This is a genomic window from Rhizobium sp. 01L410, from assembly GCF_056400165.1.
Genome location: NZ_JBFTST010000019.1, coordinates 1 through 53,515 on the forward strand (window position 1 = coordinate 1; position 53,515 = coordinate 53,515).

Genomic DNA, 53,515 nt, shown 5'->3' on the forward strand with positions numbered 1-53,515 from the left:
CAAGCCGAAGATCGTCGCCCTCGTCGCAACCATGCGAAAGCTCCTCACCATCCTCAACGCTATCATCCGGGACGCAAAACCATGGCAAAGCGCTTGACGCCAAAGACAGTCGCTCTCCCCTCGGGGAGAAGGGGAGGGGCGCGGCAGCCGGATGAGGGGCCACCGACGCCAACGTCGCGCAAGTTCGATAGCGCCCTACCAATTTGAAATCCCTGTCATATCACCCAATTGTTACTTCGCGGCCCAAAGAAACTTGCCATCATGCGGCCGCGAATAAGAGGCGCCGGGATTCTAAGCCCTCGGTATCCAAGAGGAGTCTGCAATATGAAATTCAAAGCGATAGCGGCGGCTGTCATGGTTGCCGGAATGACGGCCACGGCTGTCTTCGCTCAGGACGGCACGCATGAAGCGCGTGAAGCCATGATGAAGAAGATCGGCGGTTCCGTCGGCGCCATGTCGGCCATTGCCAAGGGCGAAAAGCCCTATGATGCCGAAGCCATCAAGGCGGCGCTGACCACCATTTCGGAAACCGCCAAGGCGTTTCCCGACCAGTTCAAGCCCGGCACCGAGCAGGGCGACAAGGAAGCCAGCCCGAAGATCTGGGAAAACATGGCGGACTTCAAGGCGCGCGCCGACAAGCTCAGCACCGACGCCGATACGATCCTCGCCCAGCTTCCGGCAGATTCCGCCGGTGTCGGTGGTGCGCTGAAGACCCTCGGCGCCAATTGCGGCGGCTGTCATCAGGCCTACCGCCTGAAAGAATAGCGGTAGGCCTTTCCCATCCTTGAAGCTTTCGGTCCGTTCCCGTCTTGCCGCGGGTGCGGGCCGGTTTATGTTTAGATGCAGTGATTGCGAAAAGGGGAGCGGCAGATGGTCCGCAGGTTCATCCGGTTCTTGCTCTGTCTGATCGGCGTCGCCGTTCTCGGTGGCGCCGCTTTCTATTTCATCACCGCCCCCAATCCGCTGCCCGAGAGCCACTGGGCCGGTCTTGGCGAAGCTGATCTCAAGAATGGCGAAATGGTCTTCTGGGCCGGCGGCTGCGTCAGCTGTCATGCAGCACCGGGCTCGCAGGGCGATGCCAAGCTGACGCTCGCGGGCGGTCTGGCACTGAAGAGCCCCTTCGGAACCTTCCACGTTCCCAATATCTCCCCGGATGAGAAGGCCGGGATCGGCGCCTGGACGCTGGCGCAATTCGGCAACGCCATGAAGCGCGGCGTCGGCCCGCAGGGTCAGCATCTCTATCCGTCCTTCCCTTACGGCTCCTATGCGCGCATCAGCGACAAGGATGTCGTCGACCTCTTCGGCTACATCAAGACCCTGCCGAAAAGCGAAAACGTCGCGCCGCCGCATGAACTGCCGTTCCCCTACAATATCCGCCTGGCGCTCGGCGGCTGGAAGTTCCTGTATTTCAACGATCAGCCCCGCGTCGTGCTCGCCAATGCCGACGACAAGCTGAGGCGTGGCCAGTATCTCGTCGAGGGCCCCGGCCATTGCGGCGAATGCCATACGCCCCGCGACGCGCTCGGCGGCTTCAAGCCCGACATGTGGCTGGCAGGCGCCCCGAATCCCGAAGGCGAGGGACGCATCCCCAACATCACCCCCGGCGGCCAGGATGTCGGCAACTGGAGCGAGGCCGACATCGCCAACTACCTCGAAACCGGCTTCACCCCCGACTTCGACTCCGCCGGCGGCTCGATGACCGAGGTCCAGCAGAACATCGCACACCTGCCGAAGAGCGACATCGAGGCGATCGCCGCCTATCTGAAGGCAGTGCCGAAGCGGTAATGCTTGCAAAAAATGCTAGCACCGCTTATCTTGCCACGAGATGAATGGGCGCCACAAACGGACATTGCAGTCAGTCTTTCGCGATCAGGTGTCCGGCTCGATCGTGTGGGATGACATCGAAAGCCTGTTGCTGGCTGCCGGTTGCGTCATTGTCGAAGGAAGCGGCTCGCGCGTGCGGTTCGAAAAGGACGGCAAACTGGCTTTCTTCCATCGCCCGCATCCGGAAAAGGAAGCCAAGCGCTACCAAGTGAGGGATGCCAGGCGCTTCCTGCAGTCATTGGGAGTTGAGCAATGAATGTGATGAGTTACAAGGGTTATGCTGCCCGCATCGAATTCGATGCCGAAGATGAAATCTTCTTCGGCAATATCGCCGGAATTTCCGATGTCATCGGCTTCCATGCCAACACCGTCGAAGACCTGAAAAGCGCCTTTCACGAGGCCGTCGACGACTATCTCGAGACCTGCCGCAAGATCGGCAAGGAGCCGCAGAAGAGTTTCTCCGGCAAGATGATGTTCCGCGTCGATCCGGATGTGCACGCCCGCGCCGCAAGGGCGGCCGAATTGGCAGGCAAGAGCCTGAACCAGTGGGCGGAAGAAGTGCTGGCGAGCGCAGCGGATAAGTCTGCGGCGTAATTTTGTTGTTGGACGTCAAGACGTGTCTCAACTTCCCTTGTTCTCGTGACGGGCACAGGAATTAGCGCAGTGAGATAGCACGCAGCCTACATCCCCAGCTGCCCCTCGATCGCCGCCTTGTCGATCACCGACCAGACTTCACGCACCTTTCCATCCTCGAGCCGGTAGAACACGTTCTCCGCAAAGGTGAGGCGCCGGCCGTTGACCGGCAATCCCATGAATATCCCAACGGGCGTGCAATCGAAGGTAAGGCGGGCGGCGATGTAAGGCGGATCGGCGGCGAGCAGTTCGATGCTGAAGCGAAGGTCGGGGATTTCGCGATAATCCTGCTCCAGCATGGCGCGATAGCCGGCCACGCCGAACGGCCGGCCATTGTGATGGGCGTCGGGATGGACGAAGGCGTCGAGCCGGGGCCAATCCCGTGCATTCAGGCAGGCGATGTATTGACGGTAAATCTCTTCCAGCTTGTCCTTTGTCACAGTGGTACCATTCCTTATCTGCCGCCAGCCCTCTCCGATCGAGTTAATCCGAAAGGAGTATAGAGGTTCCATATCTCCTCCGTGCGTGATGCTGCCCGGAAGAGGTTGCAGGTGAATATACAGTCGCGCCATGGTTATATTTAAGTTTAAAAAGTATTATTCCATCCAGCGAGAACAAATAAATGCCGCATTGCAGCACAATTGTTTCCGTGCTGCCCGATGCTTGCCGCCTTGGCGAGATCTCATCCGTGACTGACTGAAGAACGCTCTGGTCTTCCGTAAGAAAAGGATAGTTGAATGCACGGCATATCTGTCTCCCGGAATAATGATCTTGAAGCCGTCGCCCGCAAAGGCGGCAAGCTGCGCCGCATGGCGGTGCGCATCCCGACCTATCTTGCCGATGTCAGGGAGAACCCGGCCTGGCTGCCGATGTTCCTGCTGGCGCGCACCATTCCAGGCCGCCGCGCCCATTGGCTGACGGCAAGGCGCGTTAATGACGGGGAACAGGCGCTGCCGTCGATGTTCGAGGGAGCCGCAGTGGAAGATGTCGTCGCCAGCCTCAGGGGCGAGGGGCTGTTCTCGGGGCTCGTGCTGCCGGAGGGCATTCATCGGCAGATCGCGCGCTTTGCTGCGGAGACGCCGTGCTTCGGCAATTTCGATCGCCGCATGGAATTCCTGGCGCCTGAGCACCGCGATGCCGAGAAACGCTTCGGCCGCCCGCTGCTCAGCGGTCACCATTTCGAGCGGGCTCTGGATTGCGATGCCGTGCTTGCTGTCCAGCGCGATCCGCTACTGTCGGCGGTCGCGAGGCAATATCTTGGCGCCCAGGCGCAGCTCATCACCACCCGCATCTGGTGGAGCTTCCCGACCGAAGCCAGCGAAGCCGATCGCAGCCTCGCCTCGCTCGACAAATATCACTTTGATCTCGACGACTGGCGGATGCTGAAGTTCTTCTTCTATCTCGTCGATGTCGACGAGGGCACCGGCCCGCATGTCTATGTCAGGGGCAGCCATAGAAGGCGTAGCGTCAGGCATCAGCTGACCCTGCTGGTCGGTCACCCTGCCGACGAAATCCTGGATTACTATGGCAGCGATAGCGCCGTGACGCTGACCGGCAAGGCCGGGCAGGGCTTCGTCGAGGATCCCTTCGGCTTCCACATGGGCACGGTGCCTGTCACCGCGCCCCGGCTGATGATGGAGGTCGGCTTCGGCGTCTCCAAGCCATCCCGGCGCCGCTTCCACGGCGAGCCGGTGATCCGCTGAAACGCCTGAAGGCGCTCAGGCGAGCGCCTGCATATAGCGCATGCCGGTCACCGGGCGCGCTGTGAAATCCATGTACTGGTAGAAACGATGGGCCTGGATATTGCCGGTCGCGGCGCTGACCGAAAGGTAGTCGCAGCCGGCACCCTTTGCCGTCTCGCGGGCGCGGTTGACGAGATGCTGCCCGATACCGTGGCCGCGATGGCCGTCGCGCACGAAGAGATGGTGCAGATCCATGCCGCGCTTGCCTTCCTGGGCGCGATAGAGCGGGCAGAGGATCGCGTAGCCGATCAGGCCTTCATCGGTTTCCGCCACCAGCGCGGTGATCCATGGCACGGTGCCGAACAGGTCACGCTCCAGCTGTTCCATCGTCGATGCCGAGGCATCGCCATGGTGGATGGCAAGCAGGTTGATCATGTCGTTGAGTTCGGGCAGATCGCGCGGCTTGGCCGTGCGGATGGTCACCACCGGCGGGCGGATCAGCGAAATTTCACTGTCTTCGATTTCAATCATGGCCTTCGCGTCCTTGTGTGTTTCTGCCGTCAGGACGCTGCTGATACAACAAAGCCGCCTGACGGCGGCTTGTTGACAATATGATCTGTCGGGCCGCCCTCTAGAGGTACAGCCAAAAGTACGAGCGGTTGATGTGCGCGTTCTGGATCATGGGATGATAGATTCTCCAGAACGGAAACTTTGTCAATGGCACTTCGGGCAGCCTTTGGAGGTATGCCTAGAATTAGCAGAAGGCATAGATCAGCCCGGCGATTGCCGCGATGCAGATCACCGTCAGCGCCCCGCGCTCGATCCGCCCGCTCATCGCGGCCACCATGCGGCAAGCGATGAAAGGCTGAAGATCAAGACGACAAGCGCCATGATCGCGCACCAGCCAAGGATCCGGCGGACGGCCGGTGGAGCGCGCAGCAGATAGGTTTTCAATCCGGCTGGAGGCCGCGCCATGGGCTCAGCGGACGTCACATCCGGCCGTTCGTTTTCCGTATTCGCCATATGGGCGACCTCGCAATGCCGCTCAATGTCAGCCGTTGCATCCCCATGAAAGCGCGCCGGAATGGATGCTACACCGGCAACCCTATTCTGGCTTTTGCATTTGACATGTCAGCGAAGATAACCGCGCGCCAGAAACTTCGCGAACTGCAGGAGCGCGCGCGTGGATGGCCAAGGCAAGTTTGACAAAAGCTATGGATGCAAAGGTCCTCGCAACGATCCCGCGACGGATTCTCTCACCAAGTGGCCCTGATGAAAAACGAGAAGATTTTTGTTACCCGACCCAGCTTGCCGCCACTGGAAGAATTCATTCCATCGCTGGAGAAGATATGGGACAGCAAGATCCTGACGAATGGCGGGCCTTTCCACCAGGAGCTTGAAGAGCGTCTCGCGGAACATCTTGGCGTCGGTTATGTGAGCCTGTTTGCCAATGGCACGATGGCTCTGCTGACCGCGCTTCAGGCATTGCGCATCACCGGCGAGGTGATCACGACCCCGTATTCGTTCGTCGCCACCTCGCACTCGCTTCTGTGGAACGGCATCCAGCCTGTATTCGTGGATATCGACCCTGTCACGCTCAACATCGATCCGGCACGCATCGAAGGCGCCATCACCCAGCACACGACGGCGATCATGCCGGTTCATTGCTACGGCCATCCCTGCGATGTCGATGCGATCCAGCGCATCGCCGACAACTACAATCTCAAGGTTATTTATGATGCCGCCCATGCGTTCGGCGTCGAAGACCATCGCGGCAGCGTCCTGAATTACGGCGACCTTTCTGTCGTCAGCTTCCACGCGACCAAGGTCTTCAACACGTTCGAGGGCGGCGCCATCGTCTCTCCCGACGCCAAGACCAAGGCACGGATCGACAATCTGAAGAATTTCGGCCATGTGGGCGAAGTGACGGTCGTGGCACCCGGCACGAACGGAAAGATGAGCGAATTCAATGCAGCGCTCGGCGTTCTGCAGCTGAAATATGTCGATGTCGCAATCGAGGCACGTTCCCGGATCGATGCCGCCTATCGCGAGCAGCTTGCGGGCATCAAGGGCATCCATTGCCTTGGCGCATCAACGGAAACGGTCGCCAACTATTCCTATTTCCCGGTCCTCATCCGTCCGGATTTCCCGATGTCGCGCGATGATGTCTACGACCGGCTCAAGGATCTCGGCATTCATGCGCGGCGCTATTTCTACCCGCTGATCTCAAGCTATCCGATGTATCGTAGCCTGCCATCCGCCGGCACCGGCAATCTTCCGGTTGCGACGGAAGCTGCGTCCCAGGTGCTTTGCCTGCCGATCTACCCGGATCTGGAAATGGCGACGGTGGAGAAGATCACCGATTTCCTGCGCTCGGCGTAACCGCCCTTGCTTGATTAGCCTCTGTCCAGCATCGCCTTCTCATGGTCGAGAAAGGTGCGGCTGCGTGGCTTCAGGGGGCGGGCTGGATTGCCGGCATAGATCATGAAGGGTTCGAGGCTCTTGTTGATGAGTGTCATCGCGCCGGCAGCAGCGCCTTCGCCGATCGTCACGCCGGGAAGAACGACTGCGCCGGTGCCGATGATCGCATGGCGGCCGATCGTCACCCCTTTGGAAATGACGTTGGTGAAATCGGCAGGAACCGTCGGGTTGGTCAGCCATTCGCCGCTATAGTCGTCGCTTCGGGCATAGATCGAAACGCGTGCCGACAATCCACTGAAGCTCTCCATGGTGATCCGCGCGTCACCCTTGCCGCCATGCAGAGTGCAGTGGCTGGCGATGTGGATATAGTCCTGCAGCACGATCTCGCCGCTGAGAATGGTGAAGTCGTCGATCCGCACGTGATCTCCGAGGCTGATCGCCGGGGCGCCGTAGATGCGGGCAAATCTGCTGACCTTGCAGTTCTTGCCGAACGCTTTCAGGCCCAGCGCATGCAGCTCGTCATATGACAAAAAGCTATCGGTCATCGCAAATATCCCCATCCCGATCGTCAGATCCAACTTGCCATCATGTCTAACCGATTCGACGCGCGGCCGCGGCATACCCGTGGGAATTCACATTTTTGCATGACATTCGAATCGGCTAGTGTCGAAGCTGTAGGCCATGCAGCGCCGGGCTTTTGCGGTTCGCATGCAGGTTCAAAGTGAAATTCATCATGGCTGCCGAAATCCGGTTTCGGCCTTAATTTGAGAGCGAAGTCATTCATGAAATTTGTTGCGCTTATCGGACTGATAGACGAGGCCGACTGCATCGGCACTTGCATCGACTATCACCTTGCGATCGGCTTCGACCATATTGTCGTCACCGATATCGGATCGACTGACGGCAGTATCGAGATCGTCAAGGATCGCATCGCGGGCACCTCGCGCGTCTCCCTGCTGCACGCGGGCCTCGATCTCCGCAGCACCAACTGGCCCGGACGGATGCTGGAATTTGCCGTTACCGAGCTCAAGCCCGACTATGTGGCGCATATCGATCCCGATGAATTCTGGATCCCCTATGGCGGAACGCTGGCGTCGCTGCGCGATCCCGGCCAGGCCGATGTGATGAGTGTGCGGCGCTACAATGCCGTTCAGAATGTCGATGAGGTCGTCAACGGCCGCCAGCTCGATCCGGCGCGGTTCCGAGAACAGATCGTCTATATCGAACGCGCTCCCGTCGATGCCAACAGCCCGATCGGCACGCCGATCTATTCCGGCGCTATCGGTCCCAAGGTGATGCACCGGGGTGTCGGCGCGCAACTTTCACTCGGCCATCACTCCGTTGCCAGCCCGCAGCTGAAGACGCAGGTTGTTCCGGAAGATCTTCTGATCCTTCATTTTCCGATCTCGAGCTATGCCAAGTTCGAGCAGAAATACCGGAATGCGGCCGCGACGCTTGCGGCAAATCCGCAAATGCACCCGACCGCCGCCTGGCATTGGCGCCGCCTGGCCAAGGCGATCGAGCAAGGCACGCTCGACGAAGAATATCGCCACCAGCTCTTCAGCACGGAGCAGATCGAACGCCTTTCGACATTGGGCCGGGTCGGTCCTCTGGAAGGCGTGTTCGCCCGTCGCGCATAGCTGACGCTCTGCACTGCCGGCGGCCTGTCATCCGGGCCGCCGGTCGTGATCATTACAGCTCAGGTAGTGCACAACGCCCGCCCGCACAGCCATCGGCGTCCACGTCCGCCTCCGTAGGTGCCGGAATGGGTGCCGCCAGCGCCATGGCGATCCGGGCGCCGACGGCCATGTCGTCTTCGACACCGAAGGCGTGATGCAGGATGGTGCCGTCGCGGCCGATGAGCACCGAGGAGGGCGTGCCGCGCAATCCGTAGCGGCGCATCGTCACCGGAATGTCCGACTGGCCATCCGCCAGGTCGACGCCGATCGGCGAGGCCAGCCGGTATTCGTGGATAAACGCCTTCAGCGTCACCGGCGTCATCGCCTCGTGATACTCGAAGACGGTATGCAGGCCGATGACCTGCAGGTCGGTGTGGCCGAAGAGCCGTTCGATACGGCGCACCTGTGGCAGGCTTTCGGCAACGCAGCCCGGGCAGAGCAGCTGGAAGCTGTGGAGATAGATCACCCTGCCGCGCAGGCTCTCGAGGGTGAGCGGCGTTTCGGTATTGAACCATTGGCTGACGGCGAGTTCCGGCGCGTTGATGGCCGTTTCGTTCGGCATTGCTTTGATCCTTTCGTGAGCCGGCCCACCCCGGCGCGGTTGCAAACGGCGCATCGGGGGTAGTAAGGCTGGGCGGCTTTCTCTTTTCCATTTGCCTGGAGAGAGGAACATGCCGGTCCGCCGATGGCAGTTGGCGGACCGGCGCCCCCGTTTACTTGGCGGGCATCACCTTGCCGGGAAGGCTGAGATTGCCCGAGGCGACCTTGAAGACATTGTCGACGCAGAGCAGCGGCGAATGCAGGTTGCCGTTGATTTTCAACCCGGCCGTGACGCCGTCATAGGACGCGCCCTTGATGCCGCCGATCAGCGACAGCGGGATGGTGACATCGACGGTATCGCCCTTGAGCGCAGTCGGATAGTCCGGGCTGTCGATCAAAAGCGGCACGCCGGGCCAGGTGGCCGGCAGCTTCGGCTTGCTGCCTTCAGGAATGTCGCTGACCTTCAGCCCGCCGGCGCAGGCCTTGTCCTCGTTCAGCACCACCCAATGCGGATGCCAGACGGAGCGGTTCTGTTTGCCATAGGCGGCATCGTCGAAATCCGGATGAAAGGTGACGGCGAGCGCCACGATGCCCTTGTTCTTGTCGAAGCCGATATCGCCGCTGTTCAGCGATGTCGGCCAGACATAGGCATAGACGCCGGATCCTTCGAACTTGCCCGTTGCGGCGGGCTTTTCGCTGCCTGCCTCGCCGCGCACCCGGGTCGAGAACACGGCGCTATCGTTGGTGGTGGTGATCCGCGTCTCGATGATGTCGAACGCGGCCTTCACCTTGCCGTCGAGTTTTGCATCGACTGAGTGGGCGGTGGCGAAATTCGGCGCAAGCGCCAGCGTTCCGGCGATCAGCGCGCCGGTCAATAGAGGCCTTAACATGGTCGTTTCCTTTTCTGTTCCTGTTTGCCTGGAGAGGTCTGCCTATCCCTTTTGAAAGGCGTCCCAGGTGGCAGCCCGGGTTGCCGGATCGGCAGTTTCATGCTCGCGGCAATCGACGCGGAAATCGCGCTGACCGAAGGCCGCATTCACGAAGTCGCAATGATGCGGCTTGGCCGCGTCATCGTGCTGGTAGGGCCGGAAATAGCGGCAGGTGGCGCACATGCGCTGCACCGGTATCGCCTCGGCCTTCTGGAGATGCCGGATCATCTTGACGATCGACATCAGCAAATCTTCCTGTTCGTCAGCGGGGAGGGCGCGTGCCGCCGCCGCAGCCGATCCTTCGGCCGCGCTCGCCTCGGCAAGGATCGCGCGTCCCGCGGCTGTCACCGCCACTGCCGCCGCGCGCTTGTCTCCGGCCGCCGTCGCCTTTTCCGCATAGCCCTTGCGCTCCAGTGCCGCGATCGAATCCGTCGCCGTCGGCTGCGAGACGCCGAGATGGACGGCAATCTCCTTGACCCGCACCGGCTGGTCGCGCCCGGCTAGGTAATCGAGGATCGCCAGCTGCGTCGGCTTCAGGCCGGTCGCTTCGGCGCGCGTCCAGTCGTCGCTGCGCATCGCCACGGCCAGGCGCGCAAGGCCTTCGCTGATGCGATGTGAGATCGGGGTCGGGTCCAGAGGCGTTTCCATAGTGCTTATATATAGGAGTCCTATATAAATTCAAGATGCGCCTGCGCCAGCTTGGCTCTTTCGTGAAAGCTCACGCAATGATAGGGTACCCCCCTATATTAAATCGAGAGCAGAGATGTCCCACACCCAGCACCACAAGAAAAAGCTGATCGCGCGTATCGGCCGCCTGAAGGGCCAGCTCGATGCCGTCGAGCGGGCGCTGGAGGCCGAGCGGCCCTGCGGCGATATCCTGCAACTGCTGGCCTCTATCCGCGGCGCGCTGAACGGTCTGACCGGCGAGGTGCTGGACGATCACCTGCATGAGCACGTCCTGCACGCCGCCGATGAAAAGGCGCGGGCGGAAGCTGTCGAAGAGATTTCGGAAGTGCTGCGGACCTATATCCGCTAGAGACCTGAGGACTGCGCAATGACTGCGAACACGCTTGAACATGATCACGTCTTTCTGGGCGCCGATCACGACCGCAACGAACGCCGCATCTGGCTGGTGATCGCTCTCACGGCTGTCATGATGGCCGTCGAGATCGGGGCGGGGACCTATTACGGCTCCATGGCGCTGGTCGCCGATGGCTGGCACATGTCGACCCATGCAAGCGCGCTGCTGATCTCGGCCTGCGCCTATCTCTATGCCCGCAGGCAGGCGCATAATCCGCGCTTCACCTTCGGCACCGGCAAGCTCGGCGATCTCGCCGGTTTCGCCAGCGCCATCATCCTCGCCATCATCGCCCTGCTGATGGCCTGGGAGAGCTTTCTGCGCATCGCCCATCCGGTGCCGATCAGCTTCTCGCAGGCGATTGGCGTCGCCGTTGCCGGTCTCGGCGTCAATCTGGTCAGCGCCTGGCTGCTGAGGGGCGAGGGCCATCATCACGGCCATGATCACGGTCACCATCACCACGGCGATTACGCCCATCATGGCCACGGTAACCGCGGCGCCGACAACAACATGCGCGCCGCCTATATCCACGTCATCGCCGATGCGCTGACCTCGGTGCTTGCCATTGCCGCACTCGCGCTTGGCAGCGTCTATGGCTGGCTGTGGCTCGATCCGCTGATGGGCATCGTCGGCGGCGTGATCATCGCGCAATGGTCCTTCGGCCTGATGAAATCCTCCGGCCGCGTGCTGCTCGATGCGATGGAGGAGAACGAGGATCTGCCCGGCGGCATTCGCAAGCTGATCGAAACCGGCAGCGACCGCATCACCGACCTGCATGTCTGGCAGGTCGGCCCCGGCCACCATGCGGCGATCGTCGCCCTCGTCAGCCCCGATCCGCAGCCGCCGGAAACCTACAAGACGAAACTTCAGGCGCTCGGCGAATTGTCGCATGTGACCGTCGAGGTCAGCCGAGCAAGGGCTGCCGCCTGATAACTTTATCGAGGCGGCGGGATCGCGCCACAATCGCTCCTTAATTCTGTCCTCCGGTGATTCTGCCGGAGGATTTCATGCCCATTGCCCTGTCCCGCCGGAGCCTGCTCGTCAGCTCTGCGCTTCTCTATCCCTCGCTGATGCTGGCGCCATCTGCGCGTGCCGATGACGACGATGTCGATCAGCAGCTGGCGGCATTGGAAAAGCGCACGGGCGGCCGTCTCGGCGTCTCGGTCATGGACACCGGCACCAATGTCAGCTTCACCAACCGGGAGACCGAACGGTTCCCGTTGCTCAGCACCTTCAAGGTTCTGGCCGCGGGCATGGTGCTGGCCCGGGTTGACGGCGGCGACGAAAACCTGGAGCGCCGCGTCACCTACGATCAGGACAAGCTCGTCACCTATTCGCCCGAGACGGAAAAGCATGTCGGCGCCGAAGGCATGACCGTCGGTGAACTCTGCAAGGCGGCGATCACACTCAGCGACAACACCGCCGGCAACCTGCTGCTCGACAGTCTCGGCGGTCCGGCGGCGCTCACCAAATGGCTGCGCTCGATCGGCGACACGTCGAGCCGTCTCGACCGCACCGAGACCGAGCTCAACGAAGCCAGGAAGGATGATCCGCGCGACACGACGACGCCGGATGCGATGCTCGATACGCTGGGCAACCTGGCGCTCGGCACGGTTCTGTCGGAGCCCTCGCGCCAACAGCTGATCGACTGGATGATCGCCAACACCACGGGCGCTGCGCGCCTGCGGGCCGGCCTGCCGGAAGAGTGGAAAGTGGGCGACAAGACCGGCACAGGCAGCAACGGCTCCGCCGCCGATATCGCCATCATCTGGCCTGAGGAAAGCGCCTCGCCAATCCTCGTCGCTGTCTATGTCGCCGAGGCGACGGCTCCGGTGTCCGAACTCAACGATGTCTTTGCCGAAGTCGCCAAGCTCGCCGCCGGCATGCTGCAATAATAAAATAATCAAACGCCATCAAAGAGATCGGGCGGAGATGTGAATCTCCGCCCGATCTCTTTGAATCAGAATCTGAAGTCTGAAAGCGGCGCCTACTTGGTCTCGGAACCGCTCTCGGAGGCGCCCTGCGGCACGTCGGCCGCTGCCGTCTTGCCATCGTCGTCGATGCCCGTCAGCTGCTGCTTGATCGCATCGGCGATCTGCTTTTCGATCGCCGCCCGCGCATCCGGATCCATCCCCTTGAGGCTGTCCTCGCTGAGGCCCATCTGGTCGAGAATGCTCTTGCGGATCTTCTCCGCCGGCGTCATGTCGGCGTAATCGTGAAATTCCTTAAGCAGCGCATCGTGTTTCTGCTTGGCCTCGATATCGGCCTGGCTCTCTTCCTTGATCGTCGTATCCGGCGCGCTTTGCATCGACCACATGACGCTGGAGATCGACGGCGCCGTATAACTCGGCGCCATCCCGCCACCGGTCTCCCGCCCGCTGCTTTCCACCTGCAGCGGCGCACCCTGCTGCTGCTGCTTGGCGCGCTGGTCGCTGGAAAGATTATAGGGATTGAAAAGGCTTAGAACACTGCCACCGATTTCCATGAAAAGGACTCCCTTGAATATTGCGGGAACCATCGGTGCCGAAGCCTGCGCGAAGCTGGATCTGCTTATTTAAGGTTGTGCTGAAGGAGCGACTGAACAGGTCCGCTGACAAAGCGGGAGATGCATGGTATATCCCTGTAAGTGAAAGGGATATCCCATGGCGCTCTATGTGAAGGACGAAGAAGTCGGCCAGCTTGCCGAACGCTTGGCGGCGCTGAAGCGCAAGACAAAGACCGAGGCCGTCAGGCAGGCCCTGCTCAACGAGTTGGAGCGCGAGGGCGCAGTGCCATCACTGGTGGAGCAAGGGATGGAGTTTGCGCGAAAGCTCAAGGCGCGCGGCAATCCGCAGAAGGCGCTGCCTGCGGACAAGGCCTTCATCGACAGTCTCTACGAGGAATGACATGTTCGTCGATGCCTCGGCGTTGACCGCCATTCTGACCTCTGAAAACGATGCGGCCGAATTGCTCGCCCGCCTGCAATCTCATCGCCATCGGGTCACATCACCACTCGCCGTCTGGGAGACGACGATCGCGGTGGCGCGCGTCCTCGGCCTCGATGTCGAGGAGGCGCATGGGGCGGTCGAGGAATTTATGGACCTTGCCTCGATCGAGGTCATCGCCGTCGCGGCAGAAGCCCGCAATGCGGCGATCACTGCCTACGCGCGCTACGGCAAGTCACGTCATCCCGCAGCACTCAATTTCGGCGATTGCTTCGCCTACGCCTGCGCACGCCAGGAGCGGCTGCCATTGCTCTACAAGGGCGATGATTTCGCGCAGACGGATATTGAAGCTGTGCCCTGACCACTAGTTGATCTGAGTGCCCGCGGCCCCCTCATCCGACCCTTCGGGCCACCTTCTCCCCAAGGGGAGAAGGGATGCCAGAGCCGCGACGGTCAATTCCCCTCTCCCCAGCGGGGAGAGGGTAGGGTGAGGGGCTTCGGGCGCGACGGTTGCTTCAAGAGGCCGGGGCAAACCTACGGCAACGTATACCCGATCACATAATCCCCGGGCTTCGTGCCCACCGAGCCATGCCCGCCGGCGACCATAACCACATACTGCTTGTTCTCTGATGTCGTGTAGGTCATCGGCGTTGCTTGGCCACCCGCGGGCAGACGGGCCTGCCAGAGCTGTGCGCCGCTGGTGACGTCATAGGCGCGGAGATAGTTATCGACGGCGGCCCCCAGGAACGCCACGCCGCCCTTGGTCATCATCGGCCCGCCGATGCCGGGAACGCCGAGCTTGAAGGGCAGCGGCAGCGGCGTCATGTCGTGGACGGTGCCGTTCTTGTGCATGTAGGCGATCTTGCCGGTGCGCAGGTCGACACCCGCGACATAGCCCCATGGCGGCGCCTGGCAGGGGATGCCCAGCGGCCCGAGGAACGGGCCCATGAACACGCCGTAGGGCGCGCCGTCATTGCGGTTCAGGCCCTGCTCGCTGCCCTTTTCGTCCTGCCCCTTCGGCGGGATGTCGGCAGCCGGAACGAGCCTTGAGGTAAAGGCCAGATAGGTCGGCATGCCGAACAGGATCTGCCGTTCCGGATCGACCGCGACCGAGCCCCAGTTGAACGTGCCGAAATTGCCGGGATAGACGATCGTGCCTTCAAGTGACGGCGGCGTGTAGCGGCCTTCATACTTGTAGCGGTGGAACTCGATGCGGCAGGCCAGCTGATCGAACAGCGAGACGCCCCACATGTTCTTTTCCTGCAGCGGATCGGGCGAAAAGGTCAGGTCCGAGATCGGCTGCGTCGGCGCCGTCTTGTCCTCCGGGACCGCGCCGCCCGGTGCCGGAATCTCCTTGAAGGGGATGATCGCCTCGCCGGTGCGCCGGTCGAGCACGTAGAGATCGCCCTGCTTGGTCGGCGCCACCAGCGCCGGCACGAGGGAGCCATCAGGCTTGGTCATGTCGAACAGCACCGGCTGGGCCGGGACGTCCATGTCCCAGAGGTCGTGATGGACGAACTGCTGCACCCATTTCAGCTGCCCGCTATTGATGTCGAGCGCCACCACCGAGGAGGAGAATTTCTCGACATTGGCACTTCTGCCCATACCGAGCTGGTCGGGCACCTGGTTGCCGAGCGGGATGTAGACCATGCCGAGGCCCTCATCGACCGAGAGCACCGACCAGCTGTTCGGCGAATTCGTCGTATAGGTCTGCCCCTCGGGCAGCGGCGTGGTGACGTCAGGATTGCCGGAATCCCAGTTCCAGAGCAGGGCGCCGGTATTGATGTCGAAGGCGCGGATGACGCCCGACTGTTCCTGCGTCGAATAATTATCGTTCACCGCCCCGCCGATGATCAGCTTGTTGCCGACGGCAACGGGCGGCGACGTCGAATAGTAATAGCCGGCCGGATTGTATTTCATGCCGGTCTGCAGATGCAGCGTGCCCTTGTCGGCAAAACTCTCGCAGACTTTGCCGTTGGCGGCATCGAGCGCGATCAGCCGGGCATCGGAGGTCGGCAGATAGACGCGGTCGGCGCAGGGCTGGCCGGCGGCCGTGGCGGTGTCGTGATAGTAGGTCACACCGCGGCAGGTCTGGTGCTGGCGGTCGGGGTTCATGCCGGAATTGGCGTCGAACTTCCATTTCTCCTTGCCGGTCTTGGCATCGAGCGCGATCGCCCAGTTATGCGGCGTGCAGAGATAGAGCGTGTCGCCCACTTTCAGCGGCGTCACCTGATAGGTGGTCTCGCCGACATCGTCAGGCCGTTTCACGTCGCCGGTCTGGTATCGCCAGACCTCCTTCAGGTCCTTGACGTTGGTGGCATTGATCTGGTCGAGCGGCGAATAGCGCTGGCCGAAAGGCGTGCGGCCATATTGATGCCATTCGCCGTCAGGCACATCGCCGCCGAAGGGCGGAGCGGCCGCCACGACATCCTTCGGCAGGTCGCCCGTGAGATCGTGCGGATCGGTGGTCATCGAGTAACCGGCCACCAGGATGGCGATGATGACGGGGACGCCGAGCGGCCAGGGATTCGTGCTGTAGACGGCGCCGGTCGGGCTCTTGAAGCCGAGCGGACGGCGGATCCACGGCGTCAGCAGCCAGAGACCGAGCAGGATGATCAGCCCGCCGCGTGGCCCGAGCTGCCACCAGTCGAAGCCGACCTCCCAGACGGCCCAGATCAGCGCCGCAACGACGAGCGCCGCATAGACCCAGAGCGCCACCGGTTTGCGCATGAGGAGCAGCACGGCGGTGATGATGAACATCAACCCCGCGAACAGATAGAAGATGCTGCCGCCGAGGATGACGAGCCAGAGCCCGCCGCCGCCAAGCGCGAGGCCAATGAGAAGGAAGAGGATGGAGGTTATGGCAATCGCCATGAAGTGGTCTCCCGCTGAAAGCCGCGTCCGGGGGGCGGAGCGCGGGCAGGTTCCCGAGGGGGCTCGGGTCGAATGAGAAAGCGCTTACGGCCCGCTCCCAAGGGCGCCGCCACAAGCATTCTCAACCACATAGAGCGAGACCCCTGCCTTTCAACTGCCACAATTGCCGCAGTCTGCGCAGGGCAGCCATGCGCTGGGCGGGCTTCAACAGGCGACAATGTCGCATTGCGATTTCCAGATCGTGCCGCTATCAGAACCGGGCCCGAGGGCAGGGTCACATGAAGTATATCGGCAGCAGATTCGAGCAATGGGCGGTGCGCATTCTATGCGCCATCGCGCTCGTGTCCGTCGGCTTTGCCCATCAGGTGCCCGCCGCCGCGCCTTCCGGCCCCACCGACTATTCCGCCTATACACTGCCGGATGGAACGCTGCCGACGCTCTGCGTCACGGTTATCGATGAGACCGGCAAGAGCCAGCATGGCGCCGATCACAATCACGGCTGCGAAGCCTGCCGCATCAGTGCCACGGCGATGCTGCCGTCTCCGGCCGATCTGTCGGGTGCGCCGTTCGGCTATGCCGTTGCCGAAGCCACGCCGCTGCGCGCCGCCGTCTTCCACCGCGATCCGTTCCCGCCGAATACCGGGCCGAGAGCCCCGCCCGCAGATCCAGCGACTGCCTGAACCCGCGCCCGGTCACCCGGCCAGGCGTGCTTCGCTTTCGGCGGCGCCATTGACGCCAGCCTTGGATCTGGAACTGTCTCATGTCTTCAATCACCTCCACTGAAACTGTGGAGAGCGCCGAATCAGGCGTCTCGCTCTACCGCGCCATCTGGCGCTGGCACTTCTTCGCCGGCCTGCTCGCCGTTCCCTTCATGCTCAATCTGGCGATCACCGGTTCGCTCTATCTGTTCAAGGACGAGATCAACGATACGGTTTTCGCCTATCGCTATGACGTGACGCCTGCGGGTCAGCCGCTTGCGCCGCAGGCGCTGAGCGATATCGCCGCATCGGCCGTGCCCGGTTCGGTGGCAACCACCTATCGCGACCCGGCCACGCCCGAGCGCTCGGCCGTCGTCACCGTCGCCTCGGGCGATCAGTCGACACTGGTCTTCGTCGATCCCTATGACGGCAAGGTGCTGGACAAGGTCGACACGACGGAAGAGTTCAACACCGTCGTCAAGCACATCCACAGCCTGGCCTATTTCGGCGGCGCCGCCAACCGGCTGGTCGAGATCGCCGGCGGCTTTGCCATGGTGCTCGTGCTGACCGGCATCTATCTCTGGTGGCCGCGCCGCCAGACGGGCGGGGTGGTCAGCGTCCGCGGCACGCCTTCGCGCCGGGTCTTCTGGCGCGACCTGCATGCCGTCACCGGCGCCTTCGCCGGGCTGCTGATCTTCTTCCTGGCGGCAACGGGCATGCCCTGGTCCGGCTATTGGGGCGCCAACGTCCAGTCTTTCCTCGGCAGCCACGGCATGGGCTATCCGGTCCAGCTCTGGGACGACGTGCCAAAATCGGCGAAAGTGACCGAGGATATCCTGCCGAAGGTCGGCTGGACCGTCGAAAAGGCACCGGTGCCGCTGTCGGATATCGCTGCCGCGCAGTCAAAGCCGCCGATCGGCCTCGACCGCGCCGTCGAGATCGCCAAGGCGGCGGGTATGACGCCGGGCTTCGACATGGCGATCCCGTCGAGCGAGGCGGGCGTCTATACCGCCGCCATCTTCCCCGACGATCTCTCCCGCGAGCGCACCCTCCATATCGACCAATATTCCGGCAAGCCGCTGGTCGATATCAGCTATGGCGCCTATCCCTTCCTCGGCAAGGCGATCGAATGGGGCATCAATGTCCATCAGGGGCAGGAGTGGGGCCGCGTCAACCAGTTGCTGATGCTCGCCACGTGTCTCGCGATCATCCTTTCCTGCGTTACATCAGTCATCATGTGGTGGAAGCGCCGCCCGGCCGGCCGCGTCGGCGTGCCGCCGCTGCCGCCGCAGCGCTCTGTTTATATCGGCCTCTGGGTGATCGCCGTGATCTTCGGCATCGCCTTCCCGCTGACCGGCCTCGCGATGCTTTCGATGATCGCCTTCGACCAGCTCGTCATCCGCTTCGTGCCGCCGCTCCGGCGCGCCTTTTCGTGAAGGAGATCATCATGAAGCCAGTCTTGATCCTGATCACCGCCGCTCTTTCCCTGTCCGCGCCTATGGCGTCTCACGCTGCGATGATGCAGATGCCCGATGGCACGACGATGGACATGCCGATGGATCAACCGCCATCCGGCGATCCGCAGCAGTTGATCCCCGATGTGCTCAAAACCATGTTCGAAACCCCGGACAAGCCGCTCGCCATCGGCCCGCTCGCCGTCCACGGCCTCTGGGCGATCGCCGGCTGGCAACAGGACGGCCGCGGCGGCCGCATCCTCCTGCAGAACGGGGAACATGGCTGGCGTCCACTGCTGTGCAGCGGCGATGCGATCAAGGAGGCGGACGCGCTTGCGAGGGCCGGTGTTCCCGCCGATGTGGCAACGGCACTGGCAGCTGCGCTCAAGGATGCCGAAGCGCAATCAGACCCGAAAGCCCTGCAGGCCTTCGCCAGCTTCGAGGGAACGGTCACGCTTGGCGCGGCCGCAGCCTCGGTCGCACATGCAGGTCACGAGGGCCACGGCAAATAGGGTAGGTCAGAGCGCTTGTTGTCCCTTCTCCCACGGGGGTCCGAAGGACGGGTCGAGACCAGTGTCTCGACCCCGGTCAGGTGCCCGAAGGGCGGATGAGGGGGCTGCAAGCCGCAGCCTTACCGGAAGACTACGTCCCGCAAAACGTCTGCAGCACCCGCTCTTCCAGCTTCGGCGGCTCCATATAGGCCGCAAACCCCGGCTGATCCTCATACGGCTTGGCCAGCACTTGAAGCAGCGCCTCAAACAGCGAGAAATCCCCGTCGTCCATCGCGGCATTGATCGCCTGCTCGATCCGGTGATTGCGCGGAATGAAGGCTGGGTTGACCGAAAGCATCGCAGCACGCCGGGCCTCCGCCGTCTGCGGATCGCGGCTGAGCCTTTCGCGCCAGCTGACGAGCCAGCCCATCGCCTCGCCGATCCCGTCGAATGTCGAGAGAAACTCGCCTTCTTCAACATCGTCACCGGCAAGCGCCGAGAGGCGCCGGAAAGCCAGCGTGAAATCCGCCTGTCCGGCCTGCATCGCCGAAAGCAGCGCCTGGACCAGCGTCAGATCGCCGTCCTCTTCGGACACAAGCCCGATCTTCTTGCGCATGCCATCGAGCCAATGCGCCTGGAACCGCGCGCCATAACCCTTGATCACGGTATTGGCGAGATTCACCGCCTTGTCCTGATCCTCGTCGAAAAGCGGGATCAACGTCTCGCCGAGCCGCGCCAGGTTCCACTGGCCGATGCCCGGCTGGTTGGCATAGGCATAGCGGCCCTGCTGGTCGATCGAGGAGAATACCGTGCCGGGATCATAGGCATCCATGAAGGCGCAGGGCCCGAAATCGATCGTCTCGCCCGAAACCGTCATGTTGTCGGTATTCATCACCCCATGAATGAAGCCGACATGCAGCCAGCGGGCAATCAGCCCTGCCTGCCGCTCGGCAATCGCTTCGAAGAGTGCCAGATAGCGATTGTCCGCGCCGGCCACCTCCGGATAGTGCCGCTCGATCACATGGTCGGAAAGCGCCCTGACGCCATCGGTATCGCCGCGGGCGGCGAAGAACTGGAAGGTGCCGACGCGGATATGGCTCGCCGCTACCCGGGTAAACACCGCACCCGGCAGTACCCGCTCCCGATAGACGGGCTCGCCGGTCGAGACCGCGGCCAGCGCCCGCGTCGCCGGAATGCCGAGCGCATACATCGCCTCGCTGACGATATATTCGCGCAGCACCGGGCCGATCGCCGCGCGCCCATCGCCGCGGCGCGAAAACGGCGTCTGCCCCGCGCCCTTCAGCTGGATGTCGCGGCGCTTGCCGTTGCGGTCGACCACCTCGCCAAGCAGGATCGCCCGCCCGTCGCCGAGCTGCGGGTTGAACTGGCCGAACTGATGCCCGGAATAGGCCATCGCCAGCGGATCGGCGCCTTCAGGCACCAGATTGCCCGAAAAGATCGCCGCGCCATCCCGTTTCAGCACCTCGACATCGAGCCCGAGTTCCGCCGCCAGGGGCTCGTTGAGCTTGATCAGCCAGGGCTCGGCGGCCTGCGATGGCATCTGCCGCGCAAAGAAATGCGAAGGCAGCCGGGCATAGCTGTTGTCGAACGGAAATGCGGCGCCATCAGGCGCGGTCTTTGAAGGTGCGGAGCTCATGCTCAATAGGTAGGGCCGGGCCGGGGGAGGCGCAAGCTGCTTCTATTGTTGACGCTAGGCCGGAACATAGGTGAGCCGCACCACATCGCCAGCCATCCGCTCGTGGGCCACAAGCCTCAGCGGCGGCCGCGCCCCGGTAAAGAACGGCCGCCCATGCCCGAGCACGACCGGATGCACGTAGAGCCGGTATTCATCGATCAGCCCGCTTGCCGCAAGATTACCCGCCAGCATCGGCCCGGCGATCGTCATCTCCCCCTCACGCTCCGCCTTCAGCCCGGCGATCGTCGCCTCGACATTGCCGCTGACCAAAGTGGCATTCGGCCCGGCCTCCGTTAGCGACCGCGACACCACCCATTTCGGCAGCTTGCGCCATGCTGCCGCAAACGCCCGGTGCGCATCGTCCCAGCCTTCCTGATCCTCGTCCCAGTAGCGCATCAGCCCATACATCGTCCGCCCATAGACAGTGGCGCTCAGCCCCTCGGTCCGCTTCACCCAATGCTGAAACAACGGCTCCGGCGACATCCTGTCATGATCGACATAGCCGTCAATCGACTGGTTCATTTCAAAGACAAGCTTCGCCATGCTGAAAACCTCCACCTTGGGTGGAGTGTAGCGGGAAAGGGCGGTGGGTGGAATGCTGGGGCGAGGCGGCGGGCGGCTTGCAGCTTCTTATGCTATATTCTAGCCTACTGAGAGCAATCTTGAGGATAGGTGATGGAAACGCTAAGCGTGACTTTGCCCGACGAAGTGGTCGATGCGATCAAAGCACGCGTCGATGCGGGGACTTACGCTTCGACGAGCGAAGTCGTCGAGGAGGCAATGCGGGTTCTGCTTCGCGAGGAGGCCGAACACGAGGAGGCCATGGAATCCATCCGCGCCCGCGTTAAGGCATCATTGGATGATCCTCGCCCGGCCCTAAGCAGCGCCGAAATGCGGAAAGAACTCGATAGTCTTTTCGCAAAGTATCGCTGAGGCATGGAGCGCTATCCGGTCGTCTATCTCCAGACCGCGCTCGACGATATCGGATCGATTTTTCTCTACGTGATGGGAGAATCTGCCAGCTTTGCGGTTGCGGAGCGATATACGGAGCGGATTTACGCGCGCTGCGAGAAGATCGGCGATGCGCCGCACAGCGGCGTCCAGCGAAGCGACATCCGTGAAGGCTTTCGCATGACCGTGTTCGAGCGCCGGCTTATCATCATCTATCAGGTTGTGGACGGCGAGGTTCGCATCACCAACATCCTCTCCGGCACCCGCGACTACGCCGCCCTCATGCACCCTCCCAAGTAGCCATTCGGTTACTTCATGCCAGCATTGTCTAAAATGCATGCCTTTGCCACATTTGCGGGCGTATACACGGTGTTATCTCCCTTGTGGCATCATGCCATTTCACATCTGCGGCCCTGTCGTCCTTCCATGGCTTCGCCGCGCCATCGCGAGTGATCCCTGCTGATGCCGGATCAGATATTCCACCCCGTTCGCACCGAGCGGGCTGCCCCGAATTTTCGCACGATCGCGCTGATCGTCGCGAGTGCCATGCTGATGGAAAACGTCGATGCCACGGTGCTGGCAACGGCGCTGCCGACCATGGCGCGCGATTTCGGCGTCGATGCGCCGTCGATGAGCATCGCGCTCACCTCCTATCTGCTCAGCCTCGCCATCTTTATCCCCGCCAGCGGCCGCATGGCCGATCGCTTCGGCTCGCGCACCGTCTTCCGCTCGGCGATCGCCGTCTTCGTTGCCGGGTCGATCGCCTGCGCGCTGGCGCCGACGCTTTTCCTGCTGGTCGTTGCCCGCCTCATTCAGGGTGCCGGCGGCGCCATGATGATGCCGGTCGGCCGTCTCGTGCTGATGCGCAGCGTTGCCCGCAAGGACATGGTCAATGCCATGTCGTGGCTATTGATCCCGGCGCTGATCGGCCCGATCATCGGTCCGCCGCTCGGCGGCTTCATCGTAACCTATCTCGACTGGCGCTGGATCTTCTACATCAATGTGCCGATCGGCATCGTCGGCTTCATCCTCGTGTCGATCTTCATCGACGAGGTGAAGGGCAAGGCGATCGGCCCGTTCGATACGATCGGCTTCATCCTGTCAGGCATCTCGCTCGGCTCGCTGCTCTTCGGCTTCGAAATGTCGAGCCGTGAAGGCGAGGCCTCGATGGCGGTATTCCTGATTGCCATCGGCCTGCTGTTCGGCATCGGCTATCTCCGCCATGCCCGCAAGCACCCGTCGCCGATCATGGATTTCTCGCTGATGAAGGTCCCGACCTTCGGCACCTCGGTCATCGCAGGGTCGCTGACGCGCATCACGCAAGGGGCGCAGCCCTTCCTGCTGCCGCTGCTCTTCCAGGTCGGTTTCGGCATGTCGGCGGCCACAGCCGGCCAGATCGTCATCGCCACAGCGATCGGTTCGATGGCGATGAAGCCGCTGTCGGGTCCGGTCTTCCGCCGCCTCGGCTTCCGCAATAGCCTGATCATCAACGGCCTGCTCGGCACGCTGGGCTACGGCCTCTGTGCCGCCTTCAGCCCGGCATGGCCCGTCGGCGTCATGTTCGCGGTGCTGACGCTCAGCGCCTTCTTCCTGTCGTTCCAGTTCATGGCCTACAATACGATCGCCTATGACGAGATCAGCCACGAGCGCATGAGCTCGGCCACCAGCTTCTACACCACCTTCCAGCAGCTGATGCTGTCGCTCGGCATCTGCATTGGCGCCCTGGCGCTGCATGCCTCGATGACCGCGACAGGCAGCGAGCAACCGAAGCTGCACGATTTCTCCGCCGCCTTCATCGTCGTCACCATCATCTCGCTCGCCGCCACCGTCTGGAACCTGCGCTTCACGCCGAATGCCGGTTCGGAGATCAGCGGCCACCGGCGCAAGGATGCGGTGGCGAGCGCCGAGCACTAGGCAATTCCGGGTGCCATCCGCACCCGGAGTCTCGTTCCTCTATTCGCAGCCCGAGCGCCGCCCATGCGGGCCGATGCCGATATCGCGGAGCAGGTGGCTGTCGAGGGCCTCGAAAGGCGTCAGCCCGGCATCGGCGAATTGCCGTGCCTTGCTCCTGGTCTTCGGCCAGACGGGGTGGTGCAGGATCATCCGCAGCAGCCGCTTCGGCCGCAGCTTCTTGCGCAGCGTCGTCATCGCGTTACCCTCCTTACGCACTCATTGCCTGCGGCAGGCAGGCCTCGCAGATCGCCGCCACATGCCGGTGGTCGGTGCCGCAACAGCCACCGAGCACCTTCAGCTGCGGCATGGCAGACAGGAGCAGCCGGTAGCGCCGTCCGAGATCGGCGGGATCGCCGGCATCCAGCGTCTCGCTGCCATCGAGTTCCGCGTGGCTCATGGTGGAGGCATTGGCGCGGATGCAGCCGATCCGCTTTGCCCAGGCGCTGCCGGGATCGAGCGCCGCCTCGAAATGCAGGGGATGGGCGCAGTTGATCATGTAATAGGCCGGCGCCCCATCGGTTGCCGCATCGGCCGTTTCGATCGCCTCCTGAATGCTCTTTCCTGTCACCAGCCGCCCGTCGGTCTCGACGGTGAAGGAGATCGCCGACGGCATCCCGTGTGCCTTGGCGGCCCGGATGATGCCGATCGCCTCGTCGATATTGGTCAGCGTGAACGCGCTCACCATGTCGGCCTCGGTTCCGGCGAAGGCCGAGATCTGCTCGCTGTGATAATCCTCCGCTTCGGCGGCGCTCATTGCGCCGGCCTTGTAGCCGTCGCCGCGCGGGCCGATCGAGCCGCTGAGCACGACAGGCAGGTTCGGCCGCTGGTAATCCTTGCGCAATGCAACGACCAGCGCCATCGCCGCCTCGTTGGCAGCTTTCAGCCCGGCGCTGGAATAGCCGAGCTTCCCGCCCCAGTCGCGATTGGCCCGCCATGTCGCGCTGTCGAGCACGAAGCCGGTGCCGTGGCGCCGGGCAAGATCGAGATAGCGCCGGTAGTAATGGCGCAGCTTGCTGCGGCCGGCCTCGGTCGCCAGGAGCACGAAGGCTGCGAAATGCGGCAGCTCCACGCCCTCGTGGAAGATCAGCGTCGTCTCCAGCCCGCCATCGGTAATGTAGGCACCGCCGCCAAGCTGCGGCAGTTTCCGTCTGTATTGTGCCATTGAAAAACCACCCCTGCACAGGCCGGCGCCACCTTATCGGGTGTCCGGCAGATAGATTTCTCGCGCTTAATCGCATGCGAAACTAGACGACTTGCGGTATACTTCCCGCGGGCCGGGAATATTGCCTATTGAAATCATGATCTTGCTTGCGCTTTTGAAGGCGTGGCCGCAGCCGCGAGATGGCTTCGGCAACTGAAAACTGTACCGGCGGTACAGGAGGGAGCATGAAAAAGGGCGCCGAAACACGCACGCGCATTCTCGATGTCGCTGAAGCCGCCGTGCTGCAGAAGGGTTTCGGCGGCACCTCGATCGAGGAGCTGATCGCCGAGACCGGCATCACCAAGAGCGGTTTCTTCTACCATTTCCGCGACAAGAACGAGCTCGCGAAGGCGCTGCTCAACCGCTACATCGAAAACGACGAGCGCATCTATGACGAGATCTTCAGCCGCGCCCGTGACCTCACCGACGATCCGCTGCAGTCATTCCTGCTCGGCCTGAAGCTGCTCTCCGAACTGCTGGCCGATCTGCCAAACGGTCATCCCGGCTGCCTCGTCGCCACTGTCTGCTATTACGAGCGCATCTTCGACCGCGAGATACAGGAGACCAACCGCAACGCCGTGCTCGCCTGGCGCCGCCGCTTCGGCCGGATGTTTGCGGAGATCATGGCGGTCTATACGCCCCGTGAACCGCTGGAGGTCGATCAGCTGGCCGACATGGTTTCCACCGTGCTGGAAGGCGGCATCGTGCTGTCCAAGGCGCTGAAGGAGCCGAACAGCCTCGCCGAACAGATCCTCGTGCTGCGCTCCTTCGTCAAGTTGCTGTTCCAGCCCCAACCGGGCGCTACCTACCGGCAGTGATGCTGCGGGCAAGCGGTCTCCCGGTCCATTGACAGCGCACCGGTCGCACGCCAAGGATGAGCTCTCTCCCGGAGCTATTGATGCTGATTTCCGAAGCCCTTGCCCTTGGTTCCGCGACGTGTATCGCGCTGAGCTCGATGTTCATCAACGAGCTGAACGGCCGGGTGCCGCTGATGCAGCTCGCCCGCTGGCAGCTGACCGCAGCGTTCCTGATGACGGCAACAGCAGCCACGGTCGCCGGTGGCTGGGCGACGCTGGGCGGCTGGCAGTTTATGGCGCTTACCGCATCCGGCGTTTTCGGCATCGCGATTGCCAGCACCACCTATTTCGCGGCCATCTATACCGCCGGTCCACGGGTGACGGCGCTGCTGTTTTCGCTGACCTCGCCCTTTGCGCTCGCCATGGGATATGTCGCGCTCGGCGAAACGATCAGCCTGCTGCAGGCAACTGGCGTCGTGCTGATCCTGACCGGCATCTTGATCGCCATCGCCGCGCGCCGCCGGCGGCCGCCGCCGATGATTCCGCTGGCCGATGGTGAGCCGATCGAGGCACCAGCACCGCAGGAGCGCACGTCACTGACAGGCATCGTGCTTGGTGTCATCACTGCCTTCGGCCAGGCGCTCGGCAGCCTTTTCGCTCGTCCGGCCATGGCAGCCGGCGTCGAGCCCTTTGCGGCAATGGCCGTGCGCGCAGGCATCGCCGTCATCTTCTTCTGGGCGTTGCTCGCCCTGCCGGTCATCCGCCGCCAGTCCGGCGCGCTGCGCAGGAAGGATGTGTCCCTTGCTGTTGTTTCCGCCTTCTTCGGTACCGCGCTCGGCATGTCGCTGCTGCTTGCAGCCCTGAAGACCGGCAGCGTCGGTATCGTCTCGACGCTGTCGTCGATGACGCCGATCGTCATCCTGCCGATGGTGTGGCTCCGAAGCGGAAAGATGCCGCATGCCTATGCCTGGGCGGGGGCCGCCATGGCGATCGCCGGGACGGCGCTCGTCAGCCTCGGATAGTCACGAATCCGGTATCAGCGGATCCTCCACCAGATAGAATTCCGCCACCGGCGTCACGTCGGTGACAAAGAAGCCGAAGCCGGTCGCAACGCCGGGGTCGGAATGGCCGTCATCGAAGCGCAGCCGGTCGAAGCTTTCGAACTGGTTCTGGAAACGCGCGTAGCGGTCGGAGGAGAAGAAATCCGGATTGGGATTGGTCTGGCCGAAGGACAGGCCGTCGTAGAAATCGCTCGGCTTGCCGCGGATCTCCTCGAGTTCGAATTCGAAGCCGATCCAGGCAAGCTTGCTCTGGTTCACCGCCGAGATCTTCATGTGGAACGAGTTCTGCCGCAGCGTATCGAGACTGGCGGCATTGGCGGCGCGGATCACCAGCGTCACCGGCTCGGTCGAAATGAGCGCCTCGGTGATCTCGATCGGATCGGCGCGTGTGCCCTTTCCCTTGATCGACAGGATCCGGAAGCCGCCGAGCTCGTCTGAAAAGGAGAAGTCGCCGGCATACCAGCGGCCGTCGTCGGCCGGACCGGCGCTGACGAGCGCCAGTGAAAGCAGCGCAGCCAGGATCCGCCAGTGACGCCCCATCGCTCTCTCCTGAGGCGATTATCGCATTGACGCGGCAAATCTCAAAATCATCGTCGGGGCGAACCGCCGGGCGTCAAGGACGGCTTGGCGCCGGAGCCGGAGGCGGCTAGCAAGGGCAGGGGGATGGGGAGCCGCCGATGAGCCTGGAAATCGCAATTCTGTTGTTTGCCGCGGGCATTGCCGGTGGTGTCATCAATGCGCTGGCGGGTGGCGCCACGCTCTTGACCTTTCCGGCAATGCTGGCCTCGGGCCTGCCGCCGGTCACCGCCAACGCCTCCAATGCCGTCGCCATCGTCCCAGGCCATCTGCTTGCGGTGCTTGCCGATCACAAGAAACTGCGGCCGATCGATCTCAAGCTCGGCCTCTCGGTCCTGGTCTGCCTCATCGGCGGCATTCTTGGCGCGCTGCTGCTGCTCGCGCTCCCGGAGCGGCTCTTCGTGCTGCCGGTGCCGGCGCTGATCTGCGCCGCCACGCTGCTTTTCCTGTTTTCACCGCGCATCGCGGCCTGGGCCGAAAGGCGCCGCGGCGGCAGCGAGCCGTCACAGCTCGCCGGCTCCACGGTGCTGGCATTCGCGTCGATCTATGGCGGCTTCTTCGGCGCCGGTCTCGGCGTCATCCTGACGGCAGTGCTGGCGATCGGCGACCCCGATGACATCCGCCGCGTCAAGGCGCTGAAGAACCTGCTCGCCACCGCCGTCAGCATCGCCGCCGTGACGATCTTCATCCTGCAGGGCGCCGTCCGCTGGCCGCAGACACTGACGATGCTCTTTGGCGCGTTGTTCGGCGGCTATCTCGGCGGCTACCTGGTCCGCATCTTGCCGGGATCCGTTGTCCGGTGGTTTGTGATCGTCACGGGCGCCCTCATGACGGTGGTCTATGCCGTGAAATACTGGATGTAAGCGGCTGGCTCATCGCCGTAAATACCGCTCCATTTACGCCCGTGTTACTGTAACGTACTTACCGCCGCACCGGCTTTGCGGAAGGGTGCATTTCCACCATTCAGGAGATGCGCGATGCCTGGACAAACCTTCCTGCAATTGAGACCGTTTGTGTCTGCCGCCGCCGTGGCACTGGCCGTCGTCGCCGTGCCGCATCCGGCCTTTGCCGCCGAAGCCGTCACGGTGGACAATTTCGTCAGGGCCGAAAGCGACCTCTATTTCAACAACATCGTCAAGGATGGCGGTTTCGGCAAGCTGATCCACCGCCGCGAACCGGCCGATATCGACAAGCAGACAGTGATCCGTCTGAACCGCGATACGCTCTATACCTCGGCGGTCTTCGATCTCGACGCCGGGCCGGTGACCATCACCCTGCCGGATGCCGGCGGGCGCTTCATGTCGCTCTTTGCCGTCAGCGAGGACCACTATATTCCGGTCGTCTCCTACCAGGGCGCCAGCACCTTCACCAAGGAGCAGGTCGGCACCCGCTATGTGATCGCCGGCATCCGGACCTTCGTCAATCCGGCCGACCCCAAGGATGTCGAAGCTGTCCACGCGCTGCAGGATGCGATCAAGGCCGAGCAGCCGGGCGGCCCCGGCAAGTTCTCGATCCCGCAATGGGATCCGGTGAGCCAGAAGAAGGTGCGCGACGCGCTGCTGGTGCTGGCATCGACAATGCCCAATTTCAACAAGGCGTTCGGTGCCAAGGACGCGGTCGATCCCATCCGCCATCTGGTGGCCAGCGCCGCTGCCTGGGGCGGCAATCCCGACAAGGACGCCACCTATCTCAACATCACGCCGCCGAAGAATGACGGCAAGACTGTCTATAAACTCACCGTCAAGGACGTTCCCGTCGACGGCTTCTGGTCGGTCAGCCTCTATGACGCCAAGGGCTACTACAAGAAGAACAAATACGGCGCCTATGCGCTGAACGACGTAACCGCGAAGAAGAGTGCCGATGGTTCGATCGCCATCCAGTTCGGCGGCTGCGACGGCAAGATCGAAAACTGCCTGCCGACGACGCCAGGCTGGAACTACACCGTCCGGCTCTACCGCCCGCAACAGGCGATCCTTGACGGATCATGGACATTTCCCGAGCCGCAGCCGGTGAAGTGACTGTTCCGCAAAAAAAAGGGGGAGGGTGTCATGCATCTGACAAAACGTGAATTCACCAAGGGCATGGTTGCGGCCGCAGGGCTCGCGGGTCTCGGACCGGCCACTGCATTGGCCGCCGAAGTCAGCGCCGCTGAAGCCCGCGCCATCGCCAAGGAGGCCTATATCTACGGCTTCCCGATGGTCGACAGCTACCGCATCCAACATGCCTATTTCGTCGATACCAAAAATCCGGAATACAAGGGGCCGTGGAACCAGCTGGTCAATATTCCGCGGGTCTACACCCCTGCCGACACCGCGGTGCAGACGCCGAATTCCGATACGCCCTATTCGATGCTTGGCCTGGACCTTCGCGCCGAGCCGATGGTGCTGACCGTGCCGCCGATCGAAAAGGACCGCTATTTCAGCATCCAGCTGATCGATGCCTATACCTTCAATTTCGACTATATCGGCAGCCGCGCCACCGGAAATGGCGGCGGCAGCTTCCTGATCGCCGGGCCGGACTGGAAGGGCGAGACGCCGAAGGGCATCGATAAGGTGATGCGCTCGGAAACCCAGCTGCTGCTGGCCGTCTACCGCACGCAGCTTTTCAATCCCGGCGATCTCGACAACGTCAAGAAGATCCAGGCGGCCTACAAGGCGGAGCCGCTGTCGAAATTCCTCGGCAAACCGGCACCCGCCGCAGCACCGGCCATCGACTTTGCCAAGCCGCTCACCCCCGATGGCGAGAAGACCTCGCTCACGTTCTTCACCATCCTCAATTTCATCCTGCAGTTCTGCCCCGCCGATCCGTCCGAAACGGCGCTGATGCAGCGCTTTGCAAGCATCGGCATCGGTGGCGGCAAGCCGTTCGACCCGGCGAAGCTGACGCCGGACATGAAAACGGCCTTCGAGCAGGGCAGGGCCGACGCCTGGGCGGATATCGAGGGCTTGCGCAGACGCTTCGATACCGGCGAAGTCACCTCGGGCGACGTGTTCGGCACCCGCGCCTACCTGAAGAACAACTATCTCTACCGGATGACGGCAGCTGTTCTCGGCATCTACGGCAACTCCAAACAGGAAGCCATCTACCCGGCCTACGCCGTCGATGCCGAAGGCAACAAGCTCGACGGCGCCAACAAATACACCGTGCGTTTCGCCAAAGGCGAACTGCCGCCGGTCAACGCCTTCTGGTCGCTGACCATGTACAAGCTGCCCGAAAGCCTGCTCGTCGCCAATCCGATCGACCGCTACCTGTTGAATTCGCCGATGATGCCGGATTTCGTCAAGGATGCCGATGGCGGGCTGACCTTCTACGTCCAGAATGAATCCCCCGGCAAGGACAAGGAACCGAACTGGCTGCCGGCACCCAAGGGTCCCTTCGTGATCGCGACGCGGCTCTACTGGCCGAAGCCGGAGGCGCTGGACGGAAAGTGGAAACAGCCGCCGATGACCAAGGTGACCTAAGCGCGGGTGGCGGTTCAGGCATTCGAGCTTAGCCCCGATCGTTCATCTCAGCCGCCATCTCCACGAGCTTGCGCACCGTGTTGATATTGCGCGAGGTTCCGGCCTTCAGTGCCGGAAGCTTGAGCTTCGATTTCCCTGATCCGATAGGGTAGTGCACATAGATCTCGTGGCCGGAGATCACCGCCTCTTCACCGTCAGGCGCCACCATGCTTTCGAGCGCGTCCCGGGGCGCGGCTTCGGCAAGGAAATGCACCACCACGAAGCTCGGCTTGGCATCCGGGAAGGGCGCGTTCTCCGCGATCGCTGCCATTTCCTTGCGGCTGCGGATCATTACGCCGGGTTTCTTGCCGAGCCGCTTGCCCAGTGCCTCGTCGAGTTTCTCGCCCGCGGCCTTTTCGCTGTCAGCGGAGCGGAAGACGACATTGCCGCTCTGGATATAGGTTTTCACATCCTCGAAACCCAGCCCCTCGCAGATCGCCTTCAGCTCCGCCATCGGCAAGGCGCCGGTGCCCCCGACATTGATGGCGCGGAGGAGGGCGATGTAGACGGGCATGGGTTTTCTCCCTCGTGAATGCTGCGGCCCGGCCAGCCCCCCTCTGCCCTGCCGGGCATCTCCCCCACAGGTGGGGAGATTGGCTGGGGGCGGCCGCTCGTTCCAACTTCTATTGTTTGGGGAGATGCCAGCCACGGGTCGATCTCCCCCCTTGTGGGGGAGATGCCCGGCAGGGCAGAGGGAGGTAACCCACCCTCCGACGCCTACATCTTCCGCGCAACCTTGATCGCAAACGCATACTCGAACGCGATCTCCTCCAGCCGCTGGAACCGCCCGGACGCCCCGCCATGCCCGGCATCCATATTGGTCTTCATCAGGATCGGCGCGTCGCCCGTCGTCTTCTCACGCAGCTTCGCCACCCATTTCGCCGGTTCCCAATAGGTCACCCGCGGGTCCGTCAACCCGCCGAGTGCCAGCAGCGGCGGGTAGGCTTTCTCGCCGACATTGTCGTAGGGCGAATAGGCGGCGATCTGCTCGTATTCTTCCTGGCTGTCGATCGGGTTGCCCCATTCCGGCCATTCCGGCGGCGTCAGCGGCAGCGTGTCGTCGAGCATGGTGTTCAGCACATCGACAAAGGGAACGGCGGCGATGATGCCGGCGAATTTTTCCGGCGCCATGTTGGCGATCGCCCCCATCAACATGCCGCCCGCAGAGCCGCCCTCGGCGATGATGTTCGTGTAGGACGTGAACTTCTGTTGATTCAAATAGTCGGCGGCGGCGATGAAGTCCTTGAACGTATTGGTCTTCTTTTCCATCTTGCCGTCTTCGTACCAGGCAAAGCCCTTGTCCTTGCCGCCGCGGATATGGGCGATGGCATAGACGAAGCCTCGGTCGGCGAGCGACAGGCAATTGGTGTTGAACCCCGCCGGAATGGTGATGCCATAGGCGCCGTAGCCATAGAGCAGGCAGGGTGCCGAGCCGTCGAGCGCGGTGTCCCTGCGGTAGAGCAGTGTCACCGGCACCGTCTCGCCATCCCAGGCGGGTGCGAAGACACGGCGGGTGACGTAATCATCAGGGTTATGGCCCGACGGCACTTCCTGGGTTTTGAGCAGCGTGCGCTCGCGCGTCACCATATTGTAGTCGTAGAGCTGGCTCGGCGTCGTCATCGACGAATAGGAGAAGCGGATGACATCGGTGTCATATTCGGCAGCGCCCGACAGACCCAGCGAATAGGCTTCCTCGGCAAAGGCGATCGCATGTTCCTCGCCGGTCTTGCGGTCGCGGATCATGATCTGCGGCAGGCCATCCTTGCGCTCCAGCCAGAGCAGATGGCGGGCATAGGCCATGTGGTTGATGATGAGCGTGCCCGGCTTGTGCGGCACCACTTCGCGCCAGTTGTCCTTGCCGGGCGCATTCACAGGCGCCTCGACGATCTTGAAATCCTTGGCATCGCCGTCATTGGTCAGGATGTAGAAGACGTCGCCGCCCTCGGTCAGCGTATATTCGATGCCTTCCTCGCGCTCGGCTACGATGACAGGCTCCGCCGTCAGGTCCTTGGTGGATAGCAACCGGTATTCGGATGTCTCGTGGTCGTGGATGTCGATATAGATGAAGTCGTCGAGCAGCGAGCCGCCGACGCCCATGAAGAAGCCAGCATCCGGCTCCTCATAGACCAGCCGGTCGTTGCTCTGCGGCGTGCCGATGATATGGTGATAGACCTTCGAGGGGCGATGGTTTTCGTCCAGCGCCGAATAGAAGAAGCTCTTGCCATCGGGCGCCCAGACGCCGCCGCCGCCGGTATTCTCGATCACATCGGAGAGGTCTTCGCCGGTCGAGAGATCGCGCACCTTCAGCGTGAAGAATTCCGAACCCTTGTCGTCATAGCCCCAGATGCCGCGATTGTGATCGGTGGAGTGATCGAGGCCGCCGAGGCGGAAATAGCTCTTGCCGGCCGCTTCCTTGTCGCCGTCGAGCAGCACGGTGCGGATCGTCTCGTCCTTGGTGTCGCTGTCGCGCGGAATGCGGAAATAGCGCGGCTGTTCGCCGCCGGTGACGAAGAAGGTGCCATAGGCATAGGCGCCATCCTTCATCGGCACCGAGCTGTCGTCTTCCTTGATGCGGCCGCGCATCTCGGCAAACAGGGTCTTCTGCAACGGCTTGGTATCTTCCATTGCCGCGTTCATATAGGCGTTCTCGGCCTCAAGATGCGAACGGATCTCGGGGTCGAGGATCGAGGGATCCTTGAACATCGCCTGCCAGTTGTCGGCGCGCAGCCAGGCGTAATCGTCTGTCCTGGTGATGCCGTGGCGCGTATCGGAAAGCGGCTTCTTGGCAGCAGCGGGCGGGGTCGGCAGGTTCTTGAAAACGGACAAATGAAAAGCTCCGGATCGGTATTGCGGTGGGGAAGAGATAGAGGTGCTGCGGGACGCAATCAAGCGCCGCGCAAGCCGTCGTGGATAAGCTGCGGCTAAATCGAAGTGTTCCTCACGTTGCCTTGATGTCACCACATTGTTTAAGAAAGTCCGGGAGAGCCTTTCCGGGTTCTATTGCATCATTCTGTTGGCTCAAACGGAGTCGGATGGTCGGTCGGCTGGCGCGCGTCGTAGCCCAGTCCTACGGCCAAGCCAGCCGGCCGATCAGGCGGCCCGTTTCAGCCGACCCGGAGGGCCGGGCATCCTTCCGCCAGGATCAAAGGCGATCGGCTCGGACTTACCTAGGGGTATGCCCTTCGCCAATCGCCTTTGCCCTGTCGAAAACCTGCTCCGGCAGAATGATGCAATAGAACCCGGAAAGGCTCTTACATCGCGCGGAACCTGCGCCTTGCCAGATGGAGATGACGGGGGCGTCTGGCTGAGGCTTGTTCCGGATTGAGCAGATAGAGGGATTATTCCTACATGCCGAAATGCCTGGTCCTGTCCGTATCGCTTCTCAGCCTTGCCTCCTCCGCCTATGCCGTCGATCCTGCCATCAAGAAGCAGCTTGAAAAGCTCGATCCGGCCACCCGCCTCGAACAGAGCTGCGATACCGAGGCGATGAGCCGCATCAACAAGGACAAGACCGGCTTCAACCCCGACAAGGTGATCGCCTACACCTTCAAGGATCCGGTTCCGAGCGACGACCGCCTGGTGGCGCCCGGCGCCGTTTTCCGCAGCAAGGGCGTCTGGTACCATCTCTCCTACACCTGCATCACCGGCCCGCAGCACATCAATGTCCGCGAACTTCAGTACGAGATCGGCGACAAGGTGCCGAAGGAGAGCTGGACGAAGTATTACCTCTACGATTGAGGCCTTTCGGCTTGATCGGTTGATCAGGCGAGCTTCGGCGGCACCTTGCCTTGGTCGATGATCGCCATATCGGCGATCTGCCGCAGCGTCGTCGCTGCATATCTCTCCAGAAGCTCTTTCTCGGCCGCCGCATGCGCCATCTGTAGCACGGAATTGGAGGCTCGCTCGACAGGGCAGGAGGGGTGATCGCGCGAGAGCGGCGCGGGCAGGATCGCGCCCTCGTTCAGCGCCCGCTGGATATCCAGCACCGTCACCTCGTCGAGTGACCTGACCAGCTTCCAGCCGCCGCCACGCCCGCCTTCCGATTCCACGATCCCATGGTCGCGCAGCGCCCCCAGCGTCCGGCGCACGACGACCGGATTGGTGTTCAGCATCTGGCTGATCCGTTCCGACGTCTCCCGGCCGCCAAGCAGGCCCATATGCACCAGCACATGCAGCATCCGGGCAAGCCGGCCATCGGTCTTCATCGCGAACCTTTCCGCAACAATTATTGTTACGCTATCTTGACGGTGTCGGTTATCTGTAACAGATATTGCTACGGATAAAAGGAGCACGCATGCTGCGCCGCCAGTTTCTACTCGCCGCACCGGCTCTGGTTATCTCAGTTTCCGGCGCCAAGGCAACAAATCAGGAGCCCATCATGAATGACACACTCATCGACACCAGGACGATCAGCATGGGTATCCTCGAAGCGGGCTCCGGGCCGCTCGTGCTGCTGTGCCACGGATTTCCGGAAACCAAGCATGCCTGGCGCCATCAGGTCGCAGATCTGGCAAAGGCCGGATATCGCGCCGTGGCACCGGATATGCGCGGCTATGGCAAGACCGCGGCACCTGGCCACGCCGATCAATACACCGTCTTCCACGCGGTCGGCGATCTGATCGCGCTGATGGATGCGCTCGGCGAAGAGAAGGCGGTGATCGCCGGTCACGATTGGGGTGCGACGATCGCCTGGCAGGCGGCCCTGCTGCGCCCCGACAGGTTCAGGGCGGTCGTCGCCCTCAGCGTGCCGATGATGGGCCTGCCGCCGGTGCCGCCGTCGAAGATCTTTCCGGAGAATGACGAGGCGTTGTTCTACGCGCTCTATTTCCAGCAGCCGGGTGCGGCTGATGCCGAATTCGGCCGCGACCCCGCGCTGACGCTGCGCAAGATCATCCACGCGGCAAGCGGCGAGGCGGGTCCCAGAAAGCCCGGCGACGGCACGCCCAATCCCTTTTGGATGGTCAGCCGCAGCACCGGCCTGCTCGCTGCTCTGCCCGACCCCGCGGAGCTTCCCGCCTGGCTGCCGCCGACAGATTTCGAAAGACTGATCGCCGACTTCAAACTGTCAGGCTTCACCGGCGGCCTGAACTATTACCGCAATCTCGACCGCAACTGGGAACTCCAGCAAGCCAATGCCGGCCAGACCGTCACCATCCCCGCACTGTTCATGACCGGCGAACGCGACCCCGGCCTTGCCATTCCCGGCATGGACAAGATCATATCCGCCATGCCGGCGCTGGTGCCGCAGCTGCGCGGCTCGCATATTATTCCCGGCGCGGGTCATTGGCTTCAGCAGGAGCGCCCGGCCGAGGTCTCGGAACGGATGATCGCCTTCCTGCAGCAGCTCCAACGCTCCTAGCGATCCACCAGCACCGAGCACTTCGCATGCCGCACCACCCGGTCTGCCGTCGCGCCGATGAAATAGTTGGAGAAATCGGGGATGTGCGAGGCGACGATGATCAGGTCGGCGCTGTGGGTTTCGGCGGCGGCGAGGATGCCGTTGGCGGGCGGCCCGCGGCCGATCTCGACGCTGGCCGGAATGCCGGTCTTCAGCCGCAGCGCTTCCAGCCGCGTCTTGCCGTCCTTGATGGCGTTCTCGACCAGCTCGACCGGCAGATCGATCGCCACATAGGTCGGGATGTCCTCGACGACATTGAGCAGGATGATCTCGCCGCCTTCGTCGAGCAGCGTGGCAGCCTTGCGAAACGACTTCTCGCCGCGGTCGATGGCACCGATTTCGATGGGAACCAGGATTTTCTTGTACATGTCTTTCGTCCTTATGAGATGCATCCAACCTATTGGAAGAAACATAAGGCGCTTTGACGCGGATCAAGCACCGCATCTCTAGCGTCAACAGATGCTGAACGATTTATCCGCAAGAACGCATCTTCTGCGAACAATCGGAATGCGCCATATAGAATGCAAGTACGGTGGCCGAGGGGACCATGAGATCATGAACCGGCGAACATTCCTCGAGCTTGCCACAGGCGGCGCCTTCGCCGCCACCGCCGGTGCAGCTTCGCAACTGATGGCAGGAGACAGATCGATGACAACAGAGACTTCCTACGCGCTGACGCGCCCTGCCCATGTCGGCCATTCGCATCTGGTCGTGAAAGACCTGGCCGCCGTTTCCGGCTTCTACCAGTCGATGCTCGGCCTCAAGGTCATCGAGAAGACCGCGAGCGGCGAAGTGCTCGGCGTATCGGGCCTGCCGCTGCTCACGCTGACGACGGACGGCAACGCGCAAACCGCGCCCCGTAACGCCGCCGGCCTGTTCCACACCGCCTTCCTGATGCCCGACCGCACCGAGCTTGCCCGCTGGCTGCGCCACGCCGCGCATAACAATGTCGTGCTCGAAGGCGCGTCCGATCACCTCGTCAGCGAGGCGATCTATCTTTCCGACCCCGAAGGCAACGGCATCGAGATTTATGCCGACCGCCCGCATGACGTCTGGAAATTCCACCAAGACGGCCAGGTGGAAATGGCGACCAACCGCCTCGACCTCCAGGCGCTCTATGACAGCGCCCCTCAGAACACCTGGAACGGCATGGCAGACGGCACCGCGATCGGCCACATCCATCTGCAGGTCGGCAATATCCCCGAAGCCGACACGTTCTACCGCGATGTTCTCGGCCTGAAGATCATGGCCCGCTATCCCGGCGCCAGCTTCTTCGCCACCGGCGGCTACCATCACCACGTCGCCGCCAACATCTGGAACAGCCGCGGCGCCGGCACCCGCAGCCAGAACATGACCGGCCTCTCCGACTACTCGCTGCATTTCAACGACAAGGCGGCATTGGAAACAGCCAAGACCGCGCTGGAAAAGCTAGAGATCAAGACCGAAGCCCGCGACGGCGGCGTCTTCCTCAGGGATCCCTGGGGGATTGGTCTGACGCTGACGGCGTAAAGGCAGCACCTTCCAGTTTTAGAACTGAATGGCCTGACGCAGCATCGAAATCGATTCCGCAACAGACGGACCGCTGACGGGTGGCGGATCGGGCCGCTCGCAAAATTCCCGCCAGACAAAGAGCGTCAACTCTGCGCCGTCGGTTGGTGTCTCTCCCGGTCCATGGGCAAACCGCTCGAGCATGCGGTAGCGATCGTCCTTCCAGAACAGCTCCTCGACCCAGCTATAGATCGGGATTGCATGAAAATGGATCGGATAGCCGGGCGAATGCCCATAGCGGCCGATATAGACCCGCTCTGCGCCGAGAACATCGCTCAGAGCGTGCTGGACTTTCGCGAACACTGTGCCCATCGAAGCGAGTGCTTCGGCTGGTAAATCGGCCAGGCTGTTGGTGTCGGCGATCGAACTGATTATGACATAACCAGGCAGTGCCGAATTGATCCGATGGTTTACACGCCAGTCCGGCATCTGGCCGATGAGATACTGCGGAGGTATGGAATGCTCGCTCGTCATGCCTCAGTTTAGCAGTCGGTTTGACCACACCGAAAGCCCCCAAGCTGTCACGGTCGGGTGCCTGTTGCAATTGGCGCCCATGCGACTAGCTTTCCCAAAGCGCACGCCTCTTTTCGAGGAGGCCAGCCAGAAAGGAAAGCCAGCCATGTGCCGCAACATCAAGCCCCTGTTCAACTTCGACCCGCCGGCAACGGAGGCGGAAATCCATGATGCGGCGCTGCAGTTCGTGCGCAAGCTGAGCGGCACCAACAAGCCCTCGAAGCGCAACGAGGCCGCCTTCGATCACGCGGTCCTGGCGATCGCCAAATGTGCGGCGGACCTCGCAACCGCCCCGCGACCGCGAGGAAGAGGCGGCCAAGGCAAAGGCGCGTTCGGCGCTCAGGTTTGCCTGAGGAACTGCCGCTCTGGAAAGATCGTTCCAGGCGCTGCCTTGCTGCAGCATAACGATGCTTGAACACCTGCTAACGCAGCGCTAGGGATCGGTTGACATCCCTCATGCAGCAAGACCCTCCCTCATGTTTCCCTTTTCAGAAGCCGACCCGATCCGTCACTCCAGCCCCGTGCCTGAAAGCTCGGAGGTGGTGATCGTCGGCGGCGGGGTGATCGGCGTTTCGACGGCGCTTTTCCTCACCGCGCGCAATATCCAGGTGACGCTTCTGGAAAAGGGGCGCATCGCCGGAGAGCAGTCGTCGCGCAACTGGGGCTGGATCCGCAAGCAGGGGCGCGATGCCGACGAGCTTCCAATCGTCATGGAAGCCTGCCGTCTCTGGCAGCAGCTGGCGGAAGAATGCGGCGAGGATATCGGCCTTCGCCAGACCGGCGTCACCTATCTGGCCCGCACCGACAAGGACATGGCGAAATTTGCGCGGTTCATGCAGCTCGCCGCCGCCCATGATCTCGATACCCGCCTTCTCGATGGCGCAGAGGTCGCGGCCAGGATCGGCGGCATGGCGCGCAGGTATGCCGGCGCGATGACAACGCCGTCGGATCTGCGCGCCGAGCCCTGGCTTGCGGTGCCTGCGCTGGCGCGGTTGGCCGCCCGCAAGGGTGTCCGGATCATCGAGAATTGCGCGGTTCGCGCGCTCGATATCACTGCCGGCCGGGTTGCGGGCGTCTGGACCGAAGGCGGCAAGATCGCGACCACCAATGTGTTGGTGGCGGGCGGCGCCTGGTCGTCGCTGTTCCTCAGAAAACATGGCATCTCGATCCCGCAGCTCAGCGTCCGCGCCACGGTTGCCGCAACCGAGCCCTTGCCGGAATTCCACGCGGGTGCAGCGATCGAGAATGACATCGCCTTCCGCCGTAGGCAGGATGGCGGCTATACGCTGGCGCCGGGCGGCAGCAATCTGCTCTTTGTCGGCCCCGACGCCTTCCGCAACGCCACCAAATATCTTCCGGCGCTGATCGATCATCCCCTCGGCACCCGCTACCTCCCGGCAGCACCTTCCGGTTTCCCCGACAGCTGGTCGACGCCGCGCGACTGGACGCCCGAGACGACAAGCCCGTTCGAGCGCATGCGCGTCCTCAACCCGGCGCCCGGCCAATCCGATCTGGCCTCGATCAGGCGTGGCTTCGAAAACCTCTTCCCGCAGCTTGGAGAATTGCGCCTCAAGGCCACATGGGCCGGCATGATCGACGCCATGCCCGACGTCGTCCCGATCGTGGACCGCGTCAGCGCCATCGCGGGCCTCTTCGTCGCCACCGGCATGAGCGGCCACGGCTTCGGCATCGGCCCGGGCATCGGCCGCGTCATGTCGGATCTGATCCAGGGCAACGCGACGGGTCACAACCTGAATCGCTTCCGCCTGTCACGCTTCTCCGACGGCAGCCCGATCCGGCTGGGACCGGCAATCTGAGGCGGCTCCTTGTGACCTATTCCGCCGCCACCGCCATCGCCCGCGTGTCGTTGCGATAGAATTTCGGCGCCCGGCCGGTCACGCGCTTGAAGGCGTTGGAGAAGGCGCTTTCGGAGGTGTAGCCGAGCGAGCGGGCAAGCGTCGCCACCTGCACGTCGTCTTCCCGAAGCGACCGTTCGGCAAGCCGCATGCGCCATTCGGTGAGATAGGCGAGCGGGGCGATGCCGGCCACCTGCTTGAAATAGACGGCGAAGGTGGTGCGCGACATGGCGGCTGCTGCGGCAAGCTCTTCCAGCTGCCAGGCACGGCCGGGCTCGGCATGCATCAGCCGCACGGCCGGGGCGATGCGGCGGTCGCTGACGGCGCGCAAAAGGCCTGAGGCCAGCGGGCCGCCGTCATCCAGATGGGCGCGGAGCAGCTGCACGAACATCAGCTGTGCCAGCTGTGCGGAAGCGACCGAGCCGCCCGGCAGATCGGCGGTCTGCTCCGAGACGATTTGCGCCACCACCCATTGCAGCACGGCTGCCTGCGGCGATCCGGCTTTCGCATGGATGAAGGGCGGCATGACATCGGTCAGAAGCGCGCCGCGTTCCGGATCGAGACCGGCATGGCCGCCGACGATCTCCACTTCCTTGACGTCGCCGATATGCTTGACCCGCCCGATATAGGTGGCAAACAGCGGCTTTGCCTCGACCGCGGTCAGCGACAGATCGGTGCAGAGCACGAAGTCGCGGGTGGTGACCAGAAATGTGTCGCCCGCTTCCAGCCGCACCGGCCCGGCGCCACCCTCGACATCCAGCCAGCAGCTGCCTTTCAGCACCGCATAGAACTTGATCTGCTGCGGCCGGAACTGCAGCGACCACTCGCCGCCGATGGTGAAGCCGCCGGAGATCACGGACTGGGCATTGGTGAGGGTGAGGAGGTCGGAAAAGGGATCGTGCGACATTTCCGAATTTTGGCGCATGTAATCGGAATTTACAAGTATTTGAAATTCGGCGCGCCGGGCGCAGTCTCCGGAGGCAATCACGAATGGAGAATGCATCATGAGCCTCAAGACACGTAAACTCGGCACTCAGGGCCTCGAAGTCTCGGCGATCGGCCTCGGCTGCATGCCGATGAGTCAGTCCTATGGACCGGCCGATCAGGACGAGGCGATCCGCACGCTACACCGCTCGATCGATCTCGGCTGCACCTTTTTCGATACCGCCGAAGTCTATGGTCCGCACACCAATGAAGACCTGCTCGGCCGCGCCTTCAAGGGCCGCCGCAGCGAGGTGACGATCGGCACCAAGTTCGGCTTCAAGATCGTCGAGGGCAAGCAGCGGGGCGCGGAAACCACCAGCCGTCCGGAAGACATCCGCAAGGCGGTCGAGGGATCGCTGAAGCGGCTGCAGACTGACTGTATCGATCTGCTCTACCAGCACCGCGTCGACCGCAACGTGCCGATGGAGGACGTCGCAGGCACGGTCGGTGAGCTGGTGAAGGAAGGCAAGGTCAAGTATTTCGGCCTGTCGGAAGCCGGTATCGCCAATATTCGCAAGGCGCATGCGGTGTTCCCGGTTTCCGCGCTGCAGAGCGAATATTCGCTGTGGGAGCGCAATCTGGAGCCGGAGATCATCCCGGTGCTGCGCGAACTCGGCATCGGCCTCGTGCCTTTCTCGCCGCTCGGCCGCGGCTTCCTCACCGGCAAGGTGATGCGCGCCGAGGAATATCCGGAGAATGACCACCGCCGCAACGACCCGCGCTATCAGGGCGCGAATTTCGACGAGAACGTCAAGGCCGCCGAAATCGTCCATGCCGTCGCCCGCGATCACAATGCAACGCCCGGCCAGATCGCGCTTGCCTGGCTGCTGCATCAGGGCGACGACGTGGTGCCGATCCCCGGCACCAAGCGCCAGAGCTACCTGGAGGAAAATGTCGGCGCCGCCGCCATTGCGCTCAGCGCCGCCGACCTCGCAAGCCTGGACGCTGCACTCGCGCCGGAAAAGGTCTCCGGCGAACGCTACGCCTCGTGGATCATGGCGACGGTCGATCGGTAAGCGCGCTCACGCGGCCTGAACCTTTCTGAGGCCGATGCTTGCTGCGATCGCCAGTTCGGCGATCGCAGCGGCAAGCAGGATGCCGAGGAAGACCTCGCGGCCGAGATGGACGAGCACCCAGCCGCCGATGACAGGGAAGCCGAAGATGCCGGTGAAATAGGACATCACGAACCAGGTGAGCGCCGCATGGCGGTAGCGCGGTTCAGTGTTGTTCACCGCCCAGGTCTGGATCACCGAATAGACGAGGCCGTAGCCGATGCCGGTGAGGATGGCTGAGAGAATCTGGAAGGCCGGGTGGATGCCGGTGCCGAACATGGCGGCGACGCCGAGGCACATCGAGGTGAGCAAGGCCGTTGCAAGCTGCGCCTGCGGCAGCGCCGCCAGCAAGCGGGCAAGCAGCAGCCGGGCGGCAACCACGGTGACGGCATAGACGGCGAAGAAGGTTGCCGCATCGGCGGAGGTTCCTTCCACCAGCGACGACTGGAAGGTCAGCAGACCCGAAAAGACGCAGGCGCCGAGCGCCACCATCAGGATCGGCCGGACGGAAGCGCTGCGGCCGATCACGCCGATATCGCGCACCCAAGGGCGAAGTCCCACTGTTCGCGGCCCGCCCGGCGCCATCGAGCCGAAGACCCAGAGCAGAACGGCAGCTGCAAGGCAGGCAGCACCCACCAGCATGAAGGTCGCCTCGACGGAGAGCCCCACCTGCCGCAGCATGAGATTGAGAATGACCGGGCCGCCGCCGATGCCGGCCATCTGGAAGGCGCCGAAGCGGGTAAACCAGAAGCCGCGATCGGCATCGGTGACCCGCTCGGACAGCGCCATCGGCGCGCCAATATAAAACATCCCCCAGCCAAGCCCGATGAAGAAACCCGACACCAGTGGCAGACCAAGACCGCCGCCCGCCGCAAAGGCGAGCAGCAGGAAGCCGAAGGCGACGGAGCAAGTGGCAATGGCGCTCATCCGCGCCGCATCGATCCGCCCCGACAGCCAGCCGACCAGCGGCACGCCGGTAAAAGTGCCGGCCATCGCCGCACCCAGCGTAAGCCCGGTATCGACGTCGCTGCCGCCATGGGCGCGGTAGTAGGCCGAAAACAGGAAGGTGGCGCCATAGCCTGCCGCAGCAAGCATGGTGCCGGTGAAGAGAAAAGGGGCGGCGGAAGGGCGCATCGGCATGTCCGGACAGTTATTGAAAGTGGTCCGATAAAAAGGAATAATGGCAAACATATCCAGAGCCACTTCGAGTCAGCCATGCAAGCCACTTTGCCCCGCCAGACAAGCGCCCGCACACTCCGCCGCGAAAGTGCTGCGGCCGGTTTCTTGCCTGATATCGATACGTCCTCGCCGGTTCCGGCAGTCCGCCAGCTTTACCTGCAGCTGCGCGATGCCATCGTCGCGGGAACGCTGCAGCCGGACCACCGGCTGCCCTCGACGCGGACCGCATCCTTGGAATGGTCGCTGTCGCGCGGGCTGATCGCCGAGGCCTATGAGCTGCTGATCGCCGAAGGCTATGCGGAGGGACGGCATGGCTCGGGCACCTACGTCGCCTCCGGCCTGCCGCCGATGCCATCAGGAAGCGGCAGCGCGCAGGAGATGGCCGATAACAGCGCCCGGCGCGGCATCTCCACCGCCGCGCGGATGGCGATGCGCAACGATCTGGCACCGCCCGCCCAGGTCGCCTTCGCCACCGGCCGGGTGATCCACGACGCGCGCACCGCCGGGCTGCTGAAGCGGCTTGCCCATCGCCATATCGACTATGCCAGCGACCGCTACCGCGATCCGCAGGGCGAGCTCTCGCTGAGACAGGCGGTCTCAGCCCATCTTGCCGCCTCGCGCGGCGTGCGCTGCCACCCCGGCCAGATCTTCATCACCTCAGGCACCCAGCAGGCGCTGGATTTCGCCATCCGCGTTCTCGTTTCCCCCGGCGAAACCGTGATGATCGAGGATCCCTGCTATCCGCCGGCAAGGCTCGCCTTCCTGCTGAACGGTGCGGCGATCTCGGGCATGCCGGTCGATGGTGAGGGCGTGATCACCGGTAAGCTCTCTCTCTACGACGGCCCAGCACCGGCAGCGATCTACGTCACCCCGTCGCATCAATATCCCTCCGGCTCGGCCCTGCCGCTGGCGCGCCGGCTGGAATTGCTGGCCTTCGCTCAGGCTCGCGGCAGCTGGATCATCGAGGACGATTACGACAGCGAGTTCCGCTATGACGGCCACCCGATCGCCTCGCTGCAGGGCCTCGATGCGACGCGCCGGGTGATCTATGCCGGCACGTTCAGCAAGGCGCTGCTGCCGGGTTTCCGCGTCGGCTATCTGATCGTGCCGGACGATCTCGTCGCCGCCTTCCGCGCCGTGCGCCCGATCATCGACCGCTTTCCGGCGCCGCTCCACCAGCTCGTCGTCGCCGATTTCCTCAACGAGGGATATTTCCCGGCACATCTGCGCCGCCTGCGCGAAAGCCACCGCGCCGCCCGCGACAATCTCGCGTTCCTGCTGAAGGCGCGGCTCTCCGACCACCTGATCGCCCCGGTCCCCGAACAGGGCATCCACTTCACCGTCTCCAGCACCGGCACATGGCGCGATGACCGCGCGCTGGCCGAGGCCGCCCTGAAGGGTGGCGTGGTCGTCATCCCCGTTTCGCCGATGCACATCTCCGCCTCGCCGGAACCGCGGCTGCTGCTGGGCTTTTCGGGGCTGACGGCGGAGGAGGCGGATGTGGCGGTGGGGAGGCTGGGGAGGGTGCTGGAGACGGTGACGGGGTAAGCCCTTGGAGGCGCCAAGTTCATGGATCCGTCAAGCGGCGGTGAGGCGCTACGATCTGGAGGAAGCCTCACGGCGCTCAAAAAATCGGCGGCCTTGCTCCCGAGCGCTATGAATGGGCGCTCGATACTCATCTCTGTCATCGTGGCAAGCAAAGTTGTTACTATGACGGTCGTTAGCCATGTCAGAACGAAGATGCTGAGCGCGGGCAACGCGACTATTTTAATGGCCGCGATTTCAAAAATCTTCGCAGCTTGAGAGACGAACATAAAGTGGAAAATGTAGATCGAAAATGATCGGACGCCGATATATTCGATCACCTTTGCTCTTACCCCGATAGACCGCAGGGTGAGCGCCAACGACGCGAAAGCGATCCCTGCGGCGATCGGAAGCATCTCGAATGCGAATGGAAGACCGGAATAGAATAGGGCCACCCCGCATGCCGATGAGACGACGGATACGAGCGAGGTCACCAAGACATTTCTTGCTGCGGATTGGTCTCTCCACCAGTAGGCAGAGATGCCGGCGAGAAAGACCGGCATCTGGTTGAAAAGATTATAGAAGTAGAAGCTGTTGTTATCTGCCAGCGCAGAATCCTGGAAGGTGCTGGCGACGTATACGCTCGCCGCGGAAACGATCACTGCGGCCGCCAACGCCATGCCGCCTCGCGCCGCATCGCTTGCGAGCCGAGACAAGGACCAGAACAGGGGCGGAAACGTCAGATAGAACGCCATCTCCGTGCCTATCGACCAGCCCCCTGGCACAATGCTGTTGTTCGCAGCTGGTATGAAACCGTGCACCAAGGCAAAGTTGGCAGCTACAGCTGCCAAACTGTAGGCCTCTATCGCCGTGTTCCCCTGCCGGGCCATCCCTGCTGAGACGGTGAAATACAATGCGATCGCAAGGTAATAAAGAGGCGCAATTCTAAACCATCGCCGAACAAAGAACCCGGAGACCCAGCCCTCATGAAACCATCGACGGCTTGCGCTCTCGCACAGGGTATAGGCGGAGACGACAAAGAAAAGCTGCACGCCTAACTGACCGAGTTCGGTGATTGACGTCGTCCATCGCGCCAACCCCGCAACAGACTGACCGGCATGTATCGTTATCACCATGAGGATCGCGATTCCCCTGCATTGATCGATGAAGGCGTCGCGTCTCGTTGCTTCAATCATGGAACATGCCTGGGGCCGAAGTTGTCTAAAATGACATGCTGGATCTCATGCCGCTGGGTCTCAGACAGGCATCCGAATATTGGGCCGGACCGCTTCCTTGCCGTTCGGTTCCCACCATCAGACACTCTCGCCATATGCCCGCTGTACAATCGCAGCCGGGCGTAAACAATTGCTCTACTCTAAGCGTAAGCCGCTTGATTGGCAGCCGCTCAGTGGTATGTCGCAGTGGCAGGGGCAAGTACGCTCGTCAGAAAATCCCGGAGAACCGGGGTCAGCTGTTCGCGGGAGATCTGATGCCCACATTCGAACCGGTGCAGCGCCACGGGCACCCGCGCCTGCGAAAGCGCGGCCGCGAACTTATCGGCCTGCTCGATCGGCGCCCGGTCGTCGTATTGGCCATGCAGAAGCAATGTTTCCGCACGAATTTCGTGTGCGTGATAAAGCGCGGAGCGCTCCAGGAACGCCTCGTCCGAAGTGCCAGCTTCCCGGATGATCGCCTGCTGCAGGCCCGGAGCGCTGTTTTGGTAGGCTTCTTTGAGATCGTAGACGCCGCCCGACAGGATGAGCGCCCTCAGGTCGGCCACCTGCGCGGCGACCATCGCTGACGCAACAGCACCGCGGCTGTTGCCATAGAGGACGATGCGGGCCGGATCGACGGTCGGTTGCGCCTTGAGGAAGTCGAGGGCGGCGATGATCGCCCGCTGGGTCGCCGGTCCGCAGAAATCCGCCGGTCCGTCCGATGCGCCGAAGCCCGGCTGCGATACGGACGCCGCCGTCACGTTCAGGCGTGAGGAGAATCGCAGCAGCGTTCCGTTGTCGGCAGCCTCCTTGGCCCCCAGCAGCATTCCGCCCTGATTGCCGTGGACGAAAAGGATGGCTCCCCGCGGCGCACCACCCGTTCTTCCCGCCTGGAAAAGCTCTACGGAGGCGCCGTCGCCGCGATCGATCACATGCCGCTCTACCACCGCCATCCCTTCACCTGTCCCGCCAGATACGTTCAAAATTTCTTCTTCAGGAAATATCGCGCGATTGCGTTGCCGTCGCCTTCGAGTTCTCCGAATAGCGTATAGCCGAGCTTCTCGTAAAATGGCCGTGCCTGGAATTCGAACGTATCAAGCCACACACCGGCGTATCCGCGCGCCTTGGCGATGGCCTCGGCTTCGGCAAGAAGCTTGGTGCCGAGACCTCTGCCGCGATATTCCGCCGGGACCACAACCAGCTTGATGAACGCCCAACCGTAGTCTCCGACGCCGTAGAGACCACCGCACACACCATTCGTCTCCGGGTCTCGCAATGCGACGGCAAAATCCGGATCTGCGTCGGCGATACCCGCCGCATCGATGTTGAAAGCATCCAGGGCAGCTTCGATAGCTTGCCGAATTTCGATCGGCGGGCTTGAGGCTATGATCTCGAGAATGGGCTCCATGCGCGGTCCGTGGTGTCCATGGTTGTTAGGCTAAGGCGTGTTGGTCAGTTTCCGCACACAATGCCTTCGGCTCCCGGAAAATCAACCAGAAGTTTCCAAACGTGTCCGCTCCGCCACACCCGCGCACCCGCCCTTCTCCCCCAAGGAACAGAATCCCCCAATCCGCGTTGTCGTGGCGAAGCGCTGGGCTTTCGGGGAACATCGGGATATGGGCATCGCCAACGGCATCAAGAAGCATGCGAAGAAGATCGCCATCGGCGAGCGGCGCACCAGCGCCTGGGCCGAAAAGCTTTCGGCCGCCACCGAAGAGATGCAGCAGGCGCCGGTGCGCCGCGTCGAGAAGGATGGTCTCGATGTCAGCATGGCCTGGGCGATCATCGGCATCTTCGGCATTCTCGGGCTGGCCGCCGTCTATCAGATGTCGCTGATCCTGATCCCGCTGACGCTCGCCATCGTCGTCGGCATGATCTTGGGCATGCTCGCCGAAAAGCTGAGCAAGCTCGGCGTGCCCCGCATCACCAATGCGGTGATCCTGTCGACTGCGGTGGCGCTTGTCATCTTCCTCGTCGCCAATGCACTGGCCGGGCCGGTCGGCACCCTGATGAACGAAGGGCCTGCCTTCGTCGAGAAGACCATCGACAGGCTGATGCCCTATCTCGAGAAAGTCCGCTGGCTGCATATCACGCCCGAGACCTTCCAGAGCGGCCCGATGTCGGCAGACAAGCTGCTCGAAAACACCGGCAACGTCCTGCATGTCGTCACCGCGAACCTGACGCCGGCGCTGGTGCAGGGGCTGATCTTCTTCGCCGCGCTGCTGCTCTTCCTCGTCGGCCGCGTCAACCTGCGCAAGACGATCATCATGACCTTTCGCAGCCGGCCGCAGCGCCTTGCCGCCATCCGCGTCATCAGCTCGGTCGAGCAGGTGCTCGGCTTCTATTTCGCCACCGCCGCCATCATCTATGCCGGCCTCGGGGTGATCATGACGGTGATCGCCTGGGCGGGCGGGCTGTCGGTCCCCATTCTCTGGGGCTTCTTCGCCTTTCTCTCCAGCTTCATTCCCTATCTCGGCATCACCATGATGACCTTCGCCATTGCCGTTGCTGGTATCCTGACCCATGACAGCATGCTGTTCGCGCTACTGCCGGCGGCCGCCTTCTTCATCGTCCACCTCTTGATGGAAAATCTGATCTTCCCGGCGGTCATGGGCCGCCGCCTCGAGATCAATCCCTTCGTCGTCTTCCTCGCCATCATCTTCTGGACCTGGATGTGGGGGGCTGTCGGCGCCATGCTGGCGCTGCCGCTGTCGCTGATCGTCATGACCATCGTCGATGAGCTGTTCATCGAAGAGCGCGTCACGCCGCAGTTGCCGAAGTGAAGGGGAGACGATGATGGCAAACGGCATCGAATTCGACCCGGCAAGCCAGGACGATCTGCGCAGCGGCCGCAGCCCGTGGGGCAGGGGCGGGCGCCGCCCTGCTTTTGAGCCGTTGACGCAGAGTTTCAGGGCCGATGCGCTGGTCATCGGCGGCGGCATCACCGGCGCGCTGGCTGCCGAGCATCTGACGGCCCGCGGCCTGTCGGTCGTCGTCATCGACAAGGAAGAGCCTGGACTCGGCTCCACGGCGGCAAGTACCGCCATGCTGCAATGGGAAATCGACAGCACGCTTTCGGAACTCGAGCACTATTACGGTTTCGAGCGGGCCGCTGGCATGTACCGCCGCAGCGCGGCTGCCGTCTCCGGCCTTGCCAAGCTCGTCGCCACCCACGCGCTGCCCTGCCAGTTCCAGCCGCGGCAGACGCTGTTTCTGGCGCAGAACCATGAGAGCGCTCGCGATCTCTACGAGGAGCGCCAGCTGCGCCGCCGCGCCGGTCTTCCGGGCGTCTATCTGGAACATTGCGATCTCCTGACCCAGTTCGAACTCGACCGCGATGGGGCGATCCTGTCGCCGGGCTCCGCCGAGGCCGATCCGCTGCTGCTCGCCTGGGGGCTTCTCGATATCGCCATCGCCCGCGGCGCCATGCTGATGAAGGGCACCGTGGAGCGGCTGCACAGCGAAGGCGGCAAGGTGACCGCCGAGCTCGACGGCCCCTTGGTCATCGAGGCCGATACCGCTGTGCTGGCGACGGGTTATACGATGCCTGGTATCGACACGCCGAAGCTGCATCGCTCCACCTCCAGCTTTGCGATCGCCACCGTGCCGCAGGATCCGGCAACCCTCTGGCGTGGAGAAACGCTGATCTGGGAGGATGCCGACCCCTATCTCTACATGCGCACCACGGCGGACCACCGCATCGTTGCCGGCGGCGAGGACGACGCCACCACCGATCCCGACCGGCGCGATGCCAAGCTCGCTGCAAAGGCGCAGGCGATCCGCGAGAAGATGAAGCGGCTCTGGCCGCAAGCCAATGCGGAAATCGCCACCGCCTGGTGCGGCACCTTCGGCGAAACCGCCGATGGCCTGCCGCTGATCGGCCCGGTGCCCCGCATGCCGAATGTCTACGCCGCCTACGGCTACGGCGGCAACGGCATCACCTTCTCCTTCCTCGCCGCCCAGATGGTCGGCGCCATGGTGGCCGGCATCTATCGCGACTGGTTCGACGACTACGCGCTGGACCGCGACGGGCCGGGATTCCGGAATGTCAGGGCTGGCGAGCGTGGGGAGGAGACGGTGCTGCGGTAGGAGCGGGCGTTGTGCTCGGGGCTTGCAGGGCACAACGCCGTTGGAAGGCTCAGCGACTAATTCGTCGTCTTGTCATCCCCAAGCCCCTCGGCATCCTCCAGCCGTACGAACTCCACGCCCTTCGCCTTCAAATCCACGATCGCCTTGGCGACCCCGGCACCGGCGGCATGCGTCGGCTGGTTGATATGCGAGATCACCACGTCGCCGTCCTTGGCGGAGCTGATCCGCTTTTCAGTAATCGCCGTTCCCAGCAGCGAGCCGCCGTCGCCATTCACAGAATAGCCGGCGATCTTGTAGCCCATGGCGCGGATCTGGGCGATTGCGGAGAGATCGTATTTCGCCGTCGAGCCGCGGAACCAGTGGGGCGCGGCAATGCCTGCTGCCAGCATCGCGTCGGCGCCACCCTGCACCTCCTGGTGCACCGCCTCAGGAGATCCGGCCGCGGCAATACCATAGATCAACGCCGGCTTGTCGACGGCCGGAATATGGTTCTGGCCGTGGTTCTCGAGCTCGAACAGATCGGGATTCTGCAGGAAGATCGAAAGCGCCTGCGGATTGTGCTTCAGCCAGCGTGCCGTGACGAAGATCGTCGCCGGAATGCGCTCGGAAACCAGCGTCGAGATGATCCGGTCATCCGCCTTGCCCATGCAGGCATCGAAGGTCAGCGCGATCCGCGGGCGCCCGGGAACCCCTGAGCGCACCACATGCAGCTGCGGCTCGACAAGCTTCGGCCCCTTCGGTTTCGCTACCGGCGCGGCAGCGGCAGGTGCTGCGGGCAGAGCCGGAAGCTCGGCCGCAGAGGCAACGGAGAGACAAGCTGCAAGCAGCGGAGCGGCGAGAAGAATGCGGATCATGGGAACTGTTTTCAACGATATCGATGAAGGAATTCTAAGCCTTCGGGCAGAAGGCGGCGATGCGGCCTCTTGCCGCTTGTCTCTTCCGGCAGTGCCTATAGCCGGAAATCCGCGCCCTGCCATCCCCGGCCTCACGAAGTTTTACCGCCTACTGCCTTAGTGCCGGTTGCGCCGCTCTCTGTTCGATGCGAGCATTGCGGCCGATGAAAAACGGGTGTGCATGATGGCCGAGTTCAACGGGATCCGCTGGGCTTACGACAAATACGAACTGATCGCCGACGGCATCGTCCACGGTGTCGGGCTGGCGCTGGCGCTGGTCGGCGCCACCGTGTTGATTTTCTATGCGACGCTGTGGAGCAGCCATGGCGAGCTGGCCGCCGCCTGGGTCTATGGCGTCGGTCTGGTCATGACCATCGGCATCTCCTTCACCTACAATGCCTGGCCGGTGTCGCGCACCAAATGGTTTCTGCGCCGCTTCGATCATTCGTCGATCTTCGTGCTGATCGCCGCCACCTACACGCCGTTCCTCGAAAAGGGCTCCGACGATCCGCTGCTCTTTGCCATGCTGGTCGGTATATGGGTGGTCGCCATCGCCGGGATCGTGCTGAAGTGCGTCTTTCCCGGGCGCTATGACCGGCTGGCGATCCTGCTCTATCTGGCGATGGGCTGGAGCGGCGTGCTAGTTGCCGAACCTGTCGCCTCGCGCATTCCCTTCGCCTCGATGCTCCTGATCGTCATCGGCGGCCTGATCTATTCGGCGGGCGTCATCTTCCATGTCTGGGAAAAGCTGCGCTTCCAGAACGCCATCTGGCACGGCTTCGTCGTTGCCGCGGCCGCCGTACACTACTCGGCCGTGCTCACCTGCTTCAGCATGAGCGCTTCCAATCTCTGATCAGCGGCAGTGCGGCGGGCCCGAAAGCGTCTTGACCAGATGGGCAACCGTCGGGTCATAGAGCTTCGCCTGCGCCTTCGGATATTCGAGCGTGAAATAGCCGCCGGCGCCCTGGCAGAGCGAGACCGCCCGCACATAGAGGATGCGGTCCTTGCGGGTGCCCGAATAGCTCATCCAGTCCTTGGCCGATTTCTCGTAGGTGATCGTCCACCCCTCGTCCTTTTCCGATTGCTTCCGGTTGGCGACATCCTCGCCGAGCGTACCCTCGGTCACGGTGGAGCCGAACACCAGCAGGGTCGCCTTGCCATCCTTCGATTGCAGCGTGATGCCATCGCCATTGTCGGCCTCGCTGACCGTGCGGAAATCGCCGGGCAGATCGATGACATAGCCGAAGCGCGGATTGGCATAGGGCTTCCAGCCGTCAGCAAGAGCAGGCGCCGCTGCAAGCAGCAGCGGAAGTACGAAGAGCAGGCGCATGAAGGCTCCCTCAGAGATCGCCGGAGACTAGCGCAAACCGCAATCCCGGTCGCGGCAAATCTCCGGGTTTACATCCCCGGAATGCCAGCGTATCCGTCCTGCAATATTCGCCGAAATGGAACATGATATGACCGACGCCGTCACCCTTCGCGACGCCACCGAAGCCGACCTTGCTGCGATCCGCGACATCTACAACCACGCGGTCGAGCACACGACAGCGATCTGGAACGAGACGGTCGTCAATCTCGAAAACCGCGTCGAATGGTTCAATGCCCGCAAGGCGAGAGGCTTTCCGGTGCTGGTCGCCGAACGCAACGGCCAGATCGCCGGCTACGCCTCCTATGGCGACTGGCGCGCCTTCGACGGTTTCCGCCACACGGTCGAGCATTCCGTCTATGTCGAGAAGGACAACCAGGGCGCGGGCATCGGCAAGCTGTTGATGCAGGCGCTGATCAAGCGCGCCTCCGAAAACGGCATCCACATGATGATCGCCGGGATCGAAGCCAACAACACCGCCTCGATCGCCCTCCACGAAAAGCTTGGCTTCCGCAACGGCGGCACCTTCAGGGAAGTCGGCAAGAAGTTCGGCCGCTGGCTGGATTTGACCTTCATGGAGCTGAGGGTGCCGGAGTGAGTCCGAAAAAAAACGATTAGACGGTTTTCCTAACCTCGCCACGTCATGCACGTCAGTAGACCAGCCGCAGCGCTCGTCGTCGAGCGCTTGTGCCGCTGATCACTCCGGCTCGAACACCATCGCATGCCCATTGATGCAATACCGCAGCCCTGTCGGCGGTGGGCCGTCGGGGAAGACGTGGCCGAGATGGGCGTCGCAATTGGCGCAACGGATTTCGGTGCGCACCATGCCATAGGACGTGTCGCGATACTCGGTCACCGCTTCAGGCGAAACCGCCTCGAAATAGCTCGGCCAGCCGCATCCGGCGTCGAATTTGGTGTCGGAGCGGAACAGCGGCTC

General features: G+C 62.8%; 59 protein-coding genes and 3 pseudogenes (1 of these 62 cut by a window edge). 35 read left to right on the forward strand and 27 right to left on the reverse strand.

The window, feature by feature from the left end; genetic code table 11:
* The 5 genes and pseudogenes from AC1DV9_RS27885 to AC1DV9_RS27905 all read left to right on the forward strand — a co-directional run.
* Positions 1–97 (forward strand): annotated as a pseudogene (locus AC1DV9_RS27885) (IS110 family transposase); the annotation flags it as partial.
* Positions 98–324: 227 nt separating this feature from the next.
* A complete protein-coding gene (locus AC1DV9_RS27890; protein ID WP_477951010.1) occupies positions 325–765 on the forward strand; it encodes a c-type cytochrome in 441 nt (146 codons plus the stop codon).
* Positions 766–870: 105 nt separating this feature from the next.
* Entirely contained in the window at positions 871–1,785 is a 915-nt protein-coding gene (locus tag AC1DV9_RS27895) for a c-type cytochrome (RefSeq protein ID WP_477951012.1), read from the forward strand.
* An 88-nt stretch (positions 1,786–1,873) separates the two neighbouring features.
* On the forward strand, positions 1,874–2,080 hold the full coding sequence (locus AC1DV9_RS27900; protein ID WP_477951014.1) for a type II toxin-antitoxin system HicA family toxin: 207 nt from the start codon (positions 1,874–1,876) through the stop codon (positions 2,078–2,080).
* Complete coding sequence (locus AC1DV9_RS27905; RefSeq protein ID WP_112389826.1) at positions 2,077–2,418, forward strand: type II toxin-antitoxin system HicB family antitoxin; 342 nt, start codon at positions 2,077–2,079, stop codon at positions 2,416–2,418. Before AC1DV9_RS27900 ends, AC1DV9_RS27905 begins: the two co-directional genes overlap by 4 nt.
* 86 nt (positions 2,419–2,504) lie before the next feature.
* On the opposite strand, the gene AC1DV9_RS27910 is transcribed toward AC1DV9_RS27905, so the two are convergent.
* Positions 2,505–2,897 (reverse strand): ester cyclase, encoded by a 393-nt coding sequence (locus AC1DV9_RS27910; protein ID WP_477328610.1) that lies wholly within the window; start codon positions 2,895–2,897, stop codon positions 2,505–2,507.
* A gap of 297 nt (positions 2,898–3,194) precedes the next feature.
* On the opposite strand from AC1DV9_RS27910, the gene AC1DV9_RS27915 reads away from it, so the two are divergent.
* The gene (locus AC1DV9_RS27915) at positions 3,195–4,160 is read left to right on the forward strand and encodes a phytanoyl-CoA dioxygenase family protein (protein ID WP_477951016.1); all 966 of its coding nucleotides are present in this window, start codon (positions 3,195–3,197) and stop codon (positions 4,158–4,160) included.
* A 15-nt stretch (positions 4,161–4,175) separates the two neighbouring features.
* Here the strand turns inward: AC1DV9_RS27915 and AC1DV9_RS27920 are convergent, their stop codons facing one another.
* Both AC1DV9_RS27920 and AC1DV9_RS27925 read right to left on the reverse strand, forming a co-directional pair.
* Entirely contained in the window at positions 4,176–4,670 is a 495-nt protein-coding gene (locus tag AC1DV9_RS27920) for a GNAT family N-acetyltransferase (protein WP_112389829.1), read from the reverse strand.
* A 223-nt stretch (positions 4,671–4,893) separates the two neighbouring features.
* Positions 4,894–5,040, reverse strand: a complete 147-nt coding sequence (locus AC1DV9_RS27925; RefSeq protein ID WP_477951018.1) for a hypothetical protein — start codon at positions 5,038–5,040, stop codon at positions 4,894–4,896.
* A gap of 371 nt (positions 5,041–5,411) precedes the next feature.
* On the opposite strand from AC1DV9_RS27925, the gene AC1DV9_RS27930 reads away from it, so the two are divergent.
* Positions 5,412–6,521, forward strand: a complete 1,110-nt coding sequence (locus tag AC1DV9_RS27930) for a DegT/DnrJ/EryC1/StrS aminotransferase family protein (protein ID WP_112517253.1) — start codon at positions 5,412–5,414, stop codon at positions 6,519–6,521.
* Positions 6,522–6,535: 14 nt separating this feature from the next.
* Here the strand turns inward: AC1DV9_RS27930 and AC1DV9_RS27935 are convergent, their stop codons facing one another.
* On the reverse strand, positions 6,536–7,105 hold the full coding sequence (locus tag AC1DV9_RS27935; RefSeq protein ID WP_477951020.1) for an acyltransferase: 570 nt from the start codon (positions 7,103–7,105) through the stop codon (positions 6,536–6,538).
* A gap of 237 nt (positions 7,106–7,342) precedes the next feature.
* Between AC1DV9_RS27935 and AC1DV9_RS27940 the strand changes: the two genes are divergently transcribed.
* Positions 7,343–8,200, forward strand: coding sequence for a glycosyltransferase family 2 protein (locus AC1DV9_RS27940; RefSeq protein ID WP_477951022.1), 858 nt, complete (start codon positions 7,343–7,345; stop codon positions 8,198–8,200).
* A 52-nt stretch (positions 8,201–8,252) separates the two neighbouring features.
* Here the strand turns inward: AC1DV9_RS27940 and AC1DV9_RS27945 are convergent, their stop codons facing one another.
* The 3 genes from AC1DV9_RS27945 to AC1DV9_RS27955 all read right to left on the reverse strand — a co-directional run bounded on the left by AC1DV9_RS27945 (position 8,253) and on the right by AC1DV9_RS27955 (position 10,356).
* On the reverse strand, positions 8,253–8,801 hold the full coding sequence (locus AC1DV9_RS27945) for a redoxin family protein (protein WP_477951024.1): 549 nt from the start codon (positions 8,799–8,801) through the stop codon (positions 8,253–8,255).
* Between the two features lie 151 nt (positions 8,802–8,952).
* On the reverse strand, positions 8,953–9,669 hold the full coding sequence (locus AC1DV9_RS27950; protein ID WP_477951026.1) for a hypothetical protein: 717 nt from the start codon (positions 9,667–9,669) through the stop codon (positions 8,953–8,955).
* Between the two features lie 42 nt (positions 9,670–9,711).
* Entirely contained in the window at positions 9,712–10,356 is a 645-nt protein-coding gene (locus AC1DV9_RS27955; RefSeq protein WP_477951028.1) for a MarR family transcriptional regulator, read from the reverse strand.
* Positions 10,357–10,471: 115 nt separating this feature from the next.
* Here AC1DV9_RS27955 and dmeR point away from each other — a divergent pair, with 115 nt between their 5' ends.
* The 3 genes from dmeR to bla all read left to right on the forward strand — a co-directional run bounded on the left by dmeR (position 10,472) and on the right by bla (position 12,681).
* Positions 10,472–10,744: a Ni(II)/Co(II)-sensing transcriptional repressor DmeR gene (dmeR, locus tag AC1DV9_RS27960; RefSeq protein ID WP_477951030.1), complete on the forward strand. Its 273-nt coding sequence runs from the start codon at positions 10,472–10,474 to the stop codon at positions 10,742–10,744.
* A gap of 18 nt (positions 10,745–10,762) precedes the next feature.
* Complete coding sequence (gene dmeF / locus AC1DV9_RS27965; protein WP_477951032.1) at positions 10,763–11,716, forward strand: CDF family Co(II)/Ni(II) efflux transporter DmeF; 954 nt, start codon at positions 10,763–10,765, stop codon at positions 11,714–11,716.
* 77 nt (positions 11,717–11,793) lie between these two features.
* Positions 11,794–12,681, forward strand: a complete 888-nt coding sequence (bla, locus tag AC1DV9_RS27970; RefSeq protein ID WP_477951034.1) for a class A beta-lactamase — start codon at positions 11,794–11,796, stop codon at positions 12,679–12,681.
* 92 nt (positions 12,682–12,773) lie between these two features.
* Here the strand turns inward: bla and AC1DV9_RS27975 are convergent, their stop codons facing one another.
* Positions 12,774–13,271: a hypothetical protein gene (locus AC1DV9_RS27975; RefSeq protein WP_477951036.1), complete on the reverse strand. Its 498-nt coding sequence runs from the start codon at positions 13,269–13,271 to the stop codon at positions 12,774–12,776.
* A gap of 157 nt (positions 13,272–13,428) precedes the next feature.
* Between AC1DV9_RS27975 and AC1DV9_RS27980 the strand changes: the two genes are divergently transcribed.
* Together AC1DV9_RS27980 and AC1DV9_RS27985 are read left to right on the forward strand one after the other, a co-directional pair.
* Positions 13,429–13,671 carry a type II toxin-antitoxin system VapB family antitoxin gene (locus tag AC1DV9_RS27980; protein WP_112517246.1) on the forward strand — a complete coding sequence of 81 codons (243 nt, stop codon included), beginning with the start codon at positions 13,429–13,431 and terminating at the stop codon, positions 13,669–13,671.
* 1 nt (position 13,672) lies between these two features.
* Positions 13,673–14,071, forward strand: a complete 399-nt coding sequence (locus AC1DV9_RS27985; protein ID WP_477951038.1) for a type II toxin-antitoxin system VapC family toxin — start codon at positions 13,673–13,675, stop codon at positions 14,069–14,071.
* A gap of 173 nt (positions 14,072–14,244) precedes the next feature.
* Here the strand turns inward: AC1DV9_RS27985 and AC1DV9_RS27990 are convergent, their stop codons facing one another.
* Complete coding sequence (locus AC1DV9_RS27990; RefSeq protein ID WP_477951039.1) at positions 14,245–16,584, reverse strand: glucose/quinate/shikimate family membrane-bound PQQ-dependent dehydrogenase; 2,340 nt, start codon at positions 16,582–16,584, stop codon at positions 14,245–14,247.
* A gap of 278 nt (positions 16,585–16,862) precedes the next feature.
* On the opposite strand from AC1DV9_RS27990, the gene AC1DV9_RS27995 reads away from it, so the two are divergent.
* From AC1DV9_RS27995 to AC1DV9_RS28005, 3 genes are all read left to right on the forward strand, one after another.
* Entirely contained in the window at positions 16,863–17,264 is a 402-nt protein-coding gene (locus AC1DV9_RS27995; protein WP_477951041.1) for a hypothetical protein, read from the forward strand.
* 80 nt (positions 17,265–17,344) lie between these two features.
* Positions 17,345–18,718, forward strand: a complete 1,374-nt coding sequence (locus tag AC1DV9_RS28000) for a PepSY-associated TM helix domain-containing protein (protein ID WP_477951043.1) — start codon at positions 17,345–17,347, stop codon at positions 18,716–18,718.
* 11 nt (positions 18,719–18,729) lie between these two features.
* Positions 18,730–19,248 (forward strand): copper uptake system-associated protein, encoded by a 519-nt coding sequence (locus AC1DV9_RS28005; protein ID WP_477951045.1) that lies wholly within the window; start codon positions 18,730–18,732, stop codon positions 19,246–19,248.
* A gap of 130 nt (positions 19,249–19,378) precedes the next feature.
* Here AC1DV9_RS28005 and AC1DV9_RS28010 read toward each other — a convergent pair whose 3' ends face one another.
* Both AC1DV9_RS28010 and AC1DV9_RS28015 read right to left on the reverse strand, forming a co-directional pair.
* Positions 19,379–20,884, reverse strand: a complete 1,506-nt coding sequence (locus AC1DV9_RS28010) for a protein adenylyltransferase SelO (protein WP_477951047.1) — start codon at positions 20,882–20,884, stop codon at positions 19,379–19,381.
* 54 nt (positions 20,885–20,938) lie between these two features.
* Complete coding sequence (locus AC1DV9_RS28015) at positions 20,939–21,466, reverse strand: dihydrofolate reductase family protein (RefSeq protein WP_477951049.1); 528 nt, start codon at positions 21,464–21,466, stop codon at positions 20,939–20,941.
* Positions 21,467–21,598: 132 nt separating this feature from the next.
* On the opposite strand from AC1DV9_RS28015, the gene AC1DV9_RS28020 reads away from it, so the two are divergent.
* The 3 genes from AC1DV9_RS28020 to AC1DV9_RS28030 all read left to right on the forward strand — a co-directional run bounded on the left by AC1DV9_RS28020 (position 21,599) and on the right by AC1DV9_RS28030 (position 23,788).
* Positions 21,599–21,856: a ribbon-helix-helix domain-containing protein gene (locus AC1DV9_RS28020; protein WP_477951051.1), complete on the forward strand. Its 258-nt coding sequence runs from the start codon at positions 21,599–21,601 to the stop codon at positions 21,854–21,856.
* 3 nt (positions 21,857–21,859) lie between these two features.
* Positions 21,860–22,174: a type II toxin-antitoxin system RelE/ParE family toxin gene (locus AC1DV9_RS28025; protein WP_477951052.1), complete on the forward strand. Its 315-nt coding sequence runs from the start codon at positions 21,860–21,862 to the stop codon at positions 22,172–22,174.
* A 162-nt stretch (positions 22,175–22,336) separates the two neighbouring features.
* Positions 22,337–23,788: a DHA2 family efflux MFS transporter permease subunit gene (locus AC1DV9_RS28030; protein WP_477951054.1), complete on the forward strand. Its 1,452-nt coding sequence runs from the start codon at positions 22,337–22,339 to the stop codon at positions 23,786–23,788.
* 39 nt (positions 23,789–23,827) lie between these two features.
* Here AC1DV9_RS28030 and AC1DV9_RS28035 read toward each other — a convergent pair whose 3' ends face one another.
* Together AC1DV9_RS28035 and AC1DV9_RS28040 are read right to left on the reverse strand one after the other, a co-directional pair.
* The gene (locus tag AC1DV9_RS28035; RefSeq protein ID WP_477951056.1) at positions 23,828–24,022 is read right to left on the reverse strand and encodes a hypothetical protein; all 195 of its coding nucleotides are present in this window, start codon (positions 24,020–24,022) and stop codon (positions 23,828–23,830) included.
* A 13-nt stretch (positions 24,023–24,035) separates the two neighbouring features.
* Entirely contained in the window at positions 24,036–24,989 is a 954-nt protein-coding gene (locus tag AC1DV9_RS28040) for a homocysteine S-methyltransferase family protein (RefSeq protein WP_477951058.1), read from the reverse strand.
* Between the two features lie 224 nt (positions 24,990–25,213).
* On the opposite strand from AC1DV9_RS28040, the gene AC1DV9_RS28045 reads away from it, so the two are divergent.
* Together AC1DV9_RS28045 and AC1DV9_RS28050 are read left to right on the forward strand one after the other, a co-directional pair.
* Positions 25,214–25,846 (forward strand): TetR/AcrR family transcriptional regulator, encoded by a 633-nt coding sequence (locus AC1DV9_RS28045; protein WP_477951059.1) that lies wholly within the window; start codon positions 25,214–25,216, stop codon positions 25,844–25,846.
* Between the two features lie 80 nt (positions 25,847–25,926).
* Entirely contained in the window at positions 25,927–26,847 is a 921-nt protein-coding gene (locus AC1DV9_RS28050) for an EamA family transporter (protein WP_477951061.1), read from the forward strand.
* Here the strand turns inward: AC1DV9_RS28050 and AC1DV9_RS28055 are convergent, their stop codons facing one another.
* A complete protein-coding gene (locus AC1DV9_RS28055) occupies positions 26,848–27,426 on the reverse strand; it encodes a hypothetical protein (protein ID WP_477951063.1) in 579 nt (192 codons plus the stop codon).
* Positions 27,427–27,563: 137 nt separating this feature from the next.
* On the opposite strand from AC1DV9_RS28055, the gene AC1DV9_RS28060 reads away from it, so the two are divergent.
* From AC1DV9_RS28060 to AC1DV9_RS28070, 3 genes are all read left to right on the forward strand, one after another.
* Complete coding sequence (locus AC1DV9_RS28060) at positions 27,564–28,325, forward strand: sulfite exporter TauE/SafE family protein (protein WP_477951065.1); 762 nt, start codon at positions 27,564–27,566, stop codon at positions 28,323–28,325.
* A gap of 114 nt (positions 28,326–28,439) precedes the next feature.
* Complete coding sequence (locus AC1DV9_RS28065; protein WP_477951067.1) at positions 28,440–29,480, forward strand: DUF1254 domain-containing protein; 1,041 nt, start codon at positions 28,440–28,442, stop codon at positions 29,478–29,480.
* Positions 29,481–29,510: 30 nt separating this feature from the next.
* The gene (locus AC1DV9_RS28070; protein ID WP_477951069.1) at positions 29,511–30,923 is read left to right on the forward strand and encodes a DUF1254 domain-containing protein; all 1,413 of its coding nucleotides are present in this window, start codon (positions 29,511–29,513) and stop codon (positions 30,921–30,923) included.
* A gap of 28 nt (positions 30,924–30,951) precedes the next feature.
* Here the strand turns inward: AC1DV9_RS28070 and AC1DV9_RS28075 are convergent, their stop codons facing one another.
* On the reverse strand, positions 30,952–31,476 hold the full coding sequence (locus AC1DV9_RS28075; protein ID WP_477951071.1) for a DUF1697 domain-containing protein: 525 nt from the start codon (positions 31,474–31,476) through the stop codon (positions 30,952–30,954).
* A gap of 203 nt (positions 31,477–31,679) precedes the next feature.
* Entirely contained in the window at positions 31,680–33,788 is a 2,109-nt protein-coding gene (locus AC1DV9_RS28080; RefSeq protein WP_477951073.1) for a S9 family peptidase, read from the reverse strand.
* A 522-nt stretch (positions 33,789–34,310) separates the two neighbouring features.
* Between AC1DV9_RS28080 and AC1DV9_RS28085 the strand changes: the two genes are divergently transcribed.
* Positions 34,311–34,700, forward strand: coding sequence for a DUF930 domain-containing protein (locus AC1DV9_RS28085; RefSeq protein ID WP_112389857.1), 390 nt, complete (start codon positions 34,311–34,313; stop codon positions 34,698–34,700).
* Positions 34,701–34,723: 23 nt separating this feature from the next.
* On the opposite strand, the gene AC1DV9_RS28090 is transcribed toward AC1DV9_RS28085, so the two are convergent.
* The gene (locus tag AC1DV9_RS28090; protein ID WP_477951075.1) at positions 34,724–35,167 is read right to left on the reverse strand and encodes an RrF2 family transcriptional regulator; all 444 of its coding nucleotides are present in this window, start codon (positions 35,165–35,167) and stop codon (positions 34,724–34,726) included.
* Positions 35,168–35,340: 173 nt separating this feature from the next.
* On the opposite strand from AC1DV9_RS28090, the gene AC1DV9_RS28095 reads away from it, so the two are divergent.
* Entirely contained in the window at positions 35,341–36,321 is a 981-nt protein-coding gene (locus AC1DV9_RS28095; RefSeq protein ID WP_477951077.1) for an alpha/beta fold hydrolase, read from the forward strand.
* On the opposite strand, the gene AC1DV9_RS28100 is transcribed toward AC1DV9_RS28095, so the two are convergent.
* The gene (locus AC1DV9_RS28100; protein WP_477939587.1) at positions 36,318–36,728 is read right to left on the reverse strand and encodes a universal stress protein; all 411 of its coding nucleotides are present in this window, start codon (positions 36,726–36,728) and stop codon (positions 36,318–36,320) included. The two genes, AC1DV9_RS28095 and AC1DV9_RS28100, sit on opposite strands and share 4 nt — an antisense overlap.
* 280 nt (positions 36,729–37,008) lie before the next feature.
* Here AC1DV9_RS28100 and AC1DV9_RS28105 point away from each other — a divergent pair, with 280 nt between their 5' ends.
* Entirely contained in the window at positions 37,009–37,869 is an 861-nt protein-coding gene (locus tag AC1DV9_RS28105) for a VOC family protein (RefSeq protein ID WP_477951079.1), read from the forward strand.
* A gap of 18 nt (positions 37,870–37,887) precedes the next feature.
* On the opposite strand, the gene AC1DV9_RS28110 is transcribed toward AC1DV9_RS28105, so the two are convergent.
* Complete coding sequence (locus tag AC1DV9_RS28110; protein WP_477951081.1) at positions 37,888–38,382, reverse strand: HIT family protein; 495 nt, start codon at positions 38,380–38,382, stop codon at positions 37,888–37,890.
* A 145-nt stretch (positions 38,383–38,527) separates the two neighbouring features.
* Here AC1DV9_RS28110 and AC1DV9_RS28115 point away from each other — a divergent pair.
* Both AC1DV9_RS28115 and AC1DV9_RS28120 read left to right on the forward strand, forming a co-directional pair.
* A pseudogene (locus AC1DV9_RS28115) lies at positions 38,528–38,774 on the forward strand (DUF2277 domain-containing protein).
* A gap of 123 nt (positions 38,775–38,897) precedes the next feature.
* Complete coding sequence (locus AC1DV9_RS28120) at positions 38,898–40,238, forward strand: NAD(P)/FAD-dependent oxidoreductase (RefSeq protein WP_477951083.1); 1,341 nt, start codon at positions 38,898–38,900, stop codon at positions 40,236–40,238.
* Positions 40,239–40,254: 16 nt separating this feature from the next.
* Here the strand turns inward: AC1DV9_RS28120 and AC1DV9_RS28125 are convergent, their stop codons facing one another.
* Positions 40,255–41,184 carry an AraC family transcriptional regulator gene (locus AC1DV9_RS28125; protein WP_477951085.1) on the reverse strand — a complete coding sequence of 310 codons (930 nt, stop codon included), beginning with the start codon at positions 41,182–41,184 and terminating at the stop codon, positions 40,255–40,257.
* 97 nt (positions 41,185–41,281) lie between these two features.
* On the opposite strand from AC1DV9_RS28125, the gene AC1DV9_RS28130 reads away from it, so the two are divergent.
* Positions 41,282–42,277, forward strand: coding sequence for an aldo/keto reductase (locus tag AC1DV9_RS28130; RefSeq protein WP_477951087.1), 996 nt, complete (start codon positions 41,282–41,284; stop codon positions 42,275–42,277).
* A gap of 6 nt (positions 42,278–42,283) precedes the next feature.
* Here the strand turns inward: AC1DV9_RS28130 and AC1DV9_RS28135 are convergent, their stop codons facing one another.
* On the reverse strand, positions 42,284–43,447 hold the full coding sequence (locus AC1DV9_RS28135; RefSeq protein ID WP_477951089.1) for an MFS transporter: 1,164 nt from the start codon (positions 43,445–43,447) through the stop codon (positions 42,284–42,286).
* A gap of 81 nt (positions 43,448–43,528) precedes the next feature.
* On the opposite strand from AC1DV9_RS28135, the gene pdxR reads away from it, so the two are divergent.
* Complete coding sequence (gene pdxR / locus AC1DV9_RS28140; RefSeq protein WP_477951091.1) at positions 43,529–45,040, forward strand: MocR-like pyridoxine biosynthesis transcription factor PdxR; 1,512 nt, start codon at positions 43,529–43,531, stop codon at positions 45,038–45,040.
* Positions 45,041–45,204: 164 nt separating this feature from the next.
* On the opposite strand, the pseudogene AC1DV9_RS28145 reads toward pdxR, so the two are convergent.
* From AC1DV9_RS28145 to AC1DV9_RS28155, 3 genes and pseudogenes are all read right to left on the reverse strand, one after another.
* Positions 45,205–46,212: pseudogene (locus AC1DV9_RS28145) on the reverse strand (acyltransferase family protein); the annotation flags it as partial.
* Between the two features lie 209 nt (positions 46,213–46,421).
* Complete coding sequence (locus AC1DV9_RS28150) at positions 46,422–47,183, reverse strand: alpha/beta hydrolase family protein (protein ID WP_477951093.1); 762 nt, start codon at positions 47,181–47,183, stop codon at positions 46,422–46,424.
* Between the two features lie 26 nt (positions 47,184–47,209).
* A complete protein-coding gene (locus AC1DV9_RS28155) occupies positions 47,210–47,638 on the reverse strand; it encodes a GNAT family N-acetyltransferase (RefSeq protein ID WP_112517219.1) in 429 nt (142 codons plus the stop codon).
* 208 nt (positions 47,639–47,846) lie between these two features.
* Here AC1DV9_RS28155 and AC1DV9_RS28160 point away from each other — a divergent pair, with 208 nt between their 5' ends.
* Both AC1DV9_RS28160 and AC1DV9_RS28165 read left to right on the forward strand, forming a co-directional pair.
* On the forward strand, positions 47,847–49,013 hold the full coding sequence (locus AC1DV9_RS28160; protein ID WP_477951095.1) for an AI-2E family transporter: 1,167 nt from the start codon (positions 47,847–47,849) through the stop codon (positions 49,011–49,013).
* Positions 49,014–49,026: 13 nt separating this feature from the next.
* Entirely contained in the window at positions 49,027–50,319 is a 1,293-nt protein-coding gene (locus AC1DV9_RS28165) for an NAD(P)/FAD-dependent oxidoreductase (RefSeq protein ID WP_477951112.1), read from the forward strand.
* A gap of 56 nt (positions 50,320–50,375) precedes the next feature.
* Here AC1DV9_RS28165 and AC1DV9_RS28170 read toward each other — a convergent pair whose 3' ends face one another.
* Entirely contained in the window at positions 50,376–51,173 is a 798-nt protein-coding gene (locus tag AC1DV9_RS28170; RefSeq protein ID WP_112537330.1) for a polysaccharide deacetylase family protein, read from the reverse strand.
* Between the two features lie 223 nt (positions 51,174–51,396).
* On the opposite strand from AC1DV9_RS28170, the gene trhA reads away from it, so the two are divergent.
* Complete coding sequence (trhA, locus tag AC1DV9_RS28175) at positions 51,397–52,065, forward strand: PAQR family membrane homeostasis protein TrhA (protein ID WP_112517367.1); 669 nt, start codon at positions 51,397–51,399, stop codon at positions 52,063–52,065.
* Here the strand turns inward: trhA and AC1DV9_RS28180 are convergent, their stop codons facing one another.
* Positions 52,066–52,542 carry a cytochrome c family protein gene (locus AC1DV9_RS28180; protein ID WP_112517216.1) on the reverse strand — a complete coding sequence of 159 codons (477 nt, stop codon included), beginning with the start codon at positions 52,540–52,542 and terminating at the stop codon, positions 52,066–52,068.
* 127 nt (positions 52,543–52,669) lie between these two features.
* Between AC1DV9_RS28180 and AC1DV9_RS28185 the strand changes: the two genes are divergently transcribed.
* Entirely contained in the window at positions 52,670–53,176 is a 507-nt protein-coding gene (locus AC1DV9_RS28185) for an N-acetyltransferase family protein (protein ID WP_477951098.1), read from the forward strand.
* 99 nt (positions 53,177–53,275) lie between these two features.
* Here the strand turns inward: AC1DV9_RS28185 and msrB are convergent, their stop codons facing one another.
* Positions 53,276–53,515: the 3' portion of a peptide-methionine (R)-S-oxide reductase MsrB gene (gene msrB, locus AC1DV9_RS28190; protein ID WP_112537334.1), read on the reverse strand. The gene runs 168 nt beyond the window's last position; 240 of the gene's 408 nt are visible here — the last part of the coding sequence; the start codon falls outside the window, past its right edge; it ends in the stop codon at positions 53,276–53,278.

Coding starts and splice junctions, on each gene's coding strand:
- AC1DV9_RS27890 (WP_477951010.1), top strand. CDS start 325: ATGAAATTCAAAGCGATAGCGGCGGCTGTCATGGTTGCCGGAATGACG.
- AC1DV9_RS27895 (WP_477951012.1), top strand. CDS start 871: ATGGTCCGCAGGTTCATCCGGTTCTTGCTCTGTCTGATCGGCGTCGCC.
- AC1DV9_RS27905 (WP_112389826.1), top strand. CDS start 2,077: ATGAATGTGATGAGTTACAAGGGTTATGCTGCCCGCATCGAATTCGAT.
- AC1DV9_RS27915 (WP_477951016.1), top strand. CDS start 3,195: ATGCACGGCATATCTGTCTCCCGGAATAATGATCTTGAAGCCGTCGCC.
- AC1DV9_RS27920 (WP_112389829.1), bottom strand. CDS start 4,670: ATGATTGAAATCGAAGACAGTGAAATTTCGCTGATCCGCCCGCCGGTG.
- AC1DV9_RS27930 (WP_112517253.1), top strand. CDS start 5,412: ATGAAAAACGAGAAGATTTTTGTTACCCGACCCAGCTTGCCGCCACTG.
- AC1DV9_RS27935 (WP_477951020.1), bottom strand. CDS start 7,105: ATGACCGATAGCTTTTTGTCATATGACGAGCTGCATGCGCTGGGCCTG.
- AC1DV9_RS27940 (WP_477951022.1), top strand. CDS start 7,343: ATGAAATTTGTTGCGCTTATCGGACTGATAGACGAGGCCGACTGCATC.
- AC1DV9_RS27945 (WP_477951024.1), bottom strand. CDS start 8,801: ATGCCGAACGAAACGGCCATCAACGCGCCGGAACTCGCCGTCAGCCAA.
- AC1DV9_RS27950 (WP_477951026.1), bottom strand. CDS start 9,669: ATGTTAAGGCCTCTATTGACCGGCGCGCTGATCGCCGGAACGCTGGCG.
- AC1DV9_RS27955 (WP_477951028.1), bottom strand. CDS start 10,356: ATGGAAACGCCTCTGGACCCGACCCCGATCTCACATCGCATCAGCGAA.
- dmeR (WP_477951030.1), top strand. CDS start 10,472: ATGTCCCACACCCAGCACCACAAGAAAAAGCTGATCGCGCGTATCGGC.
- dmeF (WP_477951032.1), top strand. CDS start 10,763: ATGACTGCGAACACGCTTGAACATGATCACGTCTTTCTGGGCGCCGAT.
- bla (WP_477951034.1), top strand. CDS start 11,794: ATGCCCATTGCCCTGTCCCGCCGGAGCCTGCTCGTCAGCTCTGCGCTT.
- AC1DV9_RS27975 (WP_477951036.1), bottom strand. CDS start 13,271: ATGGAAATCGGTGGCAGTGTTCTAAGCCTTTTCAATCCCTATAATCTT.
- AC1DV9_RS27980 (WP_112517246.1), top strand. CDS start 13,429: ATGGCGCTCTATGTGAAGGACGAAGAAGTCGGCCAGCTTGCCGAACGC.
- AC1DV9_RS27985 (WP_477951038.1), top strand. CDS start 13,673: ATGTTCGTCGATGCCTCGGCGTTGACCGCCATTCTGACCTCTGAAAAC.
- AC1DV9_RS27990 (WP_477951039.1), bottom strand. CDS start 16,584: ATGGCGATTGCCATAACCTCCATCCTCTTCCTTCTCATTGGCCTCGCG.
- AC1DV9_RS27995 (WP_477951041.1), top strand. CDS start 16,863: ATGAAGTATATCGGCAGCAGATTCGAGCAATGGGCGGTGCGCATTCTA.
- AC1DV9_RS28000 (WP_477951043.1), top strand. CDS start 17,345: ATGTCTTCAATCACCTCCACTGAAACTGTGGAGAGCGCCGAATCAGGC.
- AC1DV9_RS28005 (WP_477951045.1), top strand. CDS start 18,730: ATGAAGCCAGTCTTGATCCTGATCACCGCCGCTCTTTCCCTGTCCGCG.
- AC1DV9_RS28010 (WP_477951047.1), bottom strand. CDS start 20,884: ATGAGCTCCGCACCTTCAAAGACCGCGCCTGATGGCGCCGCATTTCCG.
- AC1DV9_RS28015 (WP_477951049.1), bottom strand. CDS start 21,466: ATGGCGAAGCTTGTCTTTGAAATGAACCAGTCGATTGACGGCTATGTC.
- AC1DV9_RS28020 (WP_477951051.1), top strand. CDS start 21,599: ATGGAAACGCTAAGCGTGACTTTGCCCGACGAAGTGGTCGATGCGATC.
- AC1DV9_RS28025 (WP_477951052.1), top strand. CDS start 21,860: ATGGAGCGCTATCCGGTCGTCTATCTCCAGACCGCGCTCGACGATATC.
- AC1DV9_RS28030 (WP_477951054.1), top strand. CDS start 22,337: ATGCCGGATCAGATATTCCACCCCGTTCGCACCGAGCGGGCTGCCCCG.
- AC1DV9_RS28035 (WP_477951056.1), bottom strand. CDS start 24,022: ATGACGACGCTGCGCAAGAAGCTGCGGCCGAAGCGGCTGCTGCGGATG.
- AC1DV9_RS28040 (WP_477951058.1), bottom strand. CDS start 24,989: ATGGCACAATACAGACGGAAACTGCCGCAGCTTGGCGGCGGTGCCTAC.
- AC1DV9_RS28045 (WP_477951059.1), top strand. CDS start 25,214: ATGAAAAAGGGCGCCGAAACACGCACGCGCATTCTCGATGTCGCTGAA.
- AC1DV9_RS28050 (WP_477951061.1), top strand. CDS start 25,927: ATGCTGATTTCCGAAGCCCTTGCCCTTGGTTCCGCGACGTGTATCGCG.
- AC1DV9_RS28055 (WP_477951063.1), bottom strand. CDS start 27,426: ATGGGGCGTCACTGGCGGATCCTGGCTGCGCTGCTTTCACTGGCGCTC.
- AC1DV9_RS28060 (WP_477951065.1), top strand. CDS start 27,564: ATGAGCCTGGAAATCGCAATTCTGTTGTTTGCCGCGGGCATTGCCGGT.
- AC1DV9_RS28065 (WP_477951067.1), top strand. CDS start 28,440: ATGCCTGGACAAACCTTCCTGCAATTGAGACCGTTTGTGTCTGCCGCC.
- AC1DV9_RS28070 (WP_477951069.1), top strand. CDS start 29,511: ATGCATCTGACAAAACGTGAATTCACCAAGGGCATGGTTGCGGCCGCA.
- AC1DV9_RS28075 (WP_477951071.1), bottom strand. CDS start 31,476: ATGCCCGTCTACATCGCCCTCCTCCGCGCCATCAATGTCGGGGGCACC.
- AC1DV9_RS28085 (WP_112389857.1), top strand. CDS start 34,311: ATGCCGAAATGCCTGGTCCTGTCCGTATCGCTTCTCAGCCTTGCCTCC.
- AC1DV9_RS28090 (WP_477951075.1), bottom strand. CDS start 35,167: ATGAAGACCGATGGCCGGCTTGCCCGGATGCTGCATGTGCTGGTGCAT.
- AC1DV9_RS28095 (WP_477951077.1), top strand. CDS start 35,341: ATGAATGACACACTCATCGACACCAGGACGATCAGCATGGGTATCCTC.
- AC1DV9_RS28100 (WP_477939587.1), bottom strand. CDS start 36,728: ATGTACAAGAAAATCCTGGTTCCCATCGAAATCGGTGCCATCGACCGC.
- AC1DV9_RS28105 (WP_477951079.1), top strand. CDS start 37,009: ATGACAACAGAGACTTCCTACGCGCTGACGCGCCCTGCCCATGTCGGC.
- AC1DV9_RS28110 (WP_477951081.1), bottom strand. CDS start 38,382: ATGACGAGCGAGCATTCCATACCTCCGCAGTATCTCATCGGCCAGATG.
- AC1DV9_RS28120 (WP_477951083.1), top strand. CDS start 38,898: ATGTTTCCCTTTTCAGAAGCCGACCCGATCCGTCACTCCAGCCCCGTG.
- AC1DV9_RS28125 (WP_477951085.1), bottom strand. CDS start 41,184: ATGTCGCACGATCCCTTTTCCGACCTCCTCACCCTCACCAATGCCCAG.
- AC1DV9_RS28130 (WP_477951087.1), top strand. CDS start 41,282: ATGAGCCTCAAGACACGTAAACTCGGCACTCAGGGCCTCGAAGTCTCG.
- AC1DV9_RS28135 (WP_477951089.1), bottom strand. CDS start 43,447: ATGCGCCCTTCCGCCGCCCCTTTTCTCTTCACCGGCACCATGCTTGCT.
- pdxR (WP_477951091.1), top strand. CDS start 43,529: ATGCAAGCCACTTTGCCCCGCCAGACAAGCGCCCGCACACTCCGCCGC.
- AC1DV9_RS28150 (WP_477951093.1), bottom strand. CDS start 47,183: ATGGCGGTGGTAGAGCGGCATGTGATCGATCGCGGCGACGGCGCCTCC.
- AC1DV9_RS28155 (WP_112517219.1), bottom strand. CDS start 47,638: ATGGAGCCCATTCTCGAGATCATAGCCTCAAGCCCGCCGATCGAAATT.
- AC1DV9_RS28160 (WP_477951095.1), top strand. CDS start 47,847: ATGGGCATCGCCAACGGCATCAAGAAGCATGCGAAGAAGATCGCCATC.
- AC1DV9_RS28165 (WP_477951112.1), top strand. CDS start 49,027: ATGGCAAACGGCATCGAATTCGACCCGGCAAGCCAGGACGATCTGCGC.
- AC1DV9_RS28170 (WP_112537330.1), bottom strand. CDS start 51,173: ATGATCCGCATTCTTCTCGCCGCTCCGCTGCTTGCAGCTTGTCTCTCC.
- trhA (WP_112517367.1), top strand. CDS start 51,397: ATGGCCGAGTTCAACGGGATCCGCTGGGCTTACGACAAATACGAACTG.
- AC1DV9_RS28180 (WP_112517216.1), bottom strand. CDS start 52,542: ATGCGCCTGCTCTTCGTACTTCCGCTGCTGCTTGCAGCGGCGCCTGCT.
- AC1DV9_RS28185 (WP_477951098.1), top strand. CDS start 52,670: ATGACCGACGCCGTCACCCTTCGCGACGCCACCGAAGCCGACCTTGCT.